This is a genomic window from Mycobacterium barrassiae (genome assembly GCF_025822765.1).
GTDB lineage: Bacteria > Actinomycetota > Actinomycetes > Mycobacteriales > Mycobacteriaceae > Mycobacterium > Mycobacterium barrassiae.
This window is the reverse complement of sequence record NZ_JACKUK010000012.1, coordinates 56,855-112,749: the sequence shown is the minus strand read 5'-3', so window position 1 is coordinate 112,749 and position 55,895 is coordinate 56,855. Positions and strand designations below refer to the sequence as shown.

The following is a 55,895-nucleotide window of genomic DNA, read 5'->3' as shown; positions in this document are numbered from 1 at the left end:
CAGGAGCTGCTGCCGCATACGGAACATCCTGCGCTGAGCTCGCCGACCGGTTCGGGCACCTGGTGGCGTTGTCGGTGACCGATTTCGGCACCACAGGCCCGTACTGCTCGCGGACGGCCACCGACGCCGTGTTGTACGCGATGTCGACCGCGCTGTCCCGGACCGGCCCGACGACGGGCAGACCGGTACTGCCTCCCGAAGGGCTCGCATCGGGGACTGCGGCGGTGCAGGCGGCGTGGGCGACGCTGGCCGCCTACTACCGCCGATTACGGGACGGCAGAGGCGATTACATCGACTTCTCCCGCTTCGGGGGGGGTCCTGCAGGCGCTCGACCCGCCGTTCGGCTCGGAGGGCCAGGCCTCTGTCGGCCAGAAGACGCTTGATGAGCTGTGGCGGGGTCGGCCGCGCAATCAGCAGATCTATCCGATCTTCGCCTGCAAGGACGGCCACGTCCGCATCTGTCTGCTGTCGCCGCGCCAGTGGCGCGGGATGCGGGGCTGGCTGGGTGAACCCGAGCAGTTCGCCGACCCCGAGTTCGACACCATTGCCGCGCGGTACGCCGCCTCGCGCGAACTCAACGCCGCAATCGCCGAGCTCGTCGCACCGCAGACGATGGACGCACTGGTCGCCGAGGGGCAATCGCGCGGAGTACCCGTGGCCGCAGTCCACACGGCGGCAGAAGCGTTGGCGTCGGAGCACTTTCGGGCGGTGGACGCGCTGACCGACCTGAAGGTCACCGCGGACGTGACGCTGACGGTGCCCGCCGGTCCGGTCATCGTCGACGGCCGACACACCGGAGTCGTGCGTCCGGCACCCGAGGTGGGCGCCGATGAACCCGATTGGGCCGCAGGTACATCCGCCGCCGAACCCCTTGGCGATGTCGTCGTGCGGCCCTTCGATGGCCTGCGCATTATCGATCTCGGCGTAATCGTCGCCGGCGGCGAACTCGGCCGCCTATTCGCGGATCTGGGCGCCGAGGTCATCAAGGTGGAAAGCGCCGCCTATCCCGACGGCCTTCGCCAAACCCCGCCCGGTATGACGATGAGTAGATCGTGGGCCCTGACGCACCGCAACGAGCAGAGCCTCGGACTCGACCTACGGCACCCCGAAGGTGCAGAGCTGTTCCGTCGCCTGGTTGCAGAAGCGGACGCTGTGTTCGCCAACTTCAAACCGGGAACACTTGATTCGCTTGGCTTTTCGTACGCACAGCTGCGGGAGATCAACCCGCGGATCGTGCTGGCCGAGAGCAGCGCGTACGGGCCGACGGGGCCGTGGAGCGACCGCATGGGATACGGCCCGCTGGTGCGCGCGGCGACAGGGGTCACCTGGTTGTGGACCTCCCAGGATGCCGAACCGGGCAGTTTCTACGATGCGACCACCGTCTTTCCCGACCACGTCGCCGCCAGGCTCACCGCGGTGGCGGCGCTGGCCGCCCTGATGGGGCGAGACCGCACCGGAAGTGGTGCGCACGTACACATCCCGCAGGCCGAGGCGGCTGTCCACCTGCTCGCCACCGCGTACGTCACCGAAGCCGCGCGCTCGGCCGGCGTCGCGGTGGACGGGGATGAGTCGATCCACGGCGTGTACCCGTGCGCGGGTGAGGACGAATGGTGTGTGATCTCCGTCCGCTCCGAGGCCGACCGTGCCGCCTTGTCGGCGGCCATGGGCGCCGCTTTCCCGTCACGCGAGCGGACGTCCTTCCTCACGGCCGTGTCGGAGTGGACGAAGGCCAAGGACAAGTCGGACATCGCCGAAACATTGCAAGCAGCAGGTGTGCCCGCGGCACCGATGAACCGAGCCGTGGACATACCGGTCGATCCGCAGGTCGTTTCCCGGCGGCTGTACTCTGACATGCCGCATCCGTTGTTCGATGTGCCGATGCTCTGTGAGACGGGCCCCGCGGCCTACACGGGCATTCCAGCCGCGGAACTCCGACCCGCCCCGATGCCAGGGGAGCAGACCCGCCAGATCTGCCACGAGGTGCTCGGGTTGAGCGACGAGGAGACCGATCGGCTCATCGTCGACGGCATACTTTTCACTCAATAAGGGAGTACACGATGGATCCGCGTACGCCGGTGCTGGTCGGATATGGCCAGGTCAACCAGCACGACGAGAACCCCGATGTGGAACCGGTCGACCTGATGGAGGCGGCCGCCCGCGCTGCCGCCGATCCGCGCGTGCTGGAGGCCGTCGACGCCATTCGAGTGGTGAACCTGCTGTCCTGGCGGTACCGGGATCCGGGATTGCTGCTCGCCCAGCGCATCCGGGCCGACGGGGCCGCCACGCGCTACACCGGCATCGGCGGCAACGTGCCCCAGACCCTGGTCAACAAGGCGTGCCTGGACATCCAGGCGGGTCGCGCCGAGGTGGTGTTGATCACAGGCGCCGAGACGTGGCGGACCCGGTCACGTGTGCGCGCGACTGGCGCCAAGCCCCAGTGGACACGTCAGGACGACTCGGTGCCCATCGCCGAAGGCTCCGATGAAGGCATCGAACTGGCCGGTCCGGCCGACCTTCGCATCAAGCTCGACCGGCCGGCGTTCGTCTATCCGATGTTCGAGCAGGCACTGCGGATCGCCGCGGCGGAATCGCCGGACGACCACCGCCGTCGCATCGGCGAACTCTGGGCGCAGTTCAGCGCCGTGGCCGCGAGCAACCCGCACGCATGGAGCCGGGAGGCGTTGTCGGGCAACGACATCGCCGAACCCAGTCCCAAGAACCGGATGGTCAGCTGGCCCTACACCAAGCTGATGAACTCCAACAACATGGTCGACCAGGGCGCGGCGCTGGTGCTGACGTCGGTCGAGAAGGCGACCTACCTTCAGATTCCGCGCGACCGCTGGGTGTTCCCGTACGCCGGCACCGACGCTCACGACACGTACGTGATCAGCGACCGCGCCGAGTTCTACACGTCGCCCGCGATCCGGATCGGCGGCACGCGCGCGCTGGAGCTGGCGGGCAGCGGCATCGACGACATGGCGCTGATCGACGTCTACTCGTGCTTCCCGTCGGCGGTGCAGGTGGCCGCCAACGAACTCGGCCTGCCGACGGGTGACCCGTCGCGGCCGCTGACCGTGACGGGTGGGCTGACATTCGCAGGCGGTCCCTGGAACAACTATGTGACGCACTCGATCGCGACCATGGCCGAGCGCCTGGCCGCGAACCCCGGACAGCGCGGACTGATCACCGCCAACGGCGGGTATCTCACCAAACACAGTTTCGGGGTGTACGGCACGGAGCCGCCGACGCATGAATTCCGTTGGGAGGACGTGCAGTCCGAGGTGGACCGCGAACCCACCCGCGAAGCGGTCGTCGAATGGTCGGGTGTGGGCACCGTCGAAACCTGGACAACTCCGTTCGATCGGAACGGGGAGCCGGAGAAGGCCTTCCTCGCTGTGCGTACCCCTGACGACGCGCGGGCGCTCGCGGTGATGCACGAGGACGTCGAAGTCACGGTGCGCGAGGACATCGCAGGGGCCAAGGTCTCGGTGAACCAGGACGGCACCGCGACCCTGGTGTGAGCTCAGTCGAGGTCGGCGAGCAGGGCGTTGACGCGCTCTCTGGCCACGACGTCGGCGCCGGGACCCACCACCGCGTGCACCCGGCCCGCCTCGACCGCGTCGATCGCCGCCTCGGCCACTACATGGGGGCTGATCGCGCCCTGCATCGCGGCCGCCTCGCCCTCGGCCGGTGTGGCCGCGGCGCCCGGCGGCACGAGTGCGGCGGAGTTCCGTCCCAACGGGGTGTCCACCAGTCCGGGGCACAGCACCGTCGCACCCAGATGCTCTGACACCGCCTTCAATTCGACGTTCAGGGTCTCGGTCAGGCCGACCACCGCGTGCATGGTCGCGTTGTATGGCGCGAGGGTGGGCAACGGCATCAAGCCGCCCGCCGAGGCGGTGTTCAGAAAGTGTCCCGAACCCTGGGCGATGAACAGCGGCGCAAACGTGCGCACGCCCTGCACGACACCCATCAACTTCACGTCGATGAGCCACCGCCACGTTTCCAGTCGCTGCTCCCACATCGGGGCCTGTTCGCAGACCACCCCCGCGTTGTTGCACACGAGATCGACCCGGCCGAACCGTTCGACGGTCTCGTCGGCGAGTGCGTCGATATCGGCATCGACGCTGACGTCGGCATGCACACCGACAACGCGGCCCGCGTATGACGACAGCGCGTCGACAGCGGCGGGGATCGCGTCCTCCCGCACGTCGGCGATCATCACGTTCACGCCTCGCCGGACCAGGACGGAGGCCAGGGCGAATCCGATGCCGCTGGTGCCGCCGGTCACCACTGCGGCCTGTCCCGCTGCGATCTTCACGGTGCACCCACGGGGACGTCCGTATAGCGCGGCGTGAAACCGTCAGTGGAGAACGTGAAGCCCTTGCCGCTGAACTCGCTCAGACACGACACCCCGGTGGCCTCCTGGACGTTGCAGCGGAATCCGGCCGCGGCCAGGATTCTGTTGAAGGGCAGCACTTTTGCGGGCCCCGGCTTGAGCGCGAACTCCGGTTGTTCGAGTGCGACGAACCTGGCGTCGCCTTCGCGTGGAACGACAACCGCGTTGGGCGCTTTCTCGCCGGTGGCGTCGGGCACCGAATCCGGTGCACCGGTGATGTCCAACCCCGATGGCCAGTTGTTGACCGACTGACACCCCGCCTTCACCCGAGGGATGATCGCACAGGCCCACGCGCCGCTGGGGGAGATGAAGTAGTAATTGGTACCGCCGGACGGGTGCGCGACGTAATCGAACGCGTTGGCCAGGTGCGCGTTGCTCGGCGGTGGCGCGGACGGCGTCGTCGACGTGCCGACCGGGCCGGCTGCGGGTGTCTCGCCGGTGTCGGTGACCGTCGTCGAGGAGCAGCCCGCGGCCAGCACCGCCACCGTTGTCAGTGCCATCGACAGCGCGCGGCGGGTCACTTATGCGCGGGCGAGTTGGTCGGGGTCGACCGGCTCCCGGGACCGGATCAGCGCTTTGATGTCGTCGAGCCCCTCCCAGATGTTGACGTTCATCCCTGCGAGCACTTTGTTCGTGTCGTCGAGCCAGAAGGCCGTGAACTCGCGGCCGGCGAGATCGCCGCGGAACACCACCCGGTCGTACTCGGGCGCATACCCCACGTACTCCATGCCGAGGTCGTACTGATCGGTGAAGAAATAGGGCAGTTCGTCGTACTCCTGCGACGTGCCGAGCATCCCGGCGACGGCGACTGCCGGTTGCTTGAGGGCGTTCGCCCAGTGCTCGGTGCGGATCCGGGCGCCGAACAGGGGATGCTCGGCGGCCGCGATGTCACCGACCGCGTAGATGTCCGGATCGCTGGTGCGCAGCGACGCATCCACGAGTACGCCGCCCTGCCCGGTGGCCAGCCCGGCCTGCTCGGCCAGCCCGATGTTGGCGGCGGCTCCGACGGCCACCAGCACCGCATCGGCGGACACGGTGGAACCGTCGCCCAGTTTGAGCCCCGTCGCGACGCCGCCTGAGGTCGTGATCTCGTCGACCGTCGTACTCAGCCGTAGATCCACGCCGTGGTCGCGGTGCATCGCGGCGAACACCTCGCCGGCCTCGCGGCCGAGGGCGCCCATCAGCGGTACTTCCGCGGTTTCGACGACGGTGACCGAGGCGCCGCGTTCACGCGCGCCCGCGGCGACTTCGAGCCCGATCCACCCAGCGCCGACAATTGCGAGTGAAAAGCCCTCCGTGAGAAGCGAACTCAGCGCTTTGGCGTCATCGATCGTGCGCAGGTAGTGCACGCCGTCGGCGTCGGCTCCCGGGATGGGTGGCCGGCGCGGTGAGGACCCGGTCGCCAGAAGGAGCTTGTCGTAACTCACGGTGGTGTCGTCGGGTAACGACACCGTGTGGGCGCCGGGGTCGATCGTCGTCACTTCGGTGCCGAGCTGCAGCTCGACGTGATGGTCGCGATACCAGGCCGACGATGCGGCGGTGAACTCCTCGAACTGCTTCTTGCCGAGGAGAAACTCCTTCGAAAGCGGGGGACGTTCGTAGGGCAGGTGCTCCTCCGCGGCGAACAGCACCACATGCCCGTCGAAGTCCTTGTCTCGCAATGCTTCTGCGGCCTTGGCACCAGCCAGACCACCGCCCACGATGGCGAATGTTGACGACGTTGTCATGGCACCTGAGCTTACTCGCGACAGGGCGCTTCGGGATGGCCGTCAACGACAGTCGGCCAACAGCTCCTTGAGCTTTCGCGCGTTGTGGATGGCGTGTCCGCCCAGGTCGTTGTTGAAGTAGATCAGCACCCGACGGCCCTCGTCGCGCCAGCCGGCCAGCCGGTCGGCCCAATCGGCCAGCTCGTCGTCGGTGTACGACCCCGCATAGATCGAGTCCTGCGGAGGTCCGTGCATGCGGATGTACACCAGATCGCTGGTCGCCCGCGGGACACAGGTCAGGCCGGCTCCGCTCATCACCACGTAGGCGGCGCCGTGCCGTTCGAGGAGGGCGTAGACCGCGTCGTCATCCCAGGAGGGATGCCGCAACTCCATCGCCACCGGGATCCAGTCGGGCATCAGCTTCAAGAAGTGGTCGAGGCGTTCGTCGTCGCGTTCGAGTTCGGGATGCAGTTGGACCAGCAGCGCTTCGCGCCGGTCGCCGAGCGCGGTCCAGCAGCGCTCGAACCGCTCCACCCATGGTTCCGGAGAGCGGAGCCTGCGGTAGTGGGTGAGTCCCCGCTGGGCCTTGACCGACATCGTGAAGCCGTCGGGCAGGCGCTGGCGCCAGCCCTCGAAGGTGGCGTCCTTCGGCCACCGGTAGAAACTGGCGTTGAGCTCGACGGTGTCGAATTCCTCGACGTAGACCGCCAGCCGCTTGGCCACCGGCAACTTCGGCGGGTACAGGACGCCGGCCCAATGGTCGTAGGACCAGCCGGAGGTGCCGACGCGTATCTCGTTACTTCGGCGGGAGGCTCTTGGCGAAGTCGACGCCACGGCTCACCCAGCCCTGTAGCTGGCGTTTGGTCTTGACACCCGCTACGGATACCCGCAACCAGCCGCGAGTCTCACGTCCCGCCATGATCATCGGCTCGACGTGAGCCCGCGACAGCAGCTTGTCGGTCTCGTCCGGCGGGACGCGGACCATCAAGCCACCCTTGCCGCTGACCACCACCGCCATGTTGCCGTTGATGAGAAACGCCAGCCCGCCGAACATCTGCCGCTCGTCCACGCCTTGTTGGGTGGCGACGAGTTCGCGGACGCGGTGGGCCAGGTCTTCGTCGTAGGCCATGCGACGACCGTAACGCCATGGCGCGATTCGGGGGGAAATCGCGCCATGGCGTTACACGCGGTGTCAGGCGGCGACTGTTGCTGCCGCCTCCGCGGGCACCAGCGCCTGCGCGACGATCTCGGCGACGTCGGTCATCGGTTTGACCTCCAGCGATTCGAGCACGTCGGCCGGGACGTCGTCCAGGTCGGCCTCGTTGCGCTGGGGGATGAAAACCGTTGACAGACCGGCCCGTTGCGCCGCCAGCAGCTTCTGCTTGACGCCGCCGATCGGCAGCACGCGGCCGTTCAGCGTCACCTCGCCGGTCATGCCGACGTCGGAGCGCACCTGACGCCCGGTGGCCATCGACACCAGCGCCGTCACCATCGTCACGCCAGCCGACGGCCCGTCCTTGGGCACCGCGCCGGCAGGCACGTGCAGGTGGATCCGCCGCTCGAGCGCCTTCGAGTCGACGCCGAGCTGTTCGGCGTGCGACCGGACGTAGGACAGCGCGATCTGCGCGGACTCCTTCATCACGTCGCCGAGCTGACCGGTCAGCTGCAGGCCCGGTTCACCATCGGTGGCGTTGGCCTCGATGTAGAGCACGTCGCCACCCATTCCCGTCACCGCAAGGCCCGTCGCCACCCCCGGCACCGCCGTGCGCTCCGCCGACTCGGGCAGGAAGCGCGGACGGCCCAGGTACTCAACGAGATCGGGCTCGTCGATCACGATCGGCCCCGTACCCTCGGCCAGCTTCGTCGCCACCTTGCGCATGGCCTTGGCCAGCAGCCGCTCGAACTGCCGCACGCCGGGTTCCCGCGTGTAGTCGGCCGCGATCTTGCGCAGCGCCGCCTCGGTGACGGTCACCTCGTTCTCGGTCAGCGCCGCCTTCTCCCGCTGCCGGGGCAGCAGGAAGTCACGCGCGATCGCCAGCTTGTCGTCTGCGGTGTAGCCGTGGAGCTCGATCAGCTCCATGCGGTCCAGCAGCGCCGACGGGATGTTCTCGATCACGTTGGCCGTCGCCAGGAACACGACATCGGACAGGTCCAGATCCAGCTCCAGGTAGTGGTCGCGGAACGTGTGGTTCTGCGCCGGGTCCAGCACCTCGAGCAGGGCCGCAGAAGGGTCGCCGCGGTAGTCGGAGCCGACCTTGTCGATCTCGTCGAGCAGCACGACGGGGTTCATCGACCCCGCCTCGCCGATCGCGCGCACGATGCGACCGGGCAGCGCGCCGACATAGGTGCGGCGGTGGCCACGGATCTCGGCCTCGTCGCGCACACCGCCAAGGGCGACGCGAACGAACTTGCGGCCCAACGCCCGAGCGACACTCTCGCCGAGCGACGTCTTGCCGACACCCGGGGGACCGGCCAGCACCATCACGGCGCCGGAACCGCGACCGCCGACGACGGCCATCCCGCGCTCGGCCCGCCGCGCCCGCACCGCCAGGTACTCGACGATGCGGTCCTTGACGTCCTCCAAGCCGTGATGGTCGGCGTCGAGAATCTCGCGCGCCGACTTCAGGTCGGTGGAGTCGTCGGTCTTGATGTTCCAGGGCAGGTCGAGCACGGTGTCCAACCAGGTCCGGATCCAGCCGCCCTCCGGGCTCTGCTCGCTGGCGCGCTCGAGCTTGCCGACCTCGCGCAGCGCCGCCTCGCGGACCTGTTCGGGCAGATGGGCTTCCTCGATTCGAGACCGGTAGGTCTCAGAAGATCCGGTCCCGTCGTCCGTTTCCCCCAGCTCCTTGCGGATCGCGGCGAGTTGCTGACGCAGCAGGAACTCCTTCTGCGTCTTCTCCATGCCCTCGCGGACGTCGTCGGCGATCTTGTCGCTGACCTCGACCTCGGCCAGGTGATCGCCGGTCCATTGGATGAGCAGCTTCAACCGCTCTGCGACGTCGGGGGTCTCCAACAGCTGCCGCTTCTGCACCTGGCTCAGGTACGACGCGTAGCCGGCCGTGTCCGCCAGCGCGGAGGGATCGGTCAGCTGGTTGACGAAGTCGATGATCTGCCAGGCCTCGCGCCGCTGCAGCATCGCCAGCAGCAGCTTCTTGTATTCGGCGGCCAGCGTGCGGATCTCGTCCGTCGGTTCGGACTCGTCGATCTCGGTCACCTCGACCCACAGCGCGGCGCCGGGACCGTTCGCTCCCGCGCCGATATGCGCGCGCTTGGTCCCGCGCACCACCGCTGCCGTGCCGCTGCCGCCGGCGATCCGGCCGACCTGGACGATCGTCGCGAGCACGCCGTACGAGGGGTAACGGTCCTCCAACCGGGGAGCGATCAGCAGCTCACCGGATTCGGTGGCCTGTGCCGCGTCGACGGCGGCGCGTGCCGCGTCGTCCAGTTCGATCGGCACCACCATGCCGGGCAGCACGATCGATTCGCTCAGAAACAGCACCGGCACTGATTTGGCTTCAGTCATGAATCCTCCAAAGTTCAGTCAGATGGACTCAACCTTGGACAGGCTCACTTTGTTCCCGGATTCCCGGCGATTTGTGTGCGTTCAGGAGCGCTGAGCGCGCCCGAACGCACACAAATCGCACGGAAATGACAGGGAGCCTGCCGTTCGGGGGGTACGGCAGGCTCCCTGGTTGTGGGTGGAACTAGGTGGTGGCTTGCGCCCCCAGCACCCGCTGGATGTCGGGCTTCATCTGCTCGAGCTGCTGACCCCAGTAGCCCCAGCTGTGCGTGCCCTGCGCGGGGAAGTTGAACACCCCGTTGGTGCCACCCGCGGCGACGTAGTTGTCCTTGAAGCTGACGTTGGTGCGCAACGTCAGGCCCTCGAGGAACTGCGCGGCCATCAGGTTGCCGCCGCCACCGCTGGTGTCGAGCTCCGAAGGAGTACCGGAACCGCAGTAGATCCAGATCCGAGTGTTGTTGGCCACCAACTGATTGATGTTGACCATCGGATCATTGCGCTTCCACGCCGGATCCGACGACGGACCCCACATGCTCTCGGCGTTGTAGCCGCCCGCGTCCTGCATCGCCAGCCCGATCAGCATCGGCCACCAGCCCTCGGACGGGTTCAGGAAGCCCGACAGCGACGAGGCGTAGATGAACTTCTGCGGGTGATAGATCGCGTACGTCAGCGCCGCGGCACCGGCCATCGAGATGCCCACCACCGCGTTGCCGTTCTGCGACACGCCCTTGTTGGCTTCCAGCCACGCGGGAAGCTCGTTGGTGAGGAACGTCTCCCACTTGTAGGTGTAGTCCTGGCCGTTACCCCGTGACGGCTGATACCAGTCGGTGTAGAAGCTCGACTGGCCACCCACCGGCATGACCGTCGACAACCCCGATCCGTAATACCACTCGAAGGCCGGGGTGTTGATGTCCCAGCCGTTGAAATCGTCCTGCGCACGCAGACCGTCGAGCAAATACACCGCGTGCGGACCGCCGCCCTGGAACTGCACCCGGATGTTGCGGTTCATCGATGGCGAGAACACATCCAGATACTCGACGGGCAGCCCCGGCCGGGAAAATGCACCAGCAGTCGCCGAACCCCCGACGAAGCCGATCAGGCCGGGCAGCGTCGCCGCTGCAACGGCACTCGCCGCCAGCCGGCGAAACCACATTCTTGCGGTACCTCGGCACCTCTCTTTGAACTTCATAACGGCAACCAACCCACCTTTCATCGCATGCCACAAAGCGTTTGCCGTTTGCTCTGCGTGCGTAATGAAACACGTGGACCGGGGGAGTTCCGGTGCTCAACACTCGGTTGCGATATCGCGGTTGGCTAACGATTCCGACTCGGCGAGGACTCACCGAACGCCGATCTCAGGTGTGACCAGTGTGAATAGAGTGAAACGCCGCGCACCTAGGGCACGCGCGGAAGGAGGCGGTGCAGCTGCGTCACGTGGCGCGGGGTCAGTTCGTCGAGCGACGTCACCCCTAGCAACCGCATCGTGCGGCTGACCTGGCGCGACAGGATCGCGATGGCGCGGTCGACGCCCGCCTCGCCGCCGGCCATCAGCCCGTACAGATAGGCCCGGCCCACCAGCGTGAACCGCGCACCCAACGCGATCGCCGCGACGACGTCGGCGCCGGACATGATCCCGGTGTCCAGCAAAACCTCTGTGTCGCGGCCGACCTCGCGGGCGACAAACGGCAGCAGGTGGAACGGCACCGGCGCGCGGTCGAGCTGCCGGCCGCCGTGATTGGACAGCACGATTCCGTCCACGCCGAGGTCCACCACCGATTTCGCGTCCTCGAGTGTCTGAATTCCCTTGACCACCAGCTTGTTCGGCCACTGCGTCTTGATCCACGCGAGATCCTCGAACGTCACGGTCGGGTCGAACATGGTGTCCAGATACTGGGCGACGGTGCCGGGCCAGCGGTCCAGCGAGGCGAACGACAGCGGTTCGGTGGTCAGCAGGTCGAACCACCAGCCCGGGTGCGGGACCGCGTCGAGCACGGTGCGCAGAGTCAACGCCGGTGGGATGGACATGCCGTTGCGAGTGTCGCGCAGGCGGGCGCCGGCGACGGGTACGTCGACCGTGACGAGCAGCGTGTCGAACCCCGCGGCGGCGGCACGCTCGACCAGGGCCATCGACCGGTCGCGGTCCTTCCACATGTACAGCTGAAACCAGTTGCGCCCATGCGGGTTTGCGGCCTTGACGTCCTCGATGGACATCGTTCCGAGGGTGGACAGGCAAAACGGGATGCCCGCGCGGGCGGCGGCGTGCGCACCGGCGATCTCGCCCTCGGTCTGCATCAGCCGGGTAAACCCGGTGGGCGCGATGCCGAACGGCAGCTCCACCCGGTCGCCGAGCACGGTGGCGCCGGTATCGACTTTCGCGACATCGCGCAGGATGGTCGGATGGAACTCGATGTCGCGGAAGGCTTGCCGCGCGCGGGCCAGCGACAGTTCCTCCTCGGCTGCCCCGTCGGTGTAGTCGAACGCCGCCTTCGGTGTGCGGCGTTTGGCGACGCGACGCAGATCCTCGATCGTCAGCGCGCTGTCGAGGCGGCGACGGGTGAGGTTCAGGCGCGGCTTGCGGAACTGCAGCAGCGGCGCGAGTTCCTGTGGTCGCGGTAGACGGCGCTTCATCAGCTACGTTCGACGATAGTCATTGAAAGACAAAGACTATCTTGCAAGACTTGCCTCCGAGGGAGCAGTGCGGAAATTGTCGGCATCCGATCGTGACGATCCGTTTGATCTTCGGCGCTTCGTCGAAGCGCAGGATCGCGTCTACGACACTGTGCTCGAAGAGTTGCGTGGTGGCCGCAAGCGCAGCCACTGGATCTGGTTCATCTTTCCCCAGTTGCAGTCCCTCGGCCGAAGTGCGACCGCGCACCGCTACGGCATCAGGTCACTGGCGGAGGCCAAGGCCTACCTCGACCATGACGTGCTGGGCCCACGACTGCGGGAATGCGCACGGGTGGTCGCCGGGATCCAGGGCGCGTCGGCCTCCGAGATCTTCGGCTGGCCCGACGATCTCAAGGTGCGCTCGTCGATGACGCTGCTCGGCCGGGCGACCGACGACAATGCCGACTTTCGCGCGGTGCTGGACCGGTTGTACGACGGTGTCGAGGATGAGCTCACGATCGAGCAGTTGGCGCGAGGATGAGCCAGCCGTGCGGCTCGACCTGCACCGATGCGACGACGTCCTGAGGTGGCGCCCCCGACCCGGCAAGGATTGTGCCCTCATCGAATCCGACATCGGGTAGCGAGACCGACAACGGTTCGTCGTCGATGTTGAGCGCCACCACCAGAGCGTCGGCACCGTTGCGGGTTTCGTACACGTAGCCCCGATTGGTGACGCTCAGCGGCGAGGTGCGGGCCGTGTGCAGCCATGGATGCCGCCTGCGTAATCCGATCAGATGCTGGTGCAGCCGGAACTCGTCGCGCCCGAGCCCGTCGCTACCCTCTGGCGGAGAACCGAATTCGGGTCGCACCGCGTCGTCACCGCCGAAGCGTTCCTCTTTGACACCGCGGTAGGCGAACTCGTCACCGGCATAGATACTCGGAGTGCCACCGGTCGTCAGCAGGATGACCACCGCGTGTTCGAGGTGTTTGGCGTTGTCGAGGCGGCTCGCGATCCGGGTGACGTCGTGATTCCCGACGAACGTCATCGGCACGAACGTGTCGAGAAACTCGTTGTGCCGCACCAGCGCCCAGTCGAGCTCGTGGAAGTTGCCGTCGTTGAGACCGCTCCAGATCGCCTTCCACAGCTCGTACTGTGTCACCGAGTCGAATCCGCCGTCCCGCACCCGCGCCGAATAGTCGCCGTGGATGACCTCCGCGACGAACCACGCGTCGGGAAACGCCGAGCGGACGCGGGGGAGCACCTGCGCCCAGAACCGGTCGGGGACCGCGTAGGCGGCGTCGAGACGCCAGCCGTCGGCGCCGCGGGCCAGCCAATGCGTCATGACGTCGACGGTGTAGTCGACCACCTCGGGGTTGTCATGGTCGAGGGCGATCAGACCGCCGTGGCCTTCGAAGGTGTCGAAACCAGAACCGTTGCTGCGCTTACGGAACCACGAAATATGGCCGAACTCGGTACCCACATGGTTGAAGACGCCGTCGAGCAGTACTCGCAGCCCCCGCCCGTGCGCCTCGGCGATCAGATGGTCGAAGTCGGCGTCGTCCCCGAGCCGGGGATCGATCCGATAGTGGTCGGTGGTGTCGTAGCCGTGGGTGAGTGACGCGAAGACCGGCCCGAGCGCGAGGCCCGACGTGCCGAGTGCAATGGCGTGATCGAGCCAGTCGACGACGCGGCGTAGCCGGTGATCCTCGGCGGTCGGGGGCGGCTCCGCCGGGTACGCGCCGACGAAGCCGAGGGGGTAGATCTGCCACCAGATCACATGGTCGACCCATGACGGTCCCGTCATGCCCGGAACTTCGCTTCGTAGAGCGACCGCATGGTCTCGGCGTACTGCAGCGCTGGCCCATCGACGTCGGCGCGGGGCGCGATCGTCGTGATCGGCAGCGGAGCCACCGGCGACGGGGGCGCACCCCACTCGGTCAGCCATTGCGTCAGCTGTTCCGACGACGCCGCGTAGACGATGCGGCCGAGGCCCACCCAGGCGTGCGCCGCCGCACACATCGGGCAGTGCTCTCCCGACGTGTACACGGTCGCGGCGGCCCGCTGGGCCGGGCTCAGGTTGTCGGCGGCCCAGCGCGCGATGGCGAACTCCGGATGCTGGGTGGCATCGCCGTCGTTGACCCGGTTGCGGTCCTCGAAACGGACCTCACCGTCAGCATCGACGAGGATCGAGCCGAAGGGTTCGTCACCGTCCTCGAGGGCTTCACGTGCGAGATCGATACAACGGCTTAGGCGTTCAAGATCATCGTCGTTGATGGCCACAACCGATGAGTCTACGGACCTCGGCGCGCCTCAGCCCGCGGCGACCTCCAGCCGGCACGCGCACGACGCCTTGATCGGTACGTCGGCGCGCGCGAGCATCAGGTCCAGTTGCTGGCCGATGATCGCGGCTTCGGCGGTGCGTCCGAGGCGTTGCAGGCATTCGTGATAGCCGTGCAGGCTCCACACATTGCCAGGATGCTGACACGGCCGCGCGAGGGTCGGATCGAGGCCGAGGTCCGCGGCGTACACCGCCGCCGCTTCTTCGACGTGGCCCTGCTCGAGCAGCAGCGCGCCGTACGCATGTCTGGTCGGCTGCATCCAGCCCCATGGCTCGTCGTACGGAAGTGAGTCGTCGAGCTCGATGGCGCGCCTCAGGTGTGCGAACGCTTCGTCGAATCGTCCTTCGCGGTAGGCGATTTCGCCGTCCAGCATCTCGGCGGCGACGGCCAGGATGTCGCGCACGGTGTTGTTGAACAGGTACCTGCTGTCCGGGATGCGCTCGTAGGCCGTGGAAAACGCCTCGCGCTCGGCATGCGCCTGCGCCAGTTGGCCCTTTGCGGCGTGTGCGACGCCCCGGCCGTAGTGGATGGTGGCGGTGGTACTGCAGTACAGCGACTGGTCGTCCGGCAGTGGCTCCGCGATCAGGTCGTCCCACCGGCCGAATCGGACCAACACGTGAGTTCGCAACGGGACGAACGCTTCCAGCCAGTCGGCCATCGGCGGTGACTCGATGGTCAGCAGTTCGGGAGTGAGTTGCCCGGCCAGTTCGGCTGCGGCATCGAGCGCGATTCGCGAATTGCCTTCGAACATCGCGGAATACACCACGAAATGCAGGTTATGCGCGCGGTAGAGCGAGTAGAAACTCAGCGGACCCTCGTGCTCGACGAAGCGCCGATCCACCTGCACCGCTTTGAGATTGGCCACCACCGAATCGCGGTAGTTACCGCACAGCACATCGATGTGGCTGGGCATGTGCCGTAGGTGTCCGGCATCGGGCACCAGGTCTCGTAGCAGGTCGGCGGCGGGCAGGGCGTCCTGGGGGCTGGTCGACATCTCCATCGTGTGGATGTAGAGATGCAGTATCCCCGGGTGCGCGCGGCCCTCGGGGGTGGCCAGCGCAGCGTCGAGGATGTGCTTGGCCTCGACGACCCGCGAGCCCGGGGCTGGCTCACCGGTACTGGTGTCCCATAACGCCCACGCGGTCACGTTGACCAACGCGTCGGCGGTCAGCGCCTGCACGTCGATGTCGTCCGGATAGGCCTCCGCCAGTGCCGCCATCGCGTCGGCGTAGGCGGCGCTGCCGGCCTGCAGAGCCTCGGAGTCGTTCGGATCGTCGGTGGGGAAGCGGGACTGCAGCGCCTCGATCAATCCCCGCTCGACCGGCGACGCGCGACCTGTTGTCGCCAGCTTCAACTCCATCCGCGCCCGGGCCAGGGCGGCACCGAGGTCGACGGGATCGAATGCCTCCCAGGCCTTGTTGTAATTCGGACCGATCGCGTACGCCACGCCCCACCGCGCTATCGCGAGGTCGGGGTCGAGTTCAAGTGCGCGGTCGAAGCATCGGATGGCTTCTTCGTGATTGAAGGCGTAGGACCACACCAGGCCGCGGTCACACCACACCTGTGCCTGCGGCGAGGGCGATTCAATCGGCCGGTGATAGGAGCCGAGGTCGTAGTAGGGCTCGGTTTCGCCCGGCGCCACTGGAGATGAAACGCTCATGTAAGGCACGATAATTCACCCGCGACGCCGTGGCGAGAACCGCGAGCAGGCAACCCGCCGCACCCCAGATCGCCAGTGTCACGAGGGGAGTCTGCGCACCGTTGCCGCCGAAGTATTCGATGCTGCGCAACAGCGAGACGCCAGAACCCTGCGGCACCACCGCATTGAAGGTTGTGTAGAAGCCCGAAAGGAGCGGAAGGCCCACCGGTCCCGCGGCAGCGGCGTTGCCGATCACGACGAGAAACAGAGTGAGCGCCATCGAGGCGACCGTGCCGAATGCCGCGGCGACCCCGGAGATGGCGCCGCCGACCGCCATCGAGTACAGCCAGAGCGCGCCGAACACCTGCCACGGATGGCCGGTGAGCGCGTGCGCCACACCGTCGACGTACACCGTCACGCAGGCTGCCAGCAGCGCCGAGTAGCCGGCGAGGGTCATCGTTCGCAAGGCGAGCGTTGTCGGGCTGTGCACCCGTCCCATCAGGTAGCCGAAGATCGCGGCACCCACGGACGCGCCGATCGATATGAAGATGATCGCGTAGAACTCGACAGTGCCCGAAGGGTTTCCGGCGCTGGTGGGCGCGATGTCCTCGACGGTGGCGGACAGTCCCGACTCGGCTGCGATCGCGCGACCGACGGTTTCGGCTGCCGCGGCGACGCTGCGCCCACCGCCACCGGCCACATAGATCTTCATCTCCCCGGCGGGTCCAACGGCGATCGCCGCGTCGGCGCTGCGTTCGTAAACCTGTTGGCGCGCCGCGGCATCGTCGGTGACCGCGTTCGCCACCAACCCGTCGTGCTCGCGGACCGCGTCGACCAACTGTTGCGGGCCGGCCACGGCGACCGTCAGATGATGCAGCGTCGGCTTGGCGAACGCACCGGAGTAGCTTGCGATCATCGCGAGCACGAAGACCGTCAAACCGATCATCGCGAGGACCATGGTGCGGATCGCGGCGCGATCGCGCGCCGGATGCGAGGCGGGTGCGTGATGTCTACCCATGTTGGAGTCCATTCGTAGATGTGGTGAGACCGAGCAGCGCGTTGACGGTGTCCAGTGCCGCGTTGACGCGGTCGCTGAGGTCAGTCGAGTCGGGGTCTTCCATCCACGACCGCAGCACCTCCATGAATCCGCCGACGAGGAACCGGGTCACGGCTTCCGGAGTCAGGGCCGCGACCGCGCTCACCGCGGGCATGCCCAGTGCGGCGATCTCCTCGCACGCGGGGAGTAGTTCGGCGCGGAAGGCGGTGACGACACGTTGCGTCACCGCACTGGGTACGACGTTGCGGTACGCCGAACGATGCTCGGCCGCGAAGTCGAACAGGCGGAGGATCCGGGTCCGCGGGTCGCCGCTGTGGTCGGCGGCGGCCGCGGCGAACGCCGCAGAGATCGCGGTCGCGACGGCGTCGTCGCGGTCGCGGAAGTGTTGGTAGAAGACCTGCCGGCTGACGCCGGCGCGGGTGACGATATCGCCGACCGTCAACGCATCGACGGGACCGTCGTGAGCCAGGGCGAACGCCGCCTCGCGCAAACGGGAGCGGACCCGTTCGGCGCGGGGATCGGAACTGTTGGCGCGTGCTGCCATGCCAGCAGTTTAGGGGAGTTCATAGACAACTGACTATGAAAACTTAGGTTATCTATAACACGTCAAACGAAGACATGTGACGGCCGCAACGTCAGACCGCGAAGAGCGCCGCAGTGGCGATTGCGAGCGCAATACCGATGACGGCGGGAGCGGTGTCGCCAACGCCATCGCCGGCCCGTAGGTGGAATGCGGTTGCGCCGACGGCCAGCAGTGCGAGGCCGATCGCGGCGGCGATACCGATCGGCGCCCACATCAACCCGATGAGCACCCCGACGACACCTGCCAGTTCACACACACCGATGAGGCGCCAGTGCAGCGGCTTCACACCGAGGTGATCGCGGATGGCAAGGGACCGGGAAACCCCGAGCAGTTTGATGCTCGCCGAGAAGGTGAAGAGCACCGCGAGTAGCGCGGTGACTATGACGGTGGCGATGTCCATCATCAGCACGCTAGGAGTCCGCGAGCACCGCCGAGCGGAAATCAACATGTGTGAGCCGTTGCTCGCGATCGACGCCCGCGGAACCAATGGTCTCCATTGGATAACAGTGGGTCGAAATCTATTGACGGTCCGGTAAATATAGATCCACCAACTCTGACCTTTCACTCTCCGAGAGGGATCCATGGGTATCGCGCGTTTGTCCGCCACGGGTTTGGCCGTTGCGGCCCTGGTCATCGGGGTCGCTGCCACGGGCTGTAGCAAGAGCGACGAGGAGTCCTCGGCCGAGGAGACCACCTCGGCGACATCCTCGACCACCTCCGCTGAAGCCACCACTTCGGAGGAGAGCGCCGCGGAGGACACCAGCGCCGCCGCGGAGCCCGCCGACTACGGTTCGCTCCTGATCCCCGCCGCCGACCTGGGCGCCGATACCCAGACTCCTGGTGGCATTCAGTTGAATCCGGGCGGCAATCCGGGTGCGGGCGCTGTCTATACGGACGCCGAGGGTAAAGAGCGGATCATCGACACGATCCTCGTCATGCCCAACGCCGAATCCGTCGACCAGAGTTTCGAGACCAGCAAGGGCACGATGAACACGGTAACCACGGGCCCGGTTGAGCCTGCTGAAGTGGGCGACCAAGCAGTGGTCGCGGTCGGCACATCGCCCGACGGAAGCAAGTCGGTGACGTCCGTCTTGTTCACGCAGGGCCTGGCCCTCGTGTCACTCGACTTCGAGGGCACGCTCGAACGCCCTATGGATCGGGATGGAGCCATCGGGTTCGCTCAGAAGCAGGCCGAGCGCATCGCCGAGAATCTGCCTGAGGAGTAGTCGTCTGACTGATCTTGATTAGGCAAAACGCATCGGAATCGAATAACCCTCCTGTACATCTATATCCACCAGTCAGTCTGATCGTTCACTCTCTGAGAGGAATTCATGGGTATCGCGCGTGTGTCCGCCACGGGTTTGGCCGTGGCGGCGTTGGTCATCGGGGTCGCTGCCACGGGCTGTAGCAAGGATGACAAGGAGTCCTCGGCCGAATCGACGTCGGCCACATCGTCGACCACCTCCGCTGAAGCCACCACTTCGGAGGAGAGCGCCGCGGAGGACACCAGCGCCGCCGCGGAGCCCGCCGACTACGGTTCGCTCCTGATCCCCGCCGCCGACATGGGCCCTGATACGAAGACCAGTGGCCCGCAGGTGAACCCAAATGGGATCGAAGGGGCGTCTCAGGCCTACGAGAGCCCCGACGGCAAGTCGCAGATCATCGACACCATTCTCGTTTTCCCCGACGTCGCCACCGCCGAAGAGGCGTTCAACAACATGACGTACGACGGTGTGACGACGGGTAAGCCCGAGCCAGCTGAGGTTGGTGACCAGGGTGTCCTGGCGATCGGCACCACGCCGGACGGAAGTCGGTCGATGACGGTTGCCGTGTTCAACCAGGGTAGGACGCTCGTGGAGATCCGCTTCGAGGGCGAGCTCAACGACCCGGTTCCGCCGGACATCGCGATCGAGGTCGCCAAGAAGCAGGCCCAGCTCATCGCCGACGGGTTGCCTGAGGAGTAGTCGCTCGCACGTCGTCGCGGGTCAGTGGCCCGCGACGACGTCCGACTCGTCGACCTCGACCGGATCTTTGGCGCCTGGCAGGAATGCGTATGCGACGCAGACGATTCCGAACATCACGTAGCCCAGCGCAACTGACGGGCTCGCTGCCCATGCGACCTCGGGCGCATGGATCAGCCCGATGAACGAGAGCACCGCGCCGACCGCCGAGGCGATGGCGGCGTAGAGGAACTTCTTCTCGAGAATGAACGTCACCATCGTGCCGAGAATCAGGCCGACGAGCACCGCCCCCTCGCCGAGCGTCTTGAGTCCCTCGTAGACCACGCCGGCGCCGTTGAGCGCGTCGATGCCCACCTCGGCCGCCGACGTACCCGCCGCATTCAGCGCGTTGTCGATGAGACCATGGGCCCATTGCGCCAAGTTGGGCAGAATTGCGGCCACCACCGCGACGGCGTGCAGCCGAGGCACCGCCTGGAACGCCTGAGCGCCGATCAGCAGACCGATGTAGAGCAGGATCGGGACGATCGCGGGCACCGGCAGCAGCGCGTCGAGCACTCCGAAAAGGCCTAGGAAGCACAGGATCCCGACCACCACACCGCTGGCCAACGAGTAACTGGCCCGGCCGCCGGCGTCCTTCCAGCCCGGGTGGCCGATGTACACCGCGGGCGGGAACGGCGAGCCGAACGCCGACCCGATGACCGCGCCGGCACCGTCTGCCAGCAGCACGCTGCGCAGGTTGAAATTGTCGCCTGCCGCCGCGGCGCTCTCGACGTTGCTCATCGCCTCGGTGAAGTTGTAGACGCCGAGCGGAATCGCGGTGCCCAGCAGTGGGGCGAGGTCGGCGAGTCCCTTGAAGAGCAGATCGATCCGCAGGTCCGGAACGCCGATCGCGATGTCGGAAACCGCCTGTCCCACATCGGGCGCCGACATGTAGCCGCCGGCCCACCCGATCGCGGTGCCCACCAGCAGGGCCAGCAGACCGACCGGGATGTTGCCCGGCAGCTTCATGTTGGTGAAGAACCCGATCAGAATGATCGCCAGCACCGGAAGGCCGATCCAGGCCACCTCCCACATCTGCGCGGCAGGCCGCATCGAGATGAACGTGATGGAGATGCCGGCCAGCGTGCCGAGCATGGCGGCGCGTGGCGTCAGCTTGCGGATGTACGGCCCGACGAATGCGCCGATCATGACGATCACGCCGATGAGGAAGGCCCAGGCCAAGCCTGCCTGCCAGGCCTGAATCGGGTCGTCGGTGTTCAGGTACACCGGCAGCATCACGACGAAGATGACGATGAACATGTGCGGCACGCTGGGCCCGTAGGGCAGCGCGGTGACGTCGGTTCTGTTCTCCCGCCGGGCAAGTCGGCGCGCCAGGAACGTGTAGTACAGGTTGCCGAGGATCAGCGCCACACCGAGCGCGGGCAGCACCGTGCCCAGCACATCGCCCGCCGGCACGGCGATGACGCCGATCATCAGACCGGTCAACGTGAGGACGTTGACCAAGATGTTGAACCCGAGCCCGAAGAACGCGTTGAGGTCACCGCGGGTCCACCAAGGGATCGACAACTTGTCGGGGACAGGCGGATCCAACGACGGGTCTGCGGGCGAATTGGTCACATCGGTGCTCATGCGGATCCCTTCAGGCGGCCGTGACGGTCAGTGTCTGCAGGGTCGGGATGACAGCCGCGCTGTTGGCGACCCAGCCGAAGATGCCCCCCTGCGCCTTGACCATTTCCAGTCCGACGCGCTGGAACTCGGGGAAATACGAACCCACACAATCGGATACGACCAGGCACTCGTAGCCGCGGTCGTTTGCCTCCCTGGTGGTGGTGTGCACGCAGACCTCGGTGGTGACGCCGGTGATCAACAACTGCGTGACCCCCGCGGCAGTGAGGACGTCCTGTAGCTCAGTTGCGTAGAACGCACCCTTTCCTGGCTTGTCGATGACCACCTCTCCCTCGACGGGTGCGAGCTCGTCCACGATGTCGTGGCCGTACTCACCGCGGATCAGGATCCGGCCGTACTTGCCGGGATCGCCGATCCGTTTCGACGGTGCGCCGCGATTCAACTTGGCGGGTGGGCAGTCCGACAGGTCAGGCTCATGCCCTTCGCGCGTGTGGATCACCATGACGCCCGCCGACCGCGCCGCGGCGATCAGCTCGGCCAGCGGAGGCACGACCTTCAGCAGCTGGCTGACGTCGTTGCCGAGACTTTCACCGAACCCCCCGGGCAGCAGGAAGTCCCGCTGCATGTCGATGACGATCAACGCCGTCTTGCCCGCGACGAGCGTGAACGGCGACGGTTCGGCGGCGACTTCGACGGGTTGGCTCATACATGCTCCTCGACGGTGGGTGTGACGGATGCGGGGTACGACGGTTCGCGCGGTTCGTCGAGCAGGTTCGCGGCGAACTGCAATACGGTGTCGTCGGTCTGGGCGGCGCCGAGCAGCATCGCGCTGTAGGGCCGGCCGTCCGGCGTGATGCCCAGCGGAATCGCGACGCCGAGCAGGTCGAGCAGATTTCCGAAATGCGTGTAGTGACCGAGCTTGGTGTTGCACTCGATCGGCTCGGCGAGCACTTCTGGCACAGTGAATGTGGTCCCGATCGTCGGGACCACCAGCACGTCCATCGATTGCCACAGCCGGTCCACCGTCGCCTTGATTTCAGCGAGGCGCTGCAACGCCGCAAACGCGTCGACCGCCGTGTACTTTTGTCCGCCCCGCAGGATTTCGCGTACGACCGGATGAATGGAATCCGGCTGTGCAGCAAGGAAATCGCCGAACACCACCAGGCGTTCGGCGACCCATGGGCCCTGATAGAGCAGCGCGCCCGCGGCCAGGAACGGCTCGAGCGACACCTCCACCACGGTGCCGACCCGAGACACCTGCGCGCGAAACGCCATGTGCGCGTCCCGCATTGCGCTGTCGCCGAAGAACTCCAGCTCGTCGGCGGGCGGTAAGCCCACCCGGATCGGGCCCCCGGCATAACGCGGTCCGCGGTCGCGCGACCAGGGATCGGCGTCGTCGCGGCCGGCCATCACGCCGAAGACGCGGTCGACGTCGTCGATCGAGCCCGCCATCACGCTGATGCAGTCCAGCGACCTGCACGCCGGGACCAGGCCTACGGTGCTGATCAACCCACGCGACGGCTTGTAGCCGATGACCCCGTTGAGCGCTGCCGGGACACGTCCGGACCCCGCGGTGTCGGTGGCGACCGCGAACGGCACCTGGCCAAGCGCGACGGCCAGCGCCGACCCCGAACTCGAACCGCCCGAGATCAGGTCGGACCCGTAGACGCTGCGCGGAATCGTATGCGGCGTACGGGTGCCGTTCAGGCCCGTCGCGAACTGGTCGAGGCTCGTCTTGCCGACGTACAGCGCACCGGCATCGAGCAGTCGCTGCACTGCCGGCGCGGTCGACGTCGCGACGTAGGCGTAGTCCGGGCACGCCAGGGTGGTCGGCACACCCGTCACGTCGATGCTGTCCTTCACCCCGAACGGCACACCGTACAGCGGCAGCGTCCGTGCGCCGGGACGCTTCTCGATCTCTTCGGCGGCGGCCAGCAGGTGTTCGCGCGGGACGGTGGACAACCAGGTGCCGTCGTCACCGCGGGCGGCGATCGCGTCGGCGACCCGCACCGCGGTCTTGGTCGGTGAGCCGGTGCCCGCCGCGTGCGATGCCAGGATCTCGGCCACCGACGGTCCGATGGACGGGCCGTGCGCGTCATCAGCCATGTCTGTCGATTGTCGACAGAATGATGGCGAACGCGGGTCGGGTGTGTGTCGTTTGTGTTAGCGATGCAGGCGCGGGCCGAGATAGTCGAGATGTCCGTGCTCTTTGAGCGCGGCGATGACGACCGACTGGTCATTGGTCTCGAGCGCGGCGAGGATCGCTTGATGCCGATCGATGCCGTCGCGCGGGTGGCTCTGCCGCGCCTCGGTCCGGATGTTCATCGCCATCGGCAACTGAAGTTTCAGCAGGATCGGTGCGAGGGCGATGTCGAGTTGGCGGTTATGCGCGAGCCCCACCACCGCGGCATGGAACAGCCGGTGCGCGTCGTCGCGGTCCAGATCGTCGGTCGCAGAGCGCATTGCGTCCAACGCCTCGCGCACCGGCTGCAGGGCGGTGTCGGGATCGGGGAGCGGCAGCGCCGTCTCGATCGCATGACACTCCAGCACGTGGCGCAGTGCGAAGAGCTGGAGGATGTCCGTCGATGACCATTCCGCCACGCGCGATCCCCGCCGCGGGACGCGTTCGACGAGGCCCTGTTGAGCCAACAGCCGCAAGGCTTCCCGAAGCGGCGCTCTGCTGATCCCGAGGTCCGCGCAGAGTTGCTCCTCGACGACCTTCTGCCCGGGCTGCAGCGATCCGCTGAGAATGGCGTCGCGCAGGCGATGTTCGGCCACTTCCACCAGCGTCGCGGGCAGCGGAGTGCGCCCACCGTGGATCTGTGGCGCAGCCATGGCGGTCAATCGTAGGGGAACTTCTCGTCGGGTTCGCTTCGTTGTCGGCGGGTGCAGAGCCTCGCCACCACCCTGCCAACACTGCCTGAGCAGGCCGAACGACTGATCGAACTCGGCGTGCACCGGATTGCCGGGCTGTCCGAGGATCGGGTGCGGCAGGCGGGAAACCACCGCGTCGAAGCGCCCGCGCTGCTCGTCGTCCACCACGGTCTGGCGCCGGTGTCGGCGTCAGCGCCTCTGCTGAGCCGCGCGGGCAAGCCCGGGTTTGTGGTCGCCGACATGTCCGACGTCGACGACTTCACGCCCATCGCCTCGGTCGACGTCCCCGACGCGCCGCTGTACCTGCTCCAGGATCTCGACCGCGGCGACGCCATGGCCAACTGGAGTCCCGACGAGGCGCTGCCGGCCATCGTCGCCGCGGGACGGACACCGTTGACACTGACCGAGGGGATCAGCTGGCTGTTGCAGCGCCCCGACGTGCTCGAGCGCGGCCGGTGTTTCATGACGATCGGCTCCCGCTTGTGTAAGCCGTCGGGGACGTTGGACGCCAGGACGCCTGCACTGTGGATCAGCAACGGCACCGGCCGCGACGGCGTCGCGAACCGCGACGCACCGAAGGTCGGCTGGTGCTGGGCAGGCAATCGGCACACCTGGCTCGGGTTCGCCTCCGCCGCAGGCAGACTCACCCTCGGCGGTTGACCTCCTGCCGGACGCCGTTGGCGGCGTCGACGAACGGCAGCACCGTGTTCAGCCATGCCGCAGGCGCGGATGAGAACGCGACGTGTCCGGTCGGAAACGTCTCGAATGACGAGCCGGGAATGGCCGCCGCGACGGCCCTGCCCCAGCGCGCCGGAGCGGTCAGATCCTCGGCGCCCCAGGTGATCAACACCGGCGCGGCGATCCCGGAGGCGCGCGTCCGCAGGTCGTGTCCCGGCTCGGTGAAGCTCTTCCATAGCGCGGCAGCGATTTTCGCGCCGTCCGGGGTGCGGGCACGGTCCACCACACGCCGCACCACGGCCGCGTCGGCGGAATTCTTGGCCCGCGTGTAGGCCCGGACGAACGCGGGAAACGCCGCCCTGACGACGGCCGGTCGCCCCATCACGGCACAGAAGAACCGGGTGAACACGCTGTGCGGCGTGAAACCGCCCGTGTTGACGAGCACCACGCCCGACACCCGCTCCGGACGTTCGAGGGCGAGCCGGCACGCGGCGTATCCACCGACCGAATTGCCGACCACGACGAGGCCCCGCAGATCCAGCAGATCGGCGAACTCGACCAGCAGGTCGCCGAATTCAACGGCGCGCAACGGCTCTGGTGGCGGGGGAGAAGCGCCATGCCCCGGCCAGTCCAGGGTGAGGACGCGGCGGCCCTGGCCGAGACTCGCGCGCACCGGATCGAAGTCGGTGTGGTCGTGAAGAGCGGCGTGCAACAACAGGATCGGCGGACCCGAGCCCTCGTCGGTATAGGACACGGCGGCCAGCGAGGTCTGCGCAGTGGGCATCGGTGGACCCTTTCATTGACCGGTCGGTCGGTCAGTCAGTTACACTAGGCCGGAGTCGACGCCCTGGCAAGAGGAGGCACCGTGGAGGTAGCCAATAAGCGGGTGGCCGCCGCCCAGCAGACGCGCACCAATCTGATCGAGACGGGTCTGGTGCTCGCCGAGGATCTCGGGCTCGAGGGTTTGAGCGTCAACGCCGTCGTCGCGGCGGCGGGCGTGTCGAAAGGCACGTTCTTCCACCACTTCCCGGACCGGGTGTCCTATCTCGTCGCCCTTCATCGCCGGTTCCACGACGTGCTGTTCGACGAGTTGAAGGCCGCCATCGGTGATCTGGAACCGGGCAGGGAGCGGCTGCGCGCCGCCGCGCGCACCTATCTCGACGGGTGCCTGCGCGACCGCGGTGTCAAGGCCCTGCTGTTGGAGGCCCGCGGTCATCTGCCGATCGCCGAGGAGGTGACGCACCGCAATCGGACGACCGTCGACGTCGTCGCCGCCGACTTCACCGCGCTCGGCTCGGCCCATCCCCGTGAGGCGGCGCGGCTGTGGATCGCGGCGACCGCGGAGTGCGCGCTGATCGAACTCGAACGCGGAGGCCGCGATACCGCCGCGCGCGCGGCGCTCGACGATCTGGTGAGGTGAGCCGCCGAAACGGGACGTGAGTTGATTCGACAATTTCGCCTAGAACATGTTCTAGTGCTGGGGTGGTGCAGTACACCGAAATCGGCGATGTCCCCGCTGAGGAAATCGAACGCCTGCGGGCCCTCTACGAACCGCTCGCGGTGTCGGTGCGCGACCTCATCGACGCGACGATCCGTACCGAGGTCGACGCCGACACGGTGGCGGCGGTGAAAGCAGATATCGATGCGGCGACGGCGCGACTGCGAGCCAAGCAGTGCGACGGACCGTTCGGGGTGCGCTACACCTCCGGTGGCGAAAGTATGGCGTGGGGAAACCCGGTGATCGGGATCCGCAATCCGATGGCACCACCGCTGACGATCCAGCGCGACGCCGAGGGCAAGGTGTTCACGGACTTTCACCTCGGCGCCGCGTACGAAGGCCCGCCCGGGCATGTGCACGGCGGCGTCTCGGCGCTGGTCCTCGACCACATCCTCGGTGAAGTCGCGGCGACCGCGAGTCCGCGCTTCACCGGCACGATCACCCTGCGCTATCTGCGCCCGACCCGGCTGGGACAGTTGCACGCCGAGGCGAGAATCACCCGCACCGACGGGATCAAGGCCTACGCGGCCGGCCATCTCGCCGACGACGAAGGCATCACGGTCGAGGCGGAGGGCGTCTTCATCCAGCCGAAGTGGGCTCGCGGCTAGGCGCGATACCGACCAGGCTGCGCGTGATGGTCGCGATCTCGGACACCAGCACCCGCGCCGCACTGTTGTCCCCGGGCAGCGACGCCGCGTGCTCCCGCACCTGTTTCTCGGCCGCGGTCAGTGCGGCGACGTCGACCGTCCAGGGCAGCGCCGGGTTCGGTGGCGCGCCTCGCAACGCCTCGATGTAGTCGTCGACCGCCGCCACGAAATCGGGCGTCAGACTGGCGGGGGACTGTGCGGGCAGGCTGTGTTCGAGATTCGTGCACGCGCTGGTGACCGCATTGAGCGCGGCACGGTAGGACCGAAGCCAATGACGCAGCTCCCGGGAATCCATCCGCGCCGCGCCCGACGCGGCCTCGAACGCCGCGCGCGCCCGGAACGCCCGCTGCCACGCCGCCGACATCGCATCCGCGGGATGGTCGAGCTCGTGCACGAAGGCCTTTACTACCGTTGCCGCATAGTCGATTTCGGTCTTGAGTAGCTCGCCTGCGCGTTGTCGCAGACGTGTCAGCGCGTGGTCGGGCAGCACCACATGCGCAACCACCGCCAGGCCGCCGCCGATCACCACGGAGAACAGCCGGTCCTCCATCGTCGCGCCGGCCACCGCGGCGTTGATGTCGAGCAGGAACACCACGGCGGCGGCGACGCCCACGCTGACCGCGATGTAGCCGAACCGGATCACCCAGAAGGTGATGGTGAGGCACGCCACCGCGAGCACCGCGGCGAGCGCACCCGTCGGCTGCCAGATCGTGGTGACCAGTGAGGCGACGATGATGCCGCCTGCGGTGCCCGCCACGCGCCCGACGCAGCGGGTGTAGGTGTGCGCCGTTTCGGGTCGGAGCACGAAGAGCACGGTCAGCGCGATCCAGTGGCCGTACTCGATCGGTGCGTACCGGTCGGCCGCGACCGCGACCATCATCGACGCAGACAACCGCACGGCATGGCGCAGGATCGGCGACGTCCAGGCCAGGTGCTTGCGGATTTCGGTGAGGGCCGTCCGCAGCGGGTTCATCACGTCCGGTTGGAGGAAGTCAGGGAACCGGAGTTCGGCAGCCTCCTGCAGTTGTTTGGAAAAGCGTTGCGCGGCCGCGGCTTCCGGGCCCATCAGTGCCGTGACCGCAGTGTCGACGCGAACCAGCGCGTATTCGGCTTCGCGCCGCGCATTGTGTTTGTTCTCGGCGATCGCGTCGAGGGCCACCGCCGCGTCTTCGAGCATGTGCGAAACCCGGTCTCGCTCATCGCCCTCGGTGTTGCGCAGCGCGAGCAGCGCACTCATCAGCCGTTCGGGCAGTCGGTGCCCGCCGTGGTAGGCCTCCGGCCGCCTGGTGGCCTGGGTGTCGGCGAACGCGTCCCGCAGCCAGGTCAGTTGAGCAGCCTCCAGCGGCGAGTCGCGATCCGCGGCGATGCGCCGGGCGTCGGCGGCCAGGGACCGATAGGCCCACGCCAGCGCATCGCTCTGCGTTCGCCAGCGTTGCGGCGGCCAGACGGCGATCAACGCGGCCTGCACGAAGCCCGCCGCCACGGTCAGGAGCGTCGGCAGCGCGACAGCCGACACCGATGGCGTGACGGGTGGCGCGATGATGAGCAGGGTGGTGCCCGCGGCCGCGACGAGGCCCGCGTTGTTGCCGAGGGCCCACTGCATTCCTGCCCCCAGGCACCACGCCGCGACGACGGCGATGAACAGGACGGTGTACGCCGACGTCAACGCACCGACGAAGACGGCGGCCCCCATCTGCACCGCCACGATCACGACCAGCTGCACGCGTCCACCAGGGCTGTCCTGCAGCGCGATGGACGCACAGACCACTCCGGCGGCTGCGGCCCAGACCGCGGCGGCGCCGGAATCCACGGCCAGCGCGAGGGCGGCCATCGCCAGCACCCCGAGCAGGCTGCGCACCACCGCGCCGACGTCCGGCGACGGTGGCCTCAACGCGTCGATAACCCGGCTGCCGGCGGTCACACACCCATTTTGACCTCATCCGCTGCAGTCGTTGGTCCAAGTTGGGCCGACACGCAGGACCAGCCTGGAACGTTAGGAGCACAGCGGGGGTACATTGCGGCGTCGCGGGGTTCGCTGAGCGAGCCTGGATCCCGCCGAACGCGCCGGCGTCAGATCGACTGGCGCACAGGATATGACCGGGGGTGTGCTGACGCTCCCGTCAGCATTTTCGGGGCTCGTACACAGTCGATTCGCCTGTCTAAATTCACGTCGGACGATAGAGTCAGCACCGGGTCAAGCAGCCCGGAGGTGCCGATGACCAACAATGCTGTCGGATTCGGCGGCGTTGCTGGACCCTGCTCACTGCTCCGGATTCCGCCAGGTTCTCCCCATCACGTTCACCGATCTCCAGTGCGCACCGGCACTTCCGACCGACGAAGGGACCCTTGATGAGCACAGCAGCAGAGCGCGCTGCTCAGTTGGAACTGACCTCCCGATTGAAATCGGCCTATCCCGAACTGCCCGATGCGCCGACGCCCGACATGTTGGACCACGGCCGGATCACCGCCTATCTCAAGCCCGTCCACGACGTCGGCGGTGAACCCGATGCGCCCATGAAGTACGAGAACAAGCAGTACGAACTCTGGGAGCACATGACCTATGTCATGTGCGAGGTTCTCGGGTGGCGCGGCATCTGGCTGTCGGAGGAACGACGCCGCATCGGCAACGTCGATGTCGGGCGCGCCGAATACCTCGGGCTGCCGTACTACGGGCGCTGGCTGCTCGCCGTTGCGCGGGTTCTGGTGGAGAAACACCACATCGGACTCAGCGAGTTGAGCGAGCGGATGGCCGAGGTGAAGGAGCGCTACGCGGGCGGCCTTGACGGCAAGACGCTGGAGGCGCGACCGAAATCCGAAGGCGATGGCTCGCAGGTCAAGCGCAATCAGCATGCCGAGGAGGCGGACGGCAAGGGCGACCCGCAGTGCTACGCCGGCCAGGCGGGCCCGCCGAAGTTCAAGGTGGGCGACCCGGTCGTCGTCCGTGAACTTCCGGTGATCTTCTACACCCGCACCCCCGAATACGTCCGCGGGGCAACGGGTGAGATCGAAGCCGTCGCATACGAGAGTCCGGCCGCCGAGGACGAGACGTGGGATCGTCCTGTGCGCCCGGAGTGGTTCTACGTCGTGAGGTTCAACATGGCCGACCTCTGGTACGGCTACACCGGAACGGACCACGACGTCATCTCCACCGAAATCCCCGAACGCTGGCTCGAAGCCGCCAAATAGTCTCGCCGAGAAAGGTATTCACTTTGTCTGACCACGATCACGACCACGACCACGATCACGACCACGAGAGAACCGTCGCCCCCATGGTCGACGAGATCACCGACTTCGAGGTCCTCGAGATCGCCCTGCGTGAGCTGTGTATCGAGAAGGGCATCTTCACCGCCGAGGAACACCGCGTCATGACCGAGTTCGCCGAGCAGATCGGCCCGACGCCCGCCGCACGTCTGGTGGCCAAGGCGTGGCTCGATCCGGAGTTCAAGGAACTCGCCCTCGCCGAACCGATGACCGCCAGCAAGGAAGTCGGTGTCGACTGGCTGCATCCGACAGGATGGGGCACCCCGAGCGATTTCACCGCGTTCCAGATCCTCGCGGACACCCCCACGCTGCACAACGTGATCGTCTGCGCGCTGTGCTCGTGCTACCCGCGGCCGATCCTCGGCAACTCACCCGAGTGGTACCGGACTCCCAATTACCGTCGGCGCCTTGTCCGCTGGCCGCGCCAGGTGCTGGCCGAGTTCGGTCTCTACCTGCCCGACGACATCACGATCCATGTGCAGGACTCCAACCAGAAGCATCGCTTCATGGTGATGCCCATGCGGCCCGAGGGCACCGAGGACTGGACCGAGGATCAGCTGGTCGAGATCATCACCCGCGACTGCCTGATCGGGGTGGCACTGCCGAAGCCGGGCGTCACGACGAACATGATCGTCGACACCCGGCCCGCGATTCACCCGGGTAACGCCGGATGAGCACCGAGCCACGGCCGGTCGAGCCCGCGCGCATCGAACCGCTCGAGGAAATCGTCCAGCGCGGTCAGGTCTGGCCGCGCATGGCCGCCAAGTGGGGCGTCGAAAACCCTGTGCCGCCGTGGAAGACGAGCCTGGACGGAATGTGCGACGCCCTCGATCGCGCCTCGTGCGACGAGAACATCCCCTCCTTCAAGGAGCGCCGCGACGAGGAGGACGCCCTCTCGGCCTCGCTGTACGCGGACCTGCCGTACCCCGAGAACCAGCTGATGTCCCTGGCACACTCGTTGGTCGCCAGGGGCGTCATCGACGAAGCCGAGCTCAAGGAGCGGCTCGCGAGCATCCGTGCGAGGTTGGAAGCCTGAGCGCGGCCCCCGCGAATGGCCAGGCGCTAGGTTCGATCCGTGGAGAAAGTCATCATCGCGCTGCGGCGTGCCGATACCGACGACGCGTGGTGCGAGAGGATGCGCGGCGACGTCGCGGGTGACCTCCTCGGGCTCGGACTGCCGGGTCTGGCGATCAACGTGCGCGACGCCGTCGTGCGGGATTCACTCATGACGATGACCACCCTCGCCCCGCCCGTCGTCGGGTTCGTCACCGTGTGGGCGCATCAGTACTACGGGGAGGCGATGACGGCGGCGATATCGCGGCTGGCGTCCGAGGCGGAGCACGTCGACGCGTATCTGGTCACCGAATCGGTGCCGCTGCCCGCGCCGCTCACCGCGGAGGGCGCACGCACGGACGGTTTCGCCAACATCGCGCTGCTGCGCAGGCCGGAGGACCTGGACGAGGCAACGTGGTTGCGGCGCTGGCACATCGACCACACACCGGTGGCCATCGAGACGCAGTCCACGTTCGGCTACACCCAGAATGCGGTCGTGCGCGCGCTGACTCCGACGGCGCCGGCGATCGATGCCATCGTCGAAGAACTCTTTCCCGAGGCCGCGCTCTCCGATCTGCACGCGTTCTTCGACGCGACCGACGATGACGAACTGAACCGCCGGATGACCCGAATGGTCGCCAGCACCTCAGCATTCGGCGCCAACCGCGACGTCGACACCGTGCCGACGAGTCGCTACGTCTATCGGACGCCGTTCGTCGTCGACAACAGATTGGGGTGAGCACATGACCACACTGGACGAGGCGTTCGGCTTGGCCGCCGACGAGAGTGGGCTCGCGGTCGTCTCGACTGTGCGCGCCGACAACTCCGTTCAGGCGTCGCTGGTCAACGTCGGCGTGCTCGCGCATCCGGCCACCGGGGAACGGGTGCTCGGGTTCGTCACCTACGGCAAGGTGAAGCTGGCCAACCTGCGGGCACGCCCGCAGCTGGCGGTGACGTTCCGCAAGGGCTGGCAGTGGGCGACAGTGGAGGGCAGAGCGGAGTTGGTGGGGCCCGACGATTCGCAAAGTTGGCTCGCCGATCCCGAGCAGCTTCGGCTGTTGTTGCGTGAGGTATTCACCGCGGCAGGCGGAACGCACGACGATTGGGACGAGTACGACAGGGTGATGGCCGAGCAGCGCCGCACCGTCGTGCTTATCGCACCCAGCCGGGTGTACAGCAACGGTTAACGCATACGCTGCTGGCGTGATTCTCCAGATTGCCGACGACCAGCGGGTGCGCACGCTGACGCTCCATCGGCCGGATGTGCTGAACGCGTTCAACGAAGAGCTGTATCACGCCACCGCGATCGCGTTGAACGAGGCGGCGGCCGATCCCGAAGTCGCGGTGGTGCTGCTGACCGGGGCGGGACGGGCGTTCAGCGCCGGTAACGATCTCAACGAAATGCAGAGGCGCATCACCGATCCTGCGTTCAACGAGCAGGGCAGCCACTTCTCGACGATGATCGACGCCCTCGCCGACTTCCCCAAGCCGCTGATCTGTGCGGTGAACGGGGTCGGCGTCGGCATCGGCGCGACGATCCTCGGTTATGCCGATCTGGTGTTCATGTCGTCGACCGCACGGCTGAAGACTCCGTTCACCAGTCTCGGTGTTGCGCCCGAAGCGGCGTCGTCGTACCTGCTGCCGCGTTTGATCGGCCGGCAGAACGCCGCCTGGCTGCTGATGTCATCGGAGTGGGTGGATGCCGACGAAGCCCACCGCATGGGCCTGGTGTGGAAGGTCTGCGAGCCGGACGACCTGTTGCCCGAGGCGCGGCGACACGCCGAAGTCCTTGCCTCCCGGCCGATTTCGAGCCTGATGGCGGTCAAGCAGACCATCATCGCTCCCACCCGGGAGGGCATCGCGGCTGCCACCGAACGGGAGAACCAACAGTTCGCCGTCCTGATGGGCGCCGCCGCCAACGCCGCCGCACTGGCCGACTTCACCGGTAAGAAGGGTCAGTAGCTCACGGATTTCGGGGTGGCCCCGTTGAGTTCGCGATGTGCTGCGATCATCGCGCGCAATGTCCGGCGGCACCGCCCGCAGTCACCGCCGGCCCCGCAGGCCTCGGTGATCTGCTTGGACGTGCTGGCCCCCTTGGCCACGGCCTCGTCGACGTCGTGACTCGTCACACCCAGGCACAGACATACGAACATCGGCGTCAGCTCCGCTCGTCCACGCTCATGAGATGGGCGAACCTGCCGACGAACTGGGTCGGGTAGGGGCCGAAGCCTGCATTCGACATCCACTCCGCGGCCGCATCGGGGTGCTCGATCCACTGCCGGGCGGCATCCTCATCCTCGATTTCCTGCAGGATCATCACCTCCTGCCCGTCATCGAGCGCGCGGTAGACCCAGATCTTGCGGACTCCGCCGCGCTTGAAGCGCTCGACTCCGTCGTGCAACTTGACCATCAGCGCAGACACGTCCTCGACCGACGACATGACCCCGACGACGACCCGGCCGACGTGGTCAGCCGGCGACGGGGGATACAGGTCGATCTTCTCGACGACCTCGCCGCCGAATATCGGCGGGATGTCTTCGACGCCCGAAATGTTGAACCACTCGAAAATCTCTGGCGACCGCAAAACATCGCGCATCGAACGGACATTGCGAATACCGATCGTCACCAGTACGCGATTGGATTCCCAGATCGATGTGTAAAGCACGACATGATGGGCACCGATCGATGCGAGTCCATCGGAATGGCGCTTGAGCCACTTCCACATGCGATCGACGTCGTCGACGCGGAAATCGCAGGCAAGAATAAGTGAGTGCAGGTCGTAATCACTCATTACCTATTCCATGTCCCTTAGGTGAGGCTAGCAGGTGTTAGCGCAGTCTAACCTTACTTAGCCTAGGCAGTCCAGAGTAGGGGCCTGATCTGCGTCCTGCGATTGACGCGATCGCGCCCCGGCGACCCGAAAACGCGCCTCGCGCAACAAGAAAGATGCGCCGTTCGGCATTTTCTGGACTAGATTGGGTACTGCACTGCAGCACGCCACACCTGCCCAGCCTCAAGGTGCCTAGGAGCGAAGATGCAAGGGGATCCCGACGTTCTGAAATTGCTCAACGAGCAATTGACAAGCGAACTCACCGCCATTAACCAGTATTTTCTGCATTCGAAGATGCAGGCGAATTGGGGATTCACCGAACTCGCGGAATACACCCGCAAAGAGTCGTTTGAAGAAATGCAGCACGCGGAGGCGATCACCGATCGAATTCTGATCCTCGACGGGCTACCGAACTATCAGCGGCTGTTCTCTTTGCGAATCGGCCAGACACTGCGCGAACAATTCGAGGCCGACCTGGCGATCGAATACGAGGTGCTGGCCCGCCTGAAACCCGGCATCATCATGTGCCGCGAGAAGGAGGACGCCACCACGGCGAACCTCTTCGAGAAGATCCTGGCCAACGAAGAGGATCACATCGACTACCTCGAGACGCAGCTCGAGTTGATGGACAAGCTCGGCACGGAGCTGTACTCGGCTCAGTGCGTTTCCAGGCCGCCCAGCCACGCATAACTCCGAAGTCGCGGGACGCCGACCGGCTTCCCGACCGGCTTCGCGTGGTACCCCTTCCTCGGTGATGTAACTTCCATAGCCTATCTAACGATAGGTGTGGTGAGCCTGTCACCACGCCAAACGGAAGGTAGGTATGACGACCGCGCCAACCGACGCCCCCGCCGCGGATCACGAATCGCCCAACGCGCTGATCAGCCTTCGGCGCCGCAACATCATCTTCGTTGCGGTGCTGCTCGGCATGCTGTTGGCGGCATTGGATCAGACGATCGTCGCCACCGCCCTGCCGACCGTCGTCGCGGACCTCGGGGGAGCAGGCCACCAGTCGTGGGTGGTGACCAGCTATCTGCTGGCCTCCACGATCGTCACCGCGATCGTCGGCAAGCTCGGCGACCTGTTCGGCCGCAAGGCCGTTTTCTGTGCGGCGATCCTGTTCTTCCTCGCCGGCTCGGTGCTGTGCGGAATAGCCGGATCGATGACGATGCTGGTGGCCTCGCGCGCACTGCAGGGCGTCGGCGGCGGCGCGATGATGGTCACCGCGATGGCGGTCATCGGCGAGGTCATCCCGCTGCGCGAGCGCGGTCGCTATCAGGGTGCGCTCGGCGCGGTGTTCGGAGTCACCACGGTCATCGGCCCGCTGCTCGGCGGGTTCTTCACCGACCACCTGACCTGGCGATGGGCGTTCTGGATCAACGTTCCGATCGGGGTTCTGGTGCTCGTCGTCGGCGCCATGGCCATCCCGTCGCTGGCCAGGACCGCCAAGCCGGTGATCGACTACGCCGGCATCCTGTTCATCGGCCTCGCCGCCTCGGGTCTGACGCTGGCCACCAGTTGGGGCGGCAGCACATACGCCTGGTCGTCGCCGATCATCATCGCGCTGTTCGCCGGGTCCGCCGTCGCGTTGGCGGTCTTCGTATGGGTGGAATCCCGTGCCGCGGAGCCGATTCTGCCGATCCGGTTGTTCGGAAGCCCGGTGTTCACGGTGTGCTGCATCCTCGGCTTCATCGTCGGATTCGCGATGCTGGGTGCCCTGACGTTCCTGCCCACCTTCATGCAGTTCGTCAACGGTGTCTCGGCAACCGAATCGGGCATGCGCACCCTGCCCATGGTCGCCGGGATGCTCATCACCTCCATCGGAAGCGGCAACATCGTCGGCCACACCGGTCGGTACAAGGTGTTCCCCGTCGTGGGCACCGCCACCATGGCGCTCGGTTTCCTTCTGCTGTCCCAGATGGGCGCCGCTACACCGGTGTGGCAGCAGTCGGTGTACCTGTTCATCCTGGGTGCCGGGATCGGCCTGTGCATGCAGGTGCTGATCCTGGTGGTCCAAAACACGTCGACCTTCGCCGATCTCGGCGTCGCGACGTCGGGTGTCACCTTCTTCCGGACCATCGGAAGTTCCTTCGGCGCAGCGATCTTCGGCTCGCTGTTCGCCAACTTCCTCGCCAGCCGGATCCCGTCGGCTCTGATGGCCAGCGGGGCGCCGGCTCGTGCGGCGGACTCGCCACAGGCATTGCATGCGCTGTCCCCGGAGATGGCCGCACCCATCGTCGATGCCTACGCGGATTCGCTCGGCACGGTGTTTCTGTGCGGGGTACCCGTAGCCATCGTCGGATTCATCGTCTCGCTCTTCCTCAAAGAGGTGCGGCTGCGTGAAATCGAAACGGTGTCGGCGACCGACCTCGGCGAGGGCTTCGGCATGCCGAGCACCGAGTCGCCCGAGAAGATCCTCGAAGTGGCCATCGGGCGGATCTTCCGCGACTCGCCGGATCTTCGACTACGCAGTCTCGCCCAACTTCCCGAATGCCGACTCGACGTCACCCAGATGTGGGCGCTGCTGCAGATCTACCGCCAGAACCAGGTGTTCGGGTCGGCCACCCTGACCGACATCGCCGAGCGGCTGCGGGTGCCGTACGAGGTCCTCGAGCCGACATTCGACAGTCTGGTCGCAAGCGGACTCGCACTGCGGACCGGAGACCGGCTGTGGCTCACCCAGTCCGGAAGGAAACAGGTCGACGCCATCTCCGCGCTGATCGTCGGACGCATCGTCGACAAATTGGCCGCGTCCTCGGCGTTCGACGGCCGGCCCGACCGGCTGCAGGTGGAGGCCGCGCTCGAGCGCATCGTGCACCGGATGCTGGTGCAACGGGGCTGGATGGAGGACCGCGGAGAGCTGGTCACCGCCCGTTCGGGCAAAAACTAGAACGTGTTCCAATTCGCCGATTCCGGGCGTACGATGCCGTCATGAGCCGAATTGGACCCTTTGCCGACGATGACGCCGCAGCCTGGGTGGTGAAATCGCCTGACATCGGCGTCGCGATGGCCGGATTCACGCACGCGGTCTACAACAAGAACCGCCTGCCGATGCGGGTCCGTGAGCTGGCCCGGATGGTCATCGCGCTCGACAACGAATGCGTCGTGTGCCAGAACACCCGCGATTCCGAGGGCCTCGCCGCGGGTGTCGATGAGGACCTCTACGACCATGCCGCGGAATGGCGGAGCTGGCCGGGCTACAGCGAACAGGAGCGGATCGCCGCCGAGTTCGCCGAACGCTTCGCCAATGACCACACCGGGCTGCGTGATGACGAGGACTTCTGGGCGCGCTGTAGCGAGCATTTCGACGACGAACTGCTGACCGACCTCGCGCTGTCCTGTGCGATGTGGCTCGGCATGGGCCGGATGCTGCGGACGCTGGACATCGGCCAAACCTGCAAGATCACGCTGTAGTCCGGCGCGACACCGCGCACAATGGCGGCTATGAGATCGCGGGCCGCCAAACCTCTCGCCGCAGCCGCCATCGCCCAGCTCGAGGCCGACGGTGTCGTCACGTTGATCGGCACCGTGGTGAATTCGGCGGGTCTGACCCATGCCAAAACCGTTCCGTTGCGACGGATGAGCGCCTTCGCCGATCCCGGACTCGGCGCCAGCCCCGTCTTCCACGTCTTCGCCATCGACCAAACGGGCATCGTGTTCGGCGATGCGATCGGCGTCGTCGGCGACCAGCGGATACGCATCGATCTCGGTGCGTTGCGCATTCTCGGCGACGGATTGTGTTGGGCGCCGGGCGCTTTCTTCAATCAGGACGGCTCACCGGACCCGTACTGCAGCAGGGGCGTCCTGCAGCGAGTCGACGACCGGCTTTCGGAGGCCGGCATCGAGGCCGTGGTCGGGCACGAGATGGAGTTCGTTCTCGTCGGGCCCGACGGTAGCGAACTGCCCTCGCATTTGTGGGCGCAGTACGGGCTTGCGGGAGTGCTCGAGTTCGAGGGGTTCGTCCGCGACGTCACCAATGCCGCGACGAGTTCCGGCGTCATGATCGAACAGTTTCATCCCGAGTACGGCAGGAATCAGTTCGAGATCTCGCTGGCCCCGCAGTCACCGGTCGCGGCGGCCGACTCCCTGGTCCTGATACGCATCATCATCGGCCGGGTCGCGCGACGGTACGGGCTGCGGGTCAGCCTCTCGCCTGTGCCGTTCGCAGGCAGTGTCGGATCCGGTTCCCACCAACACTTCTCGATGAAGCGCGGTGACGTCCCGCTGTTCTCGGATGGCCAGGGGGTAGCGGGGATGACGCCGGAGGGGGAGTCGGCGGTGGCCGGACTGCTGGCGGGTCTGCCCGAGGCGCAGGGCATCCTGTGTGGTTCGGTGCTGTCCGGGCTGCGCATGCAGCCGGGACACTGGTCGGGCGCATACGTCTGCTGGGGTACCGAAAACCGGGAAGCCGCAGTGCGGTTCCTGATCGGCGGACCCAGCAATCCACAAGGTGCCAACGTCGAGGTCAAGGTGATCGACCCGTCAGCGAACCCCTATCTGGCGACGGCCGCGATGCTCGGGCTCGCGCTCGACGGCATCGAACGCAACCTGACCTTGCCGCCGGAGGTCACCGTCGATCCCGCCTCACTCACCGACGCCCAGCGGGCGGAGTCCGGGATCACGCTGCTGGCGCAGGAGCAGACCGACGCCATCGATACGCTCGATCAATCAGCCTTGCTGCGAGGAATTCTCGGCGACGATGCGGTCGACGCCGTCGTCGCGGTGCGGCGGTACGAGGCGCAGAACTACGGCGATCTGAAGCCCGATGAGCTGGCGGAGAAGTTCCGGCTGGCCTGGAGTGTTTGACACGTATGACGTTGTCGGCGCTGGCCGAGCACATCGAAACGGTGGCCCTGGTCGACCACCACGTGCACGGGTGCCTGCTGCGATCCATTGAGCGTTCCCGGTTCGAGAATCTTCTCAACGAGGCCAACGTCGAACCTCTCGCCGACTTCGATACGGCGTTCGATACGCAACTCGGCTTCGCCGTCAGGGCCGACTGCGCGCCCCTGCTGGGACTGCCGCGCCACGCCGATGCCGACGCCTACTGGCGGACCCGCAGTGAACACTCCGAGGCCGACCTGGCCCGACTGTTTCTGTCGTCGGCGAATGTGACCGACTGGCTGGTGGACACCGGGTTCGCCACCGGGGTGGGCGATCTCGAGGCGATGACCGAGTTGTCGGCCGGCCGGGTGCACGAGATCGTCCGTCTCGAGTCGGTGGCCGAACAGGCCGTCCAGGCATCCGGTGATTACGCGTCGGCGTTCAGCGAGATCCTGCACGAGCACGCGGCGACGGCGGTCGCCACCAAGTCGGTCCTCGCATACCGGGGCGGGTTCGCCGGTGAACTCTCAGAGCCCACCGCGGCCGAAGTCGCCGAGGCCGCGGCCAGATGGCGGGACAGCGGGCAGTCCCGCCTGACCGACCGGGTGCTGTTGCGGTTCGGCCTGTATCAGGCGCTGCGGCTGGGTAAACCGCTGCAGTTCCACGTCGGCTTCGGTGATCGCGACTGCGATCTGCACACCACCAACCCGCTCTACCTCCTGGACTTCCTACGCCGCACCGGCGATGTGCCGATCATGTTGTTGCACTGCTACCCATACGAGCGTGAGGCGGGTTATCTGGCGCAGGCGTTCAACAACGTGTACCTCGACGGTGGGCTGACGATCAACTATCTCGGCGCGCGGTCGTCGCCGTTCATCGGCCGCCTGCTGGAGATGGCGCCGTTCCGCAAGATCGTCTATTCCTCGGACGGTTTCGGCCCGGCCGAGTTGCACTACCTCGGAGCGCGCCTGTGGCGCAACGGAATCCGGGAGGTGCTGCAGGGATTCGTCGACGCGGACGAATGGAGCGAGGCCGATGCGATCCGGGTGGTCGACCTGATCGCCCGCGACAACGCCAGGCGCGTCTACTCGCTCGACTGAGTCAGATCAGACCGGTGGCGTCGAACATCGGGATGGTGTACGCGGCGGTGATCTCTTCGAGCCAGGTCGCGGGCGCGGTGTTGGTCAGCCCGCTCATGTCCCAGTAGTCCTTCCACACGGAGATCTTGTCGCCGGCGACCTTGTGCACCGTGACGAACCTCAACAGAGCCTCTTCGCCACTTTTCCACTTCCACGTCTCGGAGTGTTCGTACAGCACGTCGTCGCCGTTGCTCACCAGTACGCCGTCGTGATTCTCATACGATGCCAGCGGTTCCAGCCCGAACCTGAGTTTTGCGATGATGTCGTCCGGCCCGCGAGTGGAAAGTGCAGGCCCCAGCGGCATATCGCAATAGATGCAGTCGTCAGCGAGGTATGTCTTCACCGAGTCCCAGTCCCGCGCCGACAGGGCCTTCCACATGCCCAGCACCGTATCCTCAACTGACACTTGACAACTCCGATCCTCGAGTGGCCTGGGCCGGCGCCTTGTGCGAGGCCCGCAGGAACCTTCCGGTGCGTCGGGTGCCGACGACGCCGGTCGCCTCGCCGTCGAGGAACACCGGTCCGCCGGCGACGAACACCGCACGCACCGTGGCGTCGTTGCGGTTGACCATTCGGGAGAGGCCGCCGTACTGCGCGACGGGCGCCTCGGCGTACTCGTCCAGCGATTGGTCCAGCCGCTCGGGATCGAGGACGACGACATCGGCACGGTCGCCGACGCGGAGGTGTCCGGCGTCGAGGCGATACCAGTCGGCAAGTTCACCGGTGAGCCGGTGGACCGCCTGCTCGACGGTCATGAAGGGCCGACCGGTCTGCTGTGACTGGTGCACATGGCGCAGGAGGCGCAGGCCCATGTTGTAGAACGCCATGTTGCGCAGATGGGCGCCCGCGTCGGAGAAGCCCATCTGGATGCCGGGGTCGCGGTCCAGCTTCTTGAGCACCTCGGGACGGTGATTGGAGATCGTCGTACGCCAGCGCAGCGCCCTGCCGTGTTCGACCACCAGGTCCAGGAACGCGTCGACGGGGTGCAGGCCGCGGTCGAGACCCACTTGCCCGAACGACTTGCCGACCACCGATTCGTCTGGGCAGCCGACGATCTCGGCGTCGAAGAAGTCGCGCTGCCACACCCGCACGCCGAACTTGCTCTCGTACTGCTTGCGGAACTGCCTGCGATACACCTCATCGCGGAGTAGCTCGTTGCGCTCGACCTCGTCGCGCAGGTGCAACGCCGCGGCACCCGCACCGAACTCCTCGAAGACCACCAGATCGATGCCGTCGGCGTAGACCTCGAACGGCACCGGCAGGTGCTGCCAGCGGAAGTTGCCGCCGAGCCGGTTGACCAACCGGGCCAGTGGGCCAAGCATTTTGATCGCATACGGATTCGACTTGACGTCGGCCGCCGACAGCAGGCTGGTCTTCAGGGGGTTGCGGAAGATGCCGAGCGACTGGAACACCTGGGAGCCGAGATTCAGCGGGATCTGGATGTCGGGACCGGACTGCAGGACCCGTCCCGCGCGCCGCAGTTTGGACTTCAGTCGACGCAGTTCGCGCGCCTTGGCGTAGGTCGACGGCAACGTACGGGACCGGCAGACCTCTCCGTCGAGCTTGTCGAAAAGCAGTTGCTGAGAGGACATTCCGACGAACCCGGCCCGTAGTGCCTCGTCGAGCCACTTCTCCATCTGGGCCTGTTCGCTTCTGGTCGGTCGTTGCCGCTTCTGGGTGGCGCGGTCGAGGCCCATGGTCGCGGCGCGCATATCGGAGTGGCCGATGAACGCCGCCACGTTGGGCCCGAGCGGACGTGCCTCCAGCGCGGCGATGTACTCCTCGCAGTTCGACCAGGTCTTGTGCTCGTCGATCGCGCCGATCACGTGTTCACGAGGGATGGCTTCGACGCGTCCGAAGATGTCGCCGGCATCCACTCCGTCGACATGCACGGTGGACAGCGAGCACGAGCCGAGCATCACCGTCGTCACGCCGTGGCGCAGCGACTCCGTCAGCGCAGGCCCGACGAGCACCTCCACGTCGTAGTGGGTGTGGATGTCGAGCATTCCGGGCAGGACCCATTGGCCCGTCGCATCGATGATTCGTGGGCAGCCGGTCTGATCGAGCTCGTCCGGCGATATGGCAACGACGTGACCATCGCGGATGCCGATGTTGCGGATGGCCGACGGGGCGCCGGTGCCGTCGAACCAGCGGCCGTTTCTGATGATCGTGTCGTACGTCACCACGTCATAGAACAGTGCCGACCCGCGGGTGTCAACGATATTGGTGAACAGATTATCGATATTGTCTACTATGGTGGCTGAGCTGCGACTATCCCTACGCCCAACCGTCCGGCTGGCGGCCGTCGAGGTCGGTGAAGCCGTACTCACGCGCGAGCTCGGCAGACGTGACTGACTGTTGGTTGAAGCGCGACCGGTCAGGGTCGGCGGCGATGGCGGCCACCCCGCGCCCCACGTATCTCGGCGTCTCCGATTCGGCGAAACCCGGGGGCGCGACCGGCCCGTCCGTCCGGCGCGGATCGAGTGCGTCGTGCCAGTTGTCCTCGGTGACGCCCCAGTTGTCGAGCATCATCTCCGAGCGCAGCCAACCCGGCGTGACGGCCACCGCGACTGCACCGAACGGCTTCAACTCGTGGCCCTGGCTGAAGGCCAGCCGGTTGACCGCGGTCTTCGCGAGGTCGTAGAACACCGACAGCCGGTAGTTGCAATCGTTGAAACTCGTTGTCCCGTCGGTCACTTCGACGACCAGACCGCCGGGCTTCTGCACCAACAGCGGCAACAGGCGGTGGGAGGTGATCAGGTGGGTGTCGATGCCGAGCCGAAGGATGCGCAGGCCGACGGTGATGTCGTGTTCCCAGATGGGCCTGTTCCACAGCGGCGGGCCGCCCTTGAGGACCTCCGCGCCCCAGATGTCGTTGACGAGAATGTCGATCGCGCCCTGGTCGTCACGGATGCGCTCTGCCAGGCGGGCGACCGCGTCGATGTCGAGATGGTCGACCTGTACCGCCACGCCGGAGCCGCCCAGTCGGGTGACGAGTTCAGCGGTCTCTTCAATGGTTTCGGGTCGGTCGTAGTCGGACCGCTCGTTGCCGGACACGCTGCTGCGGCCGGTGCAGATCACCGTCGCGCCGGCCTCGCCTAGCGCTGCTGCGATGCCGCGCCCGGCGCCACGTGTCGCCCCCGCCACCACCGCTACGCGACCGCGCAGCGCATCCGGGTCCGGGGTCCAGTCCACAGGTGCATACTCGACGAAGTGACCCCCTTACAGCGCTATATCGCCGAAGAAATCGCCACTGATCACGTCGATGGGCTGCTGTCGAGACGCGAAGCCCTGCGCCGGCTGGCACTGCTCGGGATCGGCACCGCCGCCGCCAGCGCACTGATCGCGGCGTGCAGCGAGAACAAGGAACCGACGTCAGAGGCTCCGGTCACGTCCAGCGAGCCCGCGACCGCAAGCGCGCCGCCCCCGGGATCGGAGAACACCGTCCCGACAGAACCGATCACCTGGGCCGGGCCCCGCGGCGAATTGCAGGCCGCCTGGGCGCCAGCGGCGGAGCCGCGCGGTGGCGTACTCGTCATCCACGAGAACAAGGGACTCAACGACTACATCCGTTCGGTGGCCGGACGTTTCGCCGGCATCGGCTACTCGGCGCTGGCGATCGATCTCTTGTCGGCGCAGGGCGGCACCGGCACGTTCGCCGACCCTGCCGAGGCCACCGCGGCCCTTGGCAAGATTCCGCCGGCGGAGGCCATCGCGGACCTGAAGTCGGGGATCGACGAACTGCAGCGCCGCGTCCCGGACAAGAAGGTCGCTGCCGTCGGCTTCTGCATGGGCGGCGGCTACGTCTGGCGGTTACTCGCGTCCGGTGAGCCGCGGCTGGCCGCCGCCGTGCCGTTCTACGGTCCGACGCCGGACAACCCGGACTTCTTAGGCTCCAAAGATGTTGCGGTGCTGGGTATTTACGCCGCGCAGGATCAGCGCGTCAACGCTACCGAGCCGATAGCGCGGGCAGCGCTTGAGAAGGCGGGGCTAGTGTTCGAACTGGTCACCGAGCCCGACGCCAACCATGCCTTCTTCAACGACACGGGCGACCGCTACAACGCCACCGCCGCCGCCAATGCTTGGCGCCGCGTACAGGACTGGCTCACCAAGTACGTCGGCTGACGTTTTTAGCGAGTTCCCCGGCGAGAAGACGCGAACGCCCCGGACACGCCGTAAATAGGGGATTTTCACGTCTGCTCGCGGCGGTTTAGATGCGCGCCCCCGATAGTTTGTCCGCATGGGTGTCGTGCCGACCGGCCCGCCGGACATCGAGCGAACGCGGACCCTCTGGTTCGCGCTGCTGCTCACCATGGCCAACGGATTTCTCGACGCGCACACCTACCTCGCCCGCGGTGGCGTGTTCGCCAATGTCCAGACCGCCAACGTGATCTTCTTCGCCATCGACTCGTCGGAGGGCAAGTGGAGCGCGGCACTGGCCCATGTCTGGCCGCTGCTGGCGTTCATCACGGGGATGGCGCTCGCATCACACATCAAATCCGGTCGCGCCGAGCGGTTTGTCCCGCACGCACTGCGCTGGACCATGGCCGTGCAGGCCACCGCACTGGGCATCATCGGATTCATCCCCGCGTCCGTGCCTCACAGCTATGTGACGGTGCCGATCTCGTTTCTGGCGGCCATGCAGATCGGCCTGTTCCGCAACATCGGCGACCTCGCCTATCTGCCCGTCGCGACCACCGGCAACCTGATGCGGTTCATGGAGTCCGGGTACGACGCGTTCGTCGGTAAGAGCGACGAGTCGCGGCGGGCCTTCAGCGTGTACGGCGCATTGATCGTCGTGTTCACGGCGGGTGCGGTCACCGGGTCGGTGGCCACCATGGCCTGGGGCGTGCATGCGATCTGGCTGCCTGCCGCATTGCTTGCAGTGACACTTGTTCTGTTCATCATCGATGAGCGTCACTTGCGGTGATCTACGATCCAGTAATGCTCAGGTCGTTGATGCTCCTCACCGCCGCAGCGACGCTGCCCGTCGCCGCAACGACCGCCATCGCCGTTGCCGAACCCCCGCCCACCTGCACCTTCAACCTGACGCCGCCGCAGGTCGTGTCGATCTCGGGGACCGAGATGGTCACCGCAACCGTTTCGCCGGGCGCATGCCAGCGTTCCGTTGCCTACCTGTCGGTGGCCTGCCTCCAACTCGAGGGCAGCCCCGAGGCGCCCAAGTGCCAGCAGAACAACGGGGTTCTGGCGGCTCAGGTCTTCTACGCGCCGTACCGCCCTGGCGCCACGTATGTGTCGACCGGCCGGGGATGCGCCAACACCGGAAATCCGCCGCAGCCGGTGTGCACGCCTGTCGGGCCAGTCACCGCAACGATCTGAGGCGCAGTGCCGAAAGCGTCCGGTTGAACTCCAACCGGCCGATAATCGTGTCCAGGGGAGAGCGTGAGGGGACGCGATGAAGAAGATATTGCTGTGGTGCGCGGCAGTTTGCCTGGCGGCCGGACTCACCGCGTGTGGCAGCGAATCCAGTTACACCACCACCGAGGGCGATACCGGCACTGCGACCGCGACGGCCAGCCCTGAAAACACCAGCGAAACCACCACCGCCGGCGCGGAGACTACCGGCCCGACGATCACGATGGCGAACATGAGCTTCGGCGAGCCCATCACCGTCGCACCGGGAGCCCAGATCACGGTCAAGAACGATGATTCCGCCGAGCACTCGGTGACATCGCAGACCGAAGGCCAATTCGACGTGCATGTCGACGGGGGTGAACAGGGCAGCTTCACCGCCCCGACGGAGCCGGGCGAGTACGCGTTCTACTGCGTCTACCACCCGTCGATGAAGGGCACCCTGATCGTCAAGTAGCCGTCGTCGCGGCCCCACGTCTGTTTAGAGGCGCCGGTAGACGGGCACCCGCAGAATTGGCGGGTTCGTCAATCGTCGTGACCCGGAGACAGACGAAGGAGTCGAGATGGACCGCAATGTCATGATCTGGATCATCGTCGCCGTCGCGGTGATCGTGGCGATCGCGATTGTCGCCTGGGCCGTGCGCAACTCACGCCGGCGGGCGGAAGCCGAGCGATTGCGCCATGAAATCGGCCAGCGCAGCGAACATCTCGAGAAGCGCGAAGCCGTCGCCGAAGAGACCGCAGCCAAGGCGAGGGCCGCACAGGCCGAAGCCGAGGCCAAGGCCGCGGAGGCCGCCCGCCTCGAGAACACGGCGCGTGCCCACCGCGAGGCAGTGACCACATCCCGCGAGGAACTGGACGCGCAACGGGAACGCGCCGACCGGCTGGATCCGAAGGGCGGCACGGGCGAACCTGCGCCAGGCAAGGGGGACGAGGTGCGCACGGACACCACCACCACCGCGCCGCAGCAGCAGCCCTCCTCGCACGAGCGCCAGCGTTCGTGAAACGCCGTCGGCGCAGTACCGCCGCGGCGGTGCTGTTTGACATCGACGGCACCCTGGTCGACTCGAATTATCTGCACGTCCACGCGTGGTGCCGAGCGTTCGCCGATGTCGGGATGCCGGTCGACGCGTGGCGAATCCACCGCTCGATAGGCATGGACGGCACCACTCTGGTCAAGACCCTCACCGAGGGTGCCGATGACGACGTCAGGACCCAGGCCAAAGATCTGCACTCCAAGTACTACAAGGAGAACGCGTCGCTGCTGCGTCCGCTGCCCGGTGCACGTGGGCTCCTGGAGGCGGTCGAAAAGCTAGGCGTGCAGGTCGTTTTGGCCACCTCGGCGCCCGACGACGAGCTCGCCATACTGCGTGAGGTGCTGGATTGCGATCACCTGGTCTCGGCGATGACGTCGTCGGAGGACGTCGACACCGCCAAGCCTCGCCCCGACATCATCAACGTCGCGCTCGAGCGGGCCGGCGTGGAGCCCGCGCACGCCGTCTTCGTCGGTGACGCGGTGTGGGATGTCGAAGCGTGCAAGCGGGCAGACGTCGTCACCATCGCCCTGCTGTCCGGTGGAGTCTCCAAGTGCGAACTCGACGACGCCGGGGCGCACCAGGTCTTCGAGGATGCGCTCGACCTCTGCCAGCACCTCGACGACACCCCGATCGCGGCGCTGGCCAACCTGGTCGGCGCCCGGTAGCTGTCAGCTCGGCGGCGTCCAGGCCACCGGCAGGCGTTTGATGCCGTGAATGAACGGCGACAACAGCCTGCTGGGCTCCTCGGTCGCCTCGATGTCGGGGATCTGGCGATGCAGCTCTTCGAAGACGACGCTGATCTCGCGCCGCGCCAGGTTGGCGCCCAGGCAGAAGTGCGCCCCGCCGCCGCCGAAGCCGGCGTGCGGGTTGGGGTTGCGGGCGAGGTCGAACGTCCACGGATCGGCGAACTTGTCCTCATCGCGGTTGGCTGAGCAGTACCAAAGACTGACCTTATCGCCCGCCGCCATCTTGGTGCCGCTCAGCTCGCAGTCCTCGGTCAGCGTGCGACGCATGTAGATGACGGGAGCGGCCCACCGCACGATCTCCTCGACCGCGGTGGGCGCCAGCGCCGCGTAGTCCGCCCACCATTTCGCGCGTTCCTCCGGGTAGCGGGTCAACGCGAGGACACCGTGGCTGATCGCATTGCGGGTGGTCTCGTTGCCGGCGACCACCAGCAGGATGAAGAACGAGGCGATCTCGGCCGATGTCAGCCGCTCACCGTCGACTTCGGCCTGGACCAGCGCGGTCGTCAGGTCCTCCTGCGGATTGGCCCGCCGGTCCTCGGCATGTGCGGTGGCGTAGGCGCCGATATCCATCGCGACCTTGACGAACTCCTCGTAATCCTGGGCGATGTCCTTGTCGCCGAACCCGAGGATCACGTTGGTCCAGTGGAAGATCTGCTGATGGTCTTCTTCGGGGAGGCCCATCATGTCGCAGATGACCTGCAGCGGTAGTGGCCCGGCGAGCTCCGCCACCACTTCACCTCGGCCGTCGGGGTGCTCGGCGATCATCGTTTCGACGAGGCGGCGTGCGCGGTCCCGCACCGATTCCTCGGTGCGGGCGACGACGCGAGGGGTGAACGCCCTGCTGACGATGTTGCGCAGCCGCAGATGCTTGGGATCGTCCATCGCGATCATCGAGCCGAAGAACTCCGACACCTCGGGGTTGGCGTCGTTGATGGTGATGCCGGGACTGGAACTGAAGATGTGTGGATGGCGGCTGGCGAAATGCACGTCGTCAAACCGGGTCAGGGCCCAATGTCCGGGACCGGGCTCGACGCCGGGCGACTCCAGAGGCTCATGGAACGAGACGGGCGCTTCGCGCCGGAGCGTGGCGAACGCGCCGTCACGCAGGTCGTCGTCCAGCACCCAGAATTTCCAGTCGCCGAGGTCGATGTCCGACAGCGGCACATTCGGGGGAGCGGTACCGTTCACGCGCGTCGCAATGCCCACGTCGTGGAGGGTAGGCCGAGCGGGTCCAAAAGTGGCCAAAATGCCGTGTTTGGCGCCGCTGTATCTGCTGATGTGGCCCCAGCCCGCGGGGTAACCGTGATAGCACTTTTAGGTGCGAAACCCACATGCCGGGCAACCGTTTACGACGACGGACGACGAGATAGCCGAGGCGTTGCTCGACGTCAGCATTCCCACACTGATGCTGTCGCTGGTGCACATGTCGGGAGACCCCGAACTGATCCGTGGCGACCTGAAGCCGGCGGGCCTGTTCCTCAACGAGGTGCAGGGTTACATGTCCGAAGAGGACAAGTCCGCGGTCCGTAAGATCGCGCTCGAGGTCATCGCGGATTACCGGGACCGGGGCTGCCCGGAACCCGAACCCGTCAGCCCGGAGTTGCTGCACGAGATGATGCAGTGGCTGGTGTGCGAACCGGTACCGGCCGAGTACGTGCCGATGGTGCTCGAGGAGATGGAACTCGACGGCCGCGACGCCAGGGCGACTGGCGCCGTCGCCCAGTCCGCCCGCGAGGACTTCCCGGTCGTCGTGATCGGATGCGGTGAATCCGGACTGCTCGCGGGGATCCGGCTCAAGGAAGCCGGCATCCCGTTCACGATCGTCGAGAAGAACGCAGGCGTCGGCGGCACGTGGTACCAGAACAGTTATCCCGGCGCCCGCGTCGACGTCGGAAATCACTTCTACTGCTACAGCTTCGAGCCGACCGATCACTGGACGCACTTCTTCGCCGAGCAGCCCGAGCTGCAAGCGTATTTCCAGGGCGTGATGGACAAGTACGACGTCGGTCGGCACGTGCTGTGGGAGACCGAGGTCACCGAGGCGGCGTGGGATGACGCGACGTCGACGTGGTCGGTCTATGCGCGCGACCGCAGTGGTAAGACGACGACGCTCACGGCCCGCGCGGTGATCAGCGCCGTCGGACAACTCGACCGGCCACATGTGCCGCAGATCGACGGGCAGCAGGATTTCGCGGGCCCCGCGTTCCATTCCAGCCAGTGGGACCACTCCGTGGACCTGCACGGCAAGAACGTCGCGATGATCGGTGCGGGCGCCAGCGGATTCCAGATCGCACCGGCGATAGCGCCGGATGTCAACCATCTCACCGTATTTCAGCGCACGGCGCAGTGGATGTTCCCGAATCCGAACTACCACGAGAAGGTCGGACCCGGCGTGCAGTGGGCGCTGCGGCACCTTCCGTTCTACGGGCGGTGGTATCGCTTCCTGCTGTTCTGGCCGGGGTGCGACAAGGGCCTGGATGCCGCCCGCGTCGACCCCGACTATCCCGACCAGCAGAAGGCCGTCAGCGAGATCAACGAGATCACGCGGATCATGTTCACCGAGTGGATCACCAGTCAGGTCGGCGACGATGCCGACCTGCGGGCCAAGGTGGTGCCCGACTATCCGGCGACCGGCAAGCGCACCCTGCAGGACAACGGCAGCTGGCTGAAGACGTTGACCCGTGACAACGTCGAACTTGTACGCACCGGCATCGATCACATCGAAGCCGACGCCGTGGTCACCGAGGACGGCACCAGGTATCCGGCCGACGTCATCGTGTACGCCACCGGTTTCGAGCACACCAAGATGTTGTGGCCCATGACGATTCGCGGTCGGGGTAAAGAGATCCTCAGCGAGCGCTGGGGCGAGCGGCCGTCGGCGTATCTGGGCATCACGATTCCCGACTACCCGAACTTCTTCTGCATGAACGGCCCCGGTACCTGGCTGGCCAGCGGCGGCAGCCTGATCTTTCACTCCGAATGCCAGATGCGTTACATCACACAGTGTCTCGAGTACCTCATCGAGGGTGGGCATTCGACGATGGAGCCGACCGTCGAGAAGACGACGGACTGGCACCAGCGCAGCCAGGAGGAGATGAGCCGGATGGTGTGGTCGCAGCCGACCATCAAGCATTCGTTCTTCAAGAACAGCTTCGGCGAAATCCACACGCTCAGCCCATGGCGTCTCGTCGATTACTGGAGTTGGACCCGCGAACCCAATCCCGACGATTTCGTGATCCGCTAGGTCCCTTTTTCTTCGCGAGCAGACGTAAAAGTCCCCGACACGCCGACGAATTGGGGGAGTTTGTGTCTGCTCGCCGTATCTACGTCAGGCCGATTCCCAATTCATGTTCTTCGCGAAGGCGCGGGCATCGTCTGAAATGGTGCCGAGTTCGTGGCTGCGTTGCACGTACTGCTGGATCATCATCATGAAGTTCATCGGGTTGTAGGCGTCTTCCTCGTAGCTCCACTTGTCATCACCCGCGTATTCCAGCACCGTGATGACCGGCGCCCCATGGACACTGCCGTCGCCGGGATCGCGCATCGTGTTGATGTTCTTGAAGATGACCCAGCCCTTGTCGGTGTCGATGGAGTACCACTCCACCGGATAGGTCGGCATCTCGCTGCCAGGGAAGGTGTTCATCGTCGAGACGATCCACTCGCGGATGTTCTCGCGGCCCTCCATGTTGCCGAGCGCATGCTCGACGTACTTCGCGTCCTCGGTGAAATGGTCGGCGTAGCTGGACCAGTCCCACGTCTTGCCGACCTCGACGACCGATTCCTGGTAGCGACGCCAGGCTTCCTCGAGCTCCTCGCGTGACCACTTGCCCATCTGAGACTCCCTCGGCTCGCGGAACAAACTAGAACCTGTTCTACCAAATGCGGCGCCGCAGGGGAGCGCTTTCAGTCCCATCACGCAAGGACGCGCATCGCGAACAATGTGAGCCACTTCGACCGCTCACGCCAGCGCAGGGCCGGGTCGGAGTCCAGAAGCCAGGCGGTGACGGAGTCGGCCATCGTCGACGACTCTAGGGCACCGTCGATACGCGAGCATGTCCACCAAGATGCGTTGATTGCACCTTTACGAAAGCGCCTGCGACGCAGGGCAAGACGACGACAGTCATGGAGTTCTCCCGGTTTCCGTCGCTGTCACGCGTATCCGCGTTAGTGTCGCTGCCATGACCCTCGGTATCGATGAGCAGGTGCTCGCGCAGATGGCGCCGTTGTTCGCGGCGCTCGGCGATGCGGAGGCGCCGCCGGTCGGCGACGTCGAGGCGCGACGCGTCAGCGGTCACCGAATGTTCGACCTCGTCGCCTCCGGCCGCACGCCCACCCCGGGAGTGGACACCGCGCGGCACACCATGACCGCTGCCGACGGGGCGTCGCTGGATCTCACGTGGTACTTCCCGTCCGGCGGCACGCAGACCGGTAGCGCCGCGCTCTACCTGCACGGCGGCGGCATGATCTTCAGCCTCGAACACATCGGCGCCCTCTACGACCTCGCCGTGCGCGATTACGTCGCCGCATCGGGAGTGCCGATGCTCGTCCCGGACTACCGGGTGGCTCCCGAACATCCGGACCCGACTCCGGTGGAGGACTGCTACGGCGCACTCGTCTGGCTGGCCGAGCACGCGCAGGACCTCGGCGTCGACCCGACGCGTGTCGCGGTGATGGGCGACAGCGCCGGCGGCGGGCTTGCCGCAGGCGTCGCCCTGATGGCACGCGACCGCGGCGGCCCTACGCTCGCGCAGCAACTGCTGATCTATCCGATGCTCGACGATCGGCCCGCCACGCCGGATCCCCAGCTGCAGCCGTTCTTGACGTGGACCTACGACGACAACGTCACGGGGTGGGGCGCGCTGCTGGGTGGCAAGGCCGGCGCCGATACCGTGTCGCCGTATGCGGCACCGGCGCGTGCCCAGGACCTCACCGGCTTACCCGACACCTACATCGACGTCGGCGACCTCGACATCTTCCGCAACGAGGACATCGCCTATGCCCGTCGACTCGCCGACGCAGGCGTGCCGACTGAACTGCACGTGTATCCCGGCTGCCCGCACGCCTTCGAGGCACTCGCGGACGAAGCCGCCGTGTCGCGCCGGGCAATCAGCGACCGCATACGTCGCCTCCGCGCGCTCTAGGCGTCAGCTTCGACGACGTCCTTTATCCGCTCCAGCGTCTTACGCATGTCGCGAATGTTGCGGCGGCGACGCAGTTGTCCGCCGAACAGAGAGAACAGCTTCATCGGAAGCGAATCGTCGAGGCGAAAGGATTCGGTGACCTCGGTGCCGCCGTCGACCGGCGTGAGCTTGTAGTGCCAGTTGTTGAGCGCCTTCTCGCCGGCCAACACCGCGAACCCGAATTCGCGTCCGGGCTCGCACGCGGTCACCTTGCACTTCGTCCAGTACACCGGTCCGATCTCGTTGCGTTTGACGTGACCGCGGAAGCGTGCGCCGAGCGCTGGACCTGTCGCTCCGCCGAGCCATTCGGCTTCCATCACCTCGGGGGAGAAGCGGCCGGTATTGCGTACGTCGGCGATCAGCTCCCAAATCTTGTCCGCAGGGGCCGCCATGAACACTGTCACCGATCCGTCCACGGCTGCCCCCTTCTCCAGTAATATCCTTTGCTATCAGGCATTTTCGCACCGTAGCATTGCGGCAGAGTCCAGGAGGCGCGGTGTGAAGATTCGCTTCGGTGTCGGATTGGGCGCCGAGACGGGCCCTGAGGAACTGTCTGCCATCGTCGACCATCTGGAGGCGTCGGGCGTCGATTCGTTGTGGTTCTCCGAACTCGTCTACAGCAAGGCGGTGGATCCGTTCATCGGCATGGCGCACGCCCTGGCGCGCACGCGTCACCTGAAGGTCGGGACGTCGGTCGTGGTGCTCCCCGGGCGGCACCCCGTGCTGGTGGCGAAGCAGCTCGCGTCGCTGGCGGCACTGGCGCCCAAGCGGGTGCTACCGGTGTTCGGCCTGCGCTCCGCCATCCCCGCCGAACGGGAGATCTTCGTGGTTCCCGACGGAGAGCGCGCCGCCGTCTTCGATGAATCGCTACGGTTGCTGAGATCGGCTCTGGAACAAGACGATGTGTCGTTCGCCGGCGACTATTTCTCCGCGAGTTCGGTCGACATCGCGCCGCGCCCGGTCAAGCCGCTCGACCTCTGGCTCGGCGGCTCGGCGCCTGCGGGGTTCCGGCGCATCGGACGCCTGGGCGACGGCTGGCTGGGCAGCTTCCTCACCCCCGACGAAGCACGACGCGGCCGCGAGCAGATCGAGCGGGCAGCCGAGGAGGCCGGCCGTGAAATCGAGGCGGACCATTTCGGCATCAACCTCGCGATCTCCGACGGCCCGTTGCCCGATCAACTCGTCGACGCGGTCCGTCGCCGCCGACCCGACCTGGACCCAACCGAACTCGTCGCGGACAGTTGGTCGCGCCTGCACCATCAGCTCGACGCCTACCTCGAGGCCGGCCTGACCAAGTTCGTCATCCGGCCCGCCGGCGCCCGCACCGCGGAGTTCATCGACCGCTTCGTCGCCGAACTGCTGCCCCGCCAGAACTGACATCAAGCGGCGTGAACCCGTCCGGCCACGCACCCGTGTTTAGAAGTGTGTCGTCGCGACGATTCATGCGCTGTGCCCGGGGAGCTAAGGAGTTCGATATGACCGTTCGATTCGCACACATAAGCCGGACGTTGGGGGTTGCCGCCGTCGCCGCGGTGCTGGCACTGGCTCTGGTCAGCCCGCCCGCCGCCGTCGCCGACGACCGTCTTCAGTTCACTGGGACGACGCTGTCGGGCGCACCGTTCTCGGGGCAGAGCCTGGTGGGCAAGCCGGCAGTGCTGTGGTTCTGGACGCCCTGGTGCCCGTTCTGCAACGCCGAGGCACCCAGCGTCAGCCAGGTCGCCGCCGCGAATCCCGACGTGACGTTCGTCGGCATCGCCGCCCGGTCCAGCGTGGCGGACATGCAGTCCTTCGCCTCGAAATACAACCTGAACTTCACGAACCTCAACGACGCCGACGGTGCGATCTGGGCACGTTACAACGTGCCGTGGCAACCGGCCTACGTCTTCTACCGTTCCGACGGCTCATCGACGTTCGTGAACAACCCGACGTCGGCGATGCCGCAACAGGAACTCTCCGACCGGGTGGCCGCGCTCTCGTAGACACGTGGACCAAGATCTGGTCAGTCTGGCGTTCGCCGCCGGTCTGATCGCTGCACTCAACCCGTGCGGTTTCGCCATGCTGCCCGGTTATCTGGCGCTGGTGGTGCGCGGCGAGGACGTCGGTGAGCGCGGTGCACTGAAGGCCTTGGGCCGCGCCGTCCTGGTGACGGTGGCGATGGCGCTGGGCTTCGTGGCGGTGTTCGGTGCGTTCGGCCTGTTGACGGTCGCCGCGGCCGCGAGCGTGCAACGCTACCTGCCGTACGTCACCATCACGATCGGTGTTGTCCTTGTCGCCCTGGGCATTTGGCTGCTGCTGGGCCGCGAGATCCACGTGACGTCACCGCGCAGCCGCTGGGCGCCGACCACCCGGCTGGGTTCGATGTTCGGCTATGGGCTGAGTTATGCGCTCGCATCGCTGTCCTGCACGGTCGCCCCGTTCCTCGCCGTCACCGCAGCCGCCTCGCGCAGCGGATCGGTATCGACGGGGCTGATCGTCTACGCCGCGTACGCGGCTGGATTCACGCTCGTGGTCGGCGCACTCGCGGTCGCTGCGGCGCTGACGAGCACCGCCGTCGCCGACCGGATGCGCCGCATCGTGCCGTACGCCAACCGGATCGGTGGTGTGCTGCTTGTGCTGGCCGGCCTCTACGTGGGCTACTACGGCCTCTACGAGGTGCGTCTGTTCACGGGCGACGGCGACCCCAACGACGCGGTGATCGCGATCGCCGGGCGCTTGCAGGGGGCGATCGCCGGATGGGTGCACCGGCACGGCGCATGGCCGTGGATCGCCGCGCTGGCGGTGCTGACGATCGTCGCGCTGCTCGCCGTGTGTCGGACGCGAATCAGCGCGACACGTCGCCGTGCAGATCCGGCCACGGCGGGCGACGGACCATAGCCACGCCGGCAAGTGCGGCCGAGACCATGCCGACGAAGATGCCCGCCAGCGTGATGCGGGTGGCGTCGACCGCAGGTGTCCACTTGGCCGTGCCGTCCTTGACGACGAACACGCCGAGCGCTTCGCCGCGCATCTTGGCCACCGGAATGACCGTCGTGCCGTCTGCGGTTTCGTACGGCTGCCCATAGACACGTGAGACCCGTGCGGCATCGGATTCCGCGGTGTCGCGCAGCACTGAGACGTCTCGAAGGTTCATACCTCCATGCCTACTCGTGCGGCCGGGACAGGGGAAGTCCGATGACTTTCGTTCTGTGCAGCGGTCTCAACACCAAGCACCTCGAGCGAAAGCGGATGGAGGTTTTCGTGGTTATCGTCGCCGGCCACATCACCGTCGACCCCTCGGAGCGCGATGTGTATCTGGCGGGCTGCGTCGACGTCGTTCG

59 protein-coding genes and 1 pseudogene (2 of these 60 running past the window's edge) are annotated in these 55,895 nt (G+C 66.5%); 31 read left to right on the top strand and 29 right to left on the bottom strand.

Going from position 1 to position 55,895, the window contains the following annotated elements:
- A pseudogene (locus tag H7J93_RS03745) lies at nt 1-2,046 on the top strand (CaiB/BaiF CoA transferase family protein); it begins 313 nt to the left of the window's first position.
- Between the two features lie 11 nt (nt 2,047-2,057).
- Nucleotides 2,058-3,521, top strand: a complete 1,464-nt coding sequence (locus H7J93_RS03740) for an acetyl-CoA acetyltransferase (protein ID WP_267304948.1) — start codon at nt 2,058-2,060, stop codon at nt 3,519-3,521.
- A 2-nt stretch (nt 3,522-3,523) separates the two neighbouring features.
- Here H7J93_RS03740 and H7J93_RS03735 read toward each other — a convergent pair whose 3' ends face one another.
- From H7J93_RS03735 to H7J93_RS03700, 8 genes are all read right to left on the bottom strand, one after another.
- Nucleotides 3,524-4,321 (bottom strand): SDR family NAD(P)-dependent oxidoreductase, encoded by a 798-nt coding sequence (locus H7J93_RS03735; RefSeq protein ID WP_267304947.1) that lies wholly within the window; start codon nt 4,319-4,321, stop codon nt 3,524-3,526.
- The gene (locus tag H7J93_RS03730) at nt 4,318-4,899 is read right to left on the bottom strand and encodes a hypothetical protein (protein WP_267304946.1); all 582 of its coding nucleotides are present in this window, start codon (nt 4,897-4,899) and stop codon (nt 4,318-4,320) included. The genes H7J93_RS03735 and H7J93_RS03730 overlap by 4 nt, the downstream gene beginning before the upstream one ends.
- A 21-nt stretch (nt 4,900-4,920) precedes the next feature.
- A complete protein-coding gene (locus H7J93_RS03725; protein ID WP_267304945.1) occupies nt 4,921-6,126 on the bottom strand; it encodes an NAD(P)/FAD-dependent oxidoreductase in 1,206 nt (401 codons plus the stop codon).
- A gap of 42 nt (nt 6,127-6,168) precedes the next feature.
- The gene (locus H7J93_RS03720; protein ID WP_267304944.1) at nt 6,169-6,939 is read right to left on the bottom strand and encodes a DUF72 domain-containing protein; all 771 of its coding nucleotides are present in this window, start codon (nt 6,937-6,939) and stop codon (nt 6,169-6,171) included.
- Nucleotides 6,902-7,234 (bottom strand): TfoX/Sxy family protein, encoded by a 333-nt coding sequence (locus H7J93_RS03715; RefSeq protein WP_267304943.1) that lies wholly within the window; start codon nt 7,232-7,234, stop codon nt 6,902-6,904. Before H7J93_RS03715 ends, H7J93_RS03720 begins: the two co-directional genes overlap by 38 nt.
- A 63-nt stretch (nt 7,235-7,297) precedes the next feature.
- Nucleotides 7,298-9,628, bottom strand: a complete 2,331-nt coding sequence (gene lon, locus H7J93_RS03710; RefSeq protein ID WP_267304942.1) for an endopeptidase La — start codon at nt 9,626-9,628, stop codon at nt 7,298-7,300.
- A gap of 181 nt (nt 9,629-9,809) precedes the next feature.
- The gene (locus H7J93_RS03705) at nt 9,810-10,814 is read right to left on the bottom strand and encodes an esterase family protein (RefSeq protein ID WP_276021264.1); all 1,005 of its coding nucleotides are present in this window, start codon (nt 10,812-10,814) and stop codon (nt 9,810-9,812) included.
- A 206-nt stretch (nt 10,815-11,020) separates the two neighbouring features.
- Complete coding sequence (locus tag H7J93_RS03700) at nt 11,021-12,253, bottom strand: alpha-hydroxy acid oxidase (RefSeq protein ID WP_267304940.1); 1,233 nt, start codon at nt 12,251-12,253, stop codon at nt 11,021-11,023.
- A 76-nt stretch (nt 12,254-12,329) separates the two neighbouring features.
- Between H7J93_RS03700 and H7J93_RS03695 the strand changes: the two genes are divergently transcribed.
- Complete coding sequence (locus H7J93_RS03695; RefSeq protein WP_267305047.1) at nt 12,330-12,773, top strand: DUF1810 domain-containing protein; 444 nt, start codon at nt 12,330-12,332, stop codon at nt 12,771-12,773.
- Here the strand turns inward: H7J93_RS03695 and H7J93_RS03690 are convergent.
- From H7J93_RS03690 to H7J93_RS03665, 6 genes are all read right to left on the bottom strand, one after another.
- Nucleotides 12,745-14,037, bottom strand: a complete 1,293-nt coding sequence (locus tag H7J93_RS03690; RefSeq protein WP_267304939.1) for an alpha-amylase family protein — start codon at nt 14,035-14,037, stop codon at nt 12,745-12,747. The genes H7J93_RS03695 and H7J93_RS03690 overlap by 29 nt on opposite strands.
- Nucleotides 14,034-14,513, bottom strand: coding sequence for a nucleoside deaminase (locus H7J93_RS03685; RefSeq protein ID WP_267304938.1), 480 nt, complete (start codon nt 14,511-14,513; stop codon nt 14,034-14,036). Before H7J93_RS03685 ends, H7J93_RS03690 begins: the two co-directional genes overlap by 4 nt.
- A gap of 30 nt (nt 14,514-14,543) precedes the next feature.
- On the bottom strand, nt 14,544-16,232 hold the full coding sequence (locus H7J93_RS03680) for a tetratricopeptide repeat protein (protein ID WP_267304937.1): 1,689 nt from the start codon (nt 16,230-16,232) through the stop codon (nt 14,544-14,546).
- The gene (locus tag H7J93_RS03675) at nt 16,156-17,229 is read right to left on the bottom strand and encodes an SNG1 family protein (protein WP_267304936.1); all 1,074 of its coding nucleotides are present in this window, start codon (nt 17,227-17,229) and stop codon (nt 16,156-16,158) included. Before H7J93_RS03675 ends, H7J93_RS03680 begins: the two co-directional genes overlap by 77 nt.
- Nucleotides 17,222-17,812: a TetR/AcrR family transcriptional regulator gene (locus H7J93_RS03670; RefSeq protein WP_267304935.1), complete on the bottom strand. Its 591-nt coding sequence runs from the start codon at nt 17,810-17,812 to the stop codon at nt 17,222-17,224. The genes H7J93_RS03675 and H7J93_RS03670 overlap by 8 nt, the downstream gene beginning before the upstream one ends.
- 91 nt (nt 17,813-17,903) lie before the next feature.
- Complete coding sequence (locus H7J93_RS03665; RefSeq protein ID WP_267304934.1) at nt 17,904-18,251, bottom strand: DoxX family protein; 348 nt, start codon at nt 18,249-18,251, stop codon at nt 17,904-17,906.
- Between the two features lie 181 nt (nt 18,252-18,432).
- Between H7J93_RS03665 and H7J93_RS03660 the strand changes: the two genes are divergently transcribed.
- Both H7J93_RS03660 and H7J93_RS03655 read left to right on the top strand, forming a co-directional pair.
- Nucleotides 18,433-19,077, top strand: a complete 645-nt coding sequence (locus tag H7J93_RS03660) for a hypothetical protein (protein ID WP_267304933.1) — start codon at nt 18,433-18,435, stop codon at nt 19,075-19,077.
- Nucleotides 19,078-19,182: 105 nt separating this feature from the next.
- Nucleotides 19,183-19,815 (top strand): hypothetical protein, encoded by a 633-nt coding sequence (locus tag H7J93_RS03655; RefSeq protein WP_267304932.1) that lies wholly within the window; start codon nt 19,183-19,185, stop codon nt 19,813-19,815.
- A 21-nt stretch (nt 19,816-19,836) separates the two neighbouring features.
- On the opposite strand, the gene H7J93_RS03650 is transcribed toward H7J93_RS03655, so the two are convergent.
- Genes H7J93_RS03650 through H7J93_RS03635 form a run of 4 tightly spaced genes read right to left on the bottom strand, consistent with a single transcriptional unit; the run spans nt 19,837 to nt 24,273 of the window.
- Nucleotides 19,837-21,441, bottom strand: a complete 1,605-nt coding sequence (locus H7J93_RS03650) for a SulP family inorganic anion transporter (protein WP_267304931.1) — start codon at nt 21,439-21,441, stop codon at nt 19,837-19,839.
- 10 nt (nt 21,442-21,451) lie between these two features.
- Nucleotides 21,452-22,144: a cysteine hydrolase family protein gene (locus tag H7J93_RS03645; RefSeq protein WP_267304930.1), complete on the bottom strand. Its 693-nt coding sequence runs from the start codon at nt 22,142-22,144 to the stop codon at nt 21,452-21,454.
- Entirely contained in the window at nt 22,141-23,544 is a 1,404-nt protein-coding gene (locus tag H7J93_RS03640; RefSeq protein WP_267304929.1) for an allophanate hydrolase, read from the bottom strand. The genes H7J93_RS03645 and H7J93_RS03640 overlap by 4 nt, the downstream gene beginning before the upstream one ends.
- 57 nt (nt 23,545-23,601) lie before the next feature.
- Nucleotides 23,602-24,273: a GntR family transcriptional regulator gene (locus tag H7J93_RS03635; RefSeq protein WP_267304928.1), complete on the bottom strand. Its 672-nt coding sequence runs from the start codon at nt 24,271-24,273 to the stop codon at nt 23,602-23,604.
- 51 nt (nt 24,274-24,324) lie between these two features.
- Here H7J93_RS03635 and H7J93_RS03630 point away from each other — a divergent pair, with 51 nt between their 5' ends.
- A complete protein-coding gene (locus H7J93_RS03630) occupies nt 24,325-24,972 on the top strand; it encodes a DUF5701 family protein (protein ID WP_267304927.1) in 648 nt (215 codons plus the stop codon).
- Here the strand turns inward: H7J93_RS03630 and H7J93_RS03625 are convergent.
- Entirely contained in the window at nt 24,956-25,774 is an 819-nt protein-coding gene (locus tag H7J93_RS03625) for an alpha/beta fold hydrolase (protein ID WP_267304926.1), read from the bottom strand. The two genes, H7J93_RS03630 and H7J93_RS03625, sit on opposite strands and share 17 nt — an antisense overlap.
- Nucleotides 25,775-25,855: 81 nt before the next feature.
- On the opposite strand from H7J93_RS03625, the gene H7J93_RS03620 reads away from it, so the two are divergent.
- Entirely contained in the window at nt 25,856-26,410 is a 555-nt protein-coding gene (locus tag H7J93_RS03620; RefSeq protein ID WP_267304925.1) for a TetR/AcrR family transcriptional regulator, read from the top strand.
- Nucleotides 26,411-26,472: 62 nt separating this feature from the next.
- Nucleotides 26,473-27,096, top strand: coding sequence for a PaaI family thioesterase (locus tag H7J93_RS03615; RefSeq protein WP_267304924.1), 624 nt, complete (start codon nt 26,473-26,475; stop codon nt 27,094-27,096).
- Here H7J93_RS03615 and H7J93_RS03610 read toward each other — a convergent pair.
- A complete protein-coding gene (locus H7J93_RS03610; protein WP_267304923.1) occupies nt 27,068-29,056 on the bottom strand; it encodes an FUSC family protein in 1,989 nt (662 codons plus the stop codon). The genes H7J93_RS03615 and H7J93_RS03610 overlap by 29 nt on opposite strands.
- 428 nt (nt 29,057-29,484) lie before the next feature.
- On the opposite strand from H7J93_RS03610, the gene H7J93_RS03605 reads away from it, so the two are divergent.
- The 6 genes from H7J93_RS03605 (at nt 29,485) to H7J93_RS03580 (ending at nt 33,411) form a co-directional block, all read left to right on the top strand.
- The gene (locus H7J93_RS03605) at nt 29,485-30,321 is read left to right on the top strand and encodes an SH3-like domain-containing protein (protein ID WP_267304922.1); all 837 of its coding nucleotides are present in this window, start codon (nt 29,485-29,487) and stop codon (nt 30,319-30,321) included.
- Nucleotides 30,322-30,404: 83 nt separating this feature from the next.
- Complete coding sequence (gene scnC / locus H7J93_RS03600) at nt 30,405-31,070, top strand: thiocyanate hydrolase subunit gamma (RefSeq protein WP_267305046.1); 666 nt, start codon at nt 30,405-30,407, stop codon at nt 31,068-31,070.
- Entirely contained in the window at nt 31,067-31,432 is a 366-nt protein-coding gene (locus tag H7J93_RS03595) for a thiocyanate hydrolase (protein WP_267304921.1), read from the top strand. The genes scnC and H7J93_RS03595 overlap by 4 nt, the downstream gene beginning before the upstream one ends.
- Nucleotides 31,433-31,471: 39 nt before the next feature.
- Complete coding sequence (locus H7J93_RS03590; protein WP_267304920.1) at nt 31,472-32,188, top strand: EthD domain-containing protein; 717 nt, start codon at nt 31,472-31,474, stop codon at nt 32,186-32,188.
- A 4-nt stretch (nt 32,189-32,192) separates the two neighbouring features.
- On the top strand, nt 32,193-32,636 hold the full coding sequence (locus H7J93_RS03585; RefSeq protein WP_267304919.1) for a TIGR03618 family F420-dependent PPOX class oxidoreductase: 444 nt from the start codon (nt 32,193-32,195) through the stop codon (nt 32,634-32,636).
- A gap of 16 nt (nt 32,637-32,652) precedes the next feature.
- The gene (locus H7J93_RS03580; RefSeq protein WP_267304918.1) at nt 32,653-33,411 is read left to right on the top strand and encodes an enoyl-CoA hydratase/isomerase family protein; all 759 of its coding nucleotides are present in this window, start codon (nt 32,653-32,655) and stop codon (nt 33,409-33,411) included.
- On the opposite strand, the gene H7J93_RS03575 is transcribed toward H7J93_RS03580, so the two are convergent.
- Nucleotides 33,405-33,602 carry a (2Fe-2S)-binding protein gene (locus H7J93_RS03575; RefSeq protein WP_267304917.1) on the bottom strand — a complete coding sequence of 66 codons (198 nt, stop codon included), beginning with the start codon at nt 33,600-33,602 and terminating at the stop codon, nt 33,405-33,407. The genes H7J93_RS03580 and H7J93_RS03575 overlap by 7 nt on opposite strands.
- A gap of 5 nt (nt 33,603-33,607) precedes the next feature.
- Complete coding sequence (locus H7J93_RS03570; RefSeq protein WP_267304916.1) at nt 33,608-34,240, bottom strand: fatty-acid--CoA ligase; 633 nt, start codon at nt 34,238-34,240, stop codon at nt 33,608-33,610.
- 243 nt (nt 34,241-34,483) lie between these two features.
- On the opposite strand from H7J93_RS03570, the gene bfr reads away from it, so the two are divergent.
- From bfr to H7J93_RS03545, 5 genes are all read left to right on the top strand, one after another.
- Entirely contained in the window at nt 34,484-34,969 is a 486-nt protein-coding gene (gene bfr / locus H7J93_RS03565) for a bacterioferritin (RefSeq protein WP_267304915.1), read from the top strand.
- Between the two features lie 133 nt (nt 34,970-35,102).
- A complete protein-coding gene (locus H7J93_RS03560) occupies nt 35,103-37,169 on the top strand; it encodes an MDR family MFS transporter (protein ID WP_267304914.1) in 2,067 nt (688 codons plus the stop codon).
- A gap of 41 nt (nt 37,170-37,210) precedes the next feature.
- Nucleotides 37,211-37,693, top strand: coding sequence for a carboxymuconolactone decarboxylase family protein (locus H7J93_RS03555; RefSeq protein ID WP_267304913.1), 483 nt, complete (start codon nt 37,211-37,213; stop codon nt 37,691-37,693).
- Between the two features lie 30 nt (nt 37,694-37,723).
- On the top strand, nt 37,724-39,085 hold the full coding sequence (locus H7J93_RS03550) for a type I glutamate--ammonia ligase (protein ID WP_267304912.1): 1,362 nt from the start codon (nt 37,724-37,726) through the stop codon (nt 39,083-39,085).
- Between the two features lie 5 nt (nt 39,086-39,090).
- Entirely contained in the window at nt 39,091-40,203 is a 1,113-nt protein-coding gene (locus H7J93_RS03545; RefSeq protein WP_267304911.1) for an amidohydrolase family protein, read from the top strand.
- A gap of 1 nt (nt 40,204) precedes the next feature.
- On the opposite strand, the gene H7J93_RS03540 is transcribed toward H7J93_RS03545, so the two are convergent.
- The 3 genes from H7J93_RS03540 to H7J93_RS03530 form a co-directional block, all read right to left on the bottom strand.
- Nucleotides 40,205-40,648: a nuclear transport factor 2 family protein gene (locus H7J93_RS03540; RefSeq protein ID WP_267304910.1), complete on the bottom strand. Its 444-nt coding sequence runs from the start codon at nt 40,646-40,648 to the stop codon at nt 40,205-40,207.
- Nucleotides 40,638-42,425, bottom strand: coding sequence for an N-acyl-D-amino-acid deacylase family protein (locus tag H7J93_RS03535; RefSeq protein WP_267304909.1), 1,788 nt, complete (start codon nt 42,423-42,425; stop codon nt 40,638-40,640). The genes H7J93_RS03540 and H7J93_RS03535 overlap by 11 nt, the downstream gene beginning before the upstream one ends.
- Nucleotides 42,426-42,519: 94 nt before the next feature.
- Entirely contained in the window at nt 42,520-43,437 is a 918-nt protein-coding gene (locus H7J93_RS03530) for an SDR family oxidoreductase (RefSeq protein WP_267304908.1), read from the bottom strand.
- Nucleotides 43,438-43,455: 18 nt separating this feature from the next.
- Between H7J93_RS03530 and H7J93_RS03525 the strand changes: the two genes are divergently transcribed.
- From H7J93_RS03525 to H7J93_RS03500, 6 genes are all read left to right on the top strand, one after another.
- Nucleotides 43,456-44,367 carry a dienelactone hydrolase family protein gene (locus H7J93_RS03525; RefSeq protein ID WP_267304907.1) on the top strand — a complete coding sequence of 304 codons (912 nt, stop codon included), beginning with the start codon at nt 43,456-43,458 and terminating at the stop codon, nt 44,365-44,367.
- Nucleotides 44,368-44,482: 115 nt separating this feature from the next.
- Entirely contained in the window at nt 44,483-45,172 is a 690-nt protein-coding gene (locus tag H7J93_RS03520; RefSeq protein ID WP_267304906.1) for a YoaK family protein, read from the top strand.
- 14 nt (nt 45,173-45,186) lie between these two features.
- A complete protein-coding gene (locus tag H7J93_RS03515) occupies nt 45,187-45,582 on the top strand; it encodes a hypothetical protein (protein ID WP_267304905.1) in 396 nt (131 codons plus the stop codon).
- Between the two features lie 76 nt (nt 45,583-45,658).
- Nucleotides 45,659-46,072 carry a cupredoxin domain-containing protein gene (locus tag H7J93_RS03510; protein ID WP_267304904.1) on the top strand — a complete coding sequence of 138 codons (414 nt, stop codon included), beginning with the start codon at nt 45,659-45,661 and terminating at the stop codon, nt 46,070-46,072.
- Between the two features lie 106 nt (nt 46,073-46,178).
- Complete coding sequence (locus H7J93_RS03505) at nt 46,179-46,619, top strand: hypothetical protein (RefSeq protein WP_267304903.1); 441 nt, start codon at nt 46,179-46,181, stop codon at nt 46,617-46,619.
- On the top strand, nt 46,616-47,317 hold the full coding sequence (locus H7J93_RS03500) for an HAD family hydrolase (protein WP_267304902.1): 702 nt from the start codon (nt 46,616-46,618) through the stop codon (nt 47,315-47,317). Before H7J93_RS03505 ends, H7J93_RS03500 begins: the two co-directional genes overlap by 4 nt.
- Nucleotides 47,318-47,320: 3 nt before the next feature.
- Here H7J93_RS03500 and H7J93_RS03495 read toward each other — a convergent pair whose 3' ends face one another.
- A complete protein-coding gene (locus tag H7J93_RS03495) occupies nt 47,321-48,604 on the bottom strand; it encodes a cytochrome P450 (protein WP_267304901.1) in 1,284 nt (427 codons plus the stop codon).
- A 112-nt stretch (nt 48,605-48,716) separates the two neighbouring features.
- Between H7J93_RS03495 and H7J93_RS03490 the strand changes: the two genes are divergently transcribed.
- Nucleotides 48,717-50,642: a flavin-containing monooxygenase gene (locus tag H7J93_RS03490; RefSeq protein ID WP_267304900.1), complete on the top strand. Its 1,926-nt coding sequence runs from the start codon at nt 48,717-48,719 to the stop codon at nt 50,640-50,642.
- A gap of 84 nt (nt 50,643-50,726) precedes the next feature.
- On the opposite strand, the gene H7J93_RS03485 is transcribed toward H7J93_RS03490, so the two are convergent.
- Nucleotides 50,727-51,230: a Cif family virulence factor gene (locus H7J93_RS03485; RefSeq protein WP_267304899.1), complete on the bottom strand. Its 504-nt coding sequence runs from the start codon at nt 51,228-51,230 to the stop codon at nt 50,727-50,729.
- A gap of 346 nt (nt 51,231-51,576) precedes the next feature.
- Between H7J93_RS03485 and H7J93_RS03480 the strand changes: the two genes are divergently transcribed.
- A complete protein-coding gene (locus H7J93_RS03480) occupies nt 51,577-52,539 on the top strand; it encodes an alpha/beta hydrolase (protein ID WP_267304898.1) in 963 nt (320 codons plus the stop codon).
- Here the strand turns inward: H7J93_RS03480 and H7J93_RS03475 are convergent.
- Nucleotides 52,536-52,994: an SRPBCC family protein gene (locus tag H7J93_RS03475; RefSeq protein ID WP_267304897.1), complete on the bottom strand. Its 459-nt coding sequence runs from the start codon at nt 52,992-52,994 to the stop codon at nt 52,536-52,538. The genes H7J93_RS03480 and H7J93_RS03475 overlap by 4 nt on opposite strands.
- Before the next feature lie 82 nt (nt 52,995-53,076).
- Between H7J93_RS03475 and H7J93_RS03470 the strand changes: the two genes are divergently transcribed.
- The 3 genes from H7J93_RS03470 (at nt 53,077) to H7J93_RS03460 (ending at nt 55,452) form a co-directional block, all read left to right on the top strand.
- Nucleotides 53,077-53,955, top strand: coding sequence for a TIGR03854 family LLM class F420-dependent oxidoreductase (locus H7J93_RS03470; protein WP_267304896.1), 879 nt, complete (start codon nt 53,077-53,079; stop codon nt 53,953-53,955).
- Between the two features lie 98 nt (nt 53,956-54,053).
- Nucleotides 54,054-54,557 (top strand): protein disulfide oxidoreductase, encoded by a 504-nt coding sequence (locus H7J93_RS03465; RefSeq protein WP_267304895.1) that lies wholly within the window; start codon nt 54,054-54,056, stop codon nt 54,555-54,557.
- 4 nt (nt 54,558-54,561) lie between these two features.
- A complete protein-coding gene (locus H7J93_RS03460) occupies nt 54,562-55,452 on the top strand; it encodes a cytochrome c biogenesis CcdA family protein (RefSeq protein ID WP_267304894.1) in 891 nt (296 codons plus the stop codon).
- On the opposite strand, the gene H7J93_RS03455 is transcribed toward H7J93_RS03460, so the two are convergent.
- Entirely contained in the window at nt 55,400-55,708 is a 309-nt protein-coding gene (locus H7J93_RS03455) for a hypothetical protein (RefSeq protein ID WP_267304893.1), read from the bottom strand. The two genes, H7J93_RS03460 and H7J93_RS03455, sit on opposite strands and share 53 nt — an antisense overlap.
- Nucleotides 55,709-55,815: 107 nt before the next feature.
- Here H7J93_RS03455 and H7J93_RS03450 point away from each other — a divergent pair, with 107 nt between their 5' ends.
- Nucleotides 55,816-55,895 carry the 5' end (the start) of a putative quinol monooxygenase gene (locus H7J93_RS03450; RefSeq protein ID WP_267305045.1) on the top strand. Its footprint extends 208 nt past the window's final position, so the window shows 80 of its 288 coding nt (coding positions 1-80); it begins with the start codon at nt 55,816-55,818; its stop codon lies off the right edge, out of view.

What these genes read in the sequence shown, in the direction of transcription:
- H7J93_RS03740 (WP_267304948.1), top strand. Translation starts at nt 2,058, where the DNA reads ATGGATCCGCGTACGCCGGTGCTGGTCGGATATGGCCAGGTCAACCAG.
- H7J93_RS03730 (WP_267304946.1), bottom strand. Translation starts at nt 4,899, where the DNA reads ATGGCACTGACAACGGTGGCGGTGCTGGCCGCGGGCTGCTCCTCGACG.
- H7J93_RS03725 (WP_267304945.1), bottom strand. Translation starts at nt 6,126, where the DNA reads ATGACAACGTCGTCAACATTCGCCATCGTGGGCGGTGGTCTGGCTGGT.
- H7J93_RS03715 (WP_267304943.1), bottom strand. Translation starts at nt 7,234, where the DNA reads ATGGCCTACGACGAAGACCTGGCCCACCGCGTCCGCGAACTCGTCGCC.
- lon (WP_267304942.1), bottom strand. Translation starts at nt 9,628, where the DNA reads ATGACTGAAGCCAAATCAGTGCCGGTGCTGTTTCTGAGCGAATCGATC.
- H7J93_RS03705 (WP_276021264.1), bottom strand. Translation starts at nt 10,814, where the DNA reads ATGAAGTTCAAAGAGAGGTGCCGAGGTACCGCAAGAATGTGGTTTCGC.
- H7J93_RS03700 (WP_267304940.1), bottom strand. Translation starts at nt 12,253, where the DNA reads ATGAAGCGCCGTCTACCGCGACCACAGGAACTCGCGCCGCTGCTGCAG.
- H7J93_RS03690 (WP_267304939.1), bottom strand. Translation starts at nt 14,037, where the DNA reads ATGACGGGACCGTCATGGGTCGACCATGTGATCTGGTGGCAGATCTAC.
- H7J93_RS03680 (WP_267304937.1), bottom strand. Translation starts at nt 16,232, where the DNA reads ATGAGCGTTTCATCTCCAGTGGCGCCGGGCGAAACCGAGCCCTACTAC.
- H7J93_RS03675 (WP_267304936.1), bottom strand. Translation starts at nt 17,229, where the DNA reads ATGGGTAGACATCACGCACCCGCCTCGCATCCGGCGCGCGATCGCGCC.
- H7J93_RS03670 (WP_267304935.1), bottom strand. Translation starts at nt 17,812, where the DNA reads ATGGCAGCACGCGCCAACAGTTCCGATCCCCGCGCCGAACGGGTCCGC.
- H7J93_RS03665 (WP_267304934.1), bottom strand. Translation starts at nt 18,251, where the DNA reads ATGGACATCGCCACCGTCATAGTCACCGCGCTACTCGCGGTGCTCTTC.
- H7J93_RS03660 (WP_267304933.1), top strand. Translation starts at nt 18,433, where the DNA reads ATGGGTATCGCGCGTTTGTCCGCCACGGGTTTGGCCGTTGCGGCCCTG.
- H7J93_RS03655 (WP_267304932.1), top strand. Translation starts at nt 19,183, where the DNA reads ATGGGTATCGCGCGTGTGTCCGCCACGGGTTTGGCCGTGGCGGCGTTG.
- H7J93_RS03650 (WP_267304931.1), bottom strand. Translation starts at nt 21,441, where the DNA reads ATGAGCACCGATGTGACCAATTCGCCCGCAGACCCGTCGTTGGATCCG.
- H7J93_RS03645 (WP_267304930.1), bottom strand. Translation starts at nt 22,144, where the DNA reads ATGAGCCAACCCGTCGAAGTCGCCGCCGAACCGTCGCCGTTCACGCTC.
- H7J93_RS03640 (WP_267304929.1), bottom strand. Translation starts at nt 23,544, where the DNA reads ATGGCTGATGACGCGCACGGCCCGTCCATCGGACCGTCGGTGGCCGAG.
- H7J93_RS03635 (WP_267304928.1), bottom strand. Translation starts at nt 24,273, where the DNA reads ATGGCTGCGCCACAGATCCACGGTGGGCGCACTCCGCTGCCCGCGACG.
- H7J93_RS03625 (WP_267304926.1), bottom strand. Translation starts at nt 25,774, where the DNA reads ATGCCCACTGCGCAGACCTCGCTGGCCGCCGTGTCCTATACCGACGAG.
- H7J93_RS03605 (WP_267304922.1), top strand. Translation starts at nt 29,485, where the DNA reads ATGAGCACAGCAGCAGAGCGCGCTGCTCAGTTGGAACTGACCTCCCGA.
- scnC (WP_267305046.1), top strand. Translation starts at nt 30,405, where the DNA reads ATGGTCGACGAGATCACCGACTTCGAGGTCCTCGAGATCGCCCTGCGT.
- H7J93_RS03595 (WP_267304921.1), top strand. Translation starts at nt 31,067, where the DNA reads ATGAGCACCGAGCCACGGCCGGTCGAGCCCGCGCGCATCGAACCGCTC.
- H7J93_RS03585 (WP_267304919.1), top strand. Translation starts at nt 32,193, where the DNA reads ATGACCACACTGGACGAGGCGTTCGGCTTGGCCGCCGACGAGAGTGGG.
- H7J93_RS03575 (WP_267304917.1), bottom strand. Translation starts at nt 33,602, where the DNA reads ATGTTCGTATGTCTGTGCCTGGGTGTGACGAGTCACGACGTCGACGAG.
- H7J93_RS03570 (WP_267304916.1), bottom strand. Translation starts at nt 34,240, where the DNA reads ATGAGTGATTACGACCTGCACTCACTTATTCTTGCCTGCGATTTCCGC.
- bfr (WP_267304915.1), top strand. Translation starts at nt 34,484, where the DNA reads ATGCAAGGGGATCCCGACGTTCTGAAATTGCTCAACGAGCAATTGACA.
- H7J93_RS03560 (WP_267304914.1), top strand. Translation starts at nt 35,103, where the DNA reads ATGACGACCGCGCCAACCGACGCCCCCGCCGCGGATCACGAATCGCCC.
- H7J93_RS03555 (WP_267304913.1), top strand. Translation starts at nt 37,211, where the DNA reads ATGAGCCGAATTGGACCCTTTGCCGACGATGACGCCGCAGCCTGGGTG.
- H7J93_RS03550 (WP_267304912.1), top strand. Translation starts at nt 37,724, where the DNA reads ATGAGATCGCGGGCCGCCAAACCTCTCGCCGCAGCCGCCATCGCCCAG.
- H7J93_RS03545 (WP_267304911.1), top strand. Translation starts at nt 39,091, where the DNA reads ATGACGTTGTCGGCGCTGGCCGAGCACATCGAAACGGTGGCCCTGGTC.
- H7J93_RS03520 (WP_267304906.1), top strand. Translation starts at nt 44,483, where the DNA reads ATGGGTGTCGTGCCGACCGGCCCGCCGGACATCGAGCGAACGCGGACC.
- H7J93_RS03515 (WP_267304905.1), top strand. Translation starts at nt 45,187, where the DNA reads ATGCTCAGGTCGTTGATGCTCCTCACCGCCGCAGCGACGCTGCCCGTC.
- H7J93_RS03510 (WP_267304904.1), top strand. Translation starts at nt 45,659, where the DNA reads ATGAAGAAGATATTGCTGTGGTGCGCGGCAGTTTGCCTGGCGGCCGGA.
- H7J93_RS03505 (WP_267304903.1), top strand. Translation starts at nt 46,179, where the DNA reads ATGGACCGCAATGTCATGATCTGGATCATCGTCGCCGTCGCGGTGATC.
- H7J93_RS03485 (WP_267304899.1), bottom strand. Translation starts at nt 51,230, where the DNA reads ATGGGCAAGTGGTCACGCGAGGAGCTCGAGGAAGCCTGGCGTCGCTAC.
- H7J93_RS03480 (WP_267304898.1), top strand. Translation starts at nt 51,577, where the DNA reads ATGACCCTCGGTATCGATGAGCAGGTGCTCGCGCAGATGGCGCCGTTG.
- H7J93_RS03465 (WP_267304895.1), top strand. Translation starts at nt 54,054, where the DNA reads ATGACCGTTCGATTCGCACACATAAGCCGGACGTTGGGGGTTGCCGCC.
- H7J93_RS03455 (WP_267304893.1), bottom strand. Translation starts at nt 55,708, where the DNA reads ATGAACCTTCGAGACGTCTCAGTGCTGCGCGACACCGCGGAATCCGAT.